This is a genomic window from Paenibacillus ginsengihumi DSM 21568 (genome assembly GCF_000380965.1).
Classification (GTDB): Bacteria; Bacillota; Bacilli; order Paenibacillales; family NBRC-103111; genus Paenibacillus_G; species Paenibacillus_G ginsengihumi.
In genome coordinates this window covers 1-57671 of the sequence record NZ_KB905566.1, presented here as the reverse complement: position 1 = coordinate 57671, position 57671 = coordinate 1, and the positions used below count along the sequence as shown (strand labels likewise).

At 53.2% G+C, this 57671-nt stretch carries 46 protein-coding genes and 4 pseudogenes (1 of these 50 running past the window's edge); 6 read left to right on the top strand and 44 right to left on the bottom strand.

Going from position 1 to position 57671, the window contains the following annotated elements:
• On the bottom strand, window positions 1-346 hold the 5' end (the start) of the coding sequence (locus tag F591_RS0111850; RefSeq protein ID WP_019534817.1) for an IclR family transcriptional regulator. 413 nt of this gene lie to the left of the window's left edge; 346 of the gene's 759 nt are visible here — the first part of the coding sequence; the start codon lies at window positions 344-346; the stop codon falls past the left edge of the window.
• A 287-nt stretch (window positions 347-633) separates the two neighbouring features.
• Between F591_RS0111850 and F591_RS0111845 the strand changes: the two genes are divergently transcribed.
• The 4 genes from F591_RS0111845 to F591_RS0111830 all read left to right on the top strand — a co-directional run bounded on the left by F591_RS0111845 (window position 634) and on the right by F591_RS0111830 (window position 4728).
• Window positions 634-1596: a mannonate dehydratase gene (locus F591_RS0111845; protein ID WP_019534816.1), complete on the top strand. Its 963-nt coding sequence runs from the start codon at window positions 634-636 to the stop codon at window positions 1594-1596.
• 118 nt (window positions 1597-1714) lie between these two features.
• A complete protein-coding gene (locus F591_RS0111840; RefSeq protein ID WP_019534815.1) occupies window positions 1715-2503 on the top strand; it encodes an SDR family NAD(P)-dependent oxidoreductase in 789 nt (262 codons plus the stop codon).
• 13 nt (window positions 2504-2516) lie between these two features.
• The gene (locus F591_RS0111835) at window positions 2517-3278 is read left to right on the top strand and encodes an SDR family NAD(P)-dependent oxidoreductase (RefSeq protein WP_019534814.1); all 762 of its coding nucleotides are present in this window, start codon (window positions 2517-2519) and stop codon (window positions 3276-3278) included.
• 64 nt (window positions 3279-3342) lie between these two features.
• Window positions 3343-4728: a mandelate racemase/muconate lactonizing enzyme family protein gene (locus F591_RS0111830; RefSeq protein WP_019534813.1), complete on the top strand. Its 1386-nt coding sequence runs from the start codon at window positions 3343-3345 to the stop codon at window positions 4726-4728.
• Window positions 4729-5082: 354 nt separating this feature from the next.
• Here F591_RS0111830 and F591_RS27955 read toward each other — a convergent pair whose 3' ends face one another.
• From F591_RS27955 to F591_RS27920, 15 genes and pseudogenes are all read right to left on the bottom strand, one after another.
• Window positions 5083-7698 (bottom strand): exo-rhamnogalacturonan lyase family protein, encoded by a 2616-nt coding sequence (locus F591_RS27955; protein WP_019534812.1) that lies wholly within the window; start codon window positions 7696-7698, stop codon window positions 5083-5085.
• A 150-nt stretch (window positions 7699-7848) separates the two neighbouring features.
• On the bottom strand, window positions 7849-9177 hold the full coding sequence (locus F591_RS0111820; protein ID WP_019534811.1) for an ABC transporter substrate-binding protein: 1329 nt from the start codon (window positions 9175-9177) through the stop codon (window positions 7849-7851).
• 598 nt (window positions 9178-9775) lie between these two features.
• A complete protein-coding gene (locus F591_RS29565; protein WP_019534809.1) occupies window positions 9776-10774 on the bottom strand; it encodes a copper amine oxidase N-terminal domain-containing protein in 999 nt (332 codons plus the stop codon).
• A 57-nt stretch (window positions 10775-10831) separates the two neighbouring features.
• On the bottom strand, window positions 10832-11386 hold the full coding sequence (locus F591_RS30325; RefSeq protein WP_083935451.1) for an HAD family hydrolase: 555 nt from the start codon (window positions 11384-11386) through the stop codon (window positions 10832-10834).
• 249 nt (window positions 11387-11635) lie between these two features.
• A complete protein-coding gene (locus tag F591_RS33550) occupies window positions 11636-11788 on the bottom strand; it encodes a hypothetical protein (protein WP_425414356.1) in 153 nt (50 codons plus the stop codon).
• Entirely contained in the window at window positions 11760-12680 is a 921-nt protein-coding gene (locus tag F591_RS27945; protein ID WP_051109181.1) for a phosphoribosylformylglycinamidine cyclo-ligase, read from the bottom strand. Before F591_RS27945 ends, F591_RS33550 begins: the two co-directional genes overlap by 29 nt.
• A 240-nt stretch (window positions 12681-12920) precedes the next feature.
• Window positions 12921-14220 (bottom strand): annotated as a pseudogene (locus F591_RS27940) (IS1380 family transposase).
• A gap of 371 nt (window positions 14221-14591) precedes the next feature.
• A pseudogene (locus F591_RS31970) lies at window positions 14592-15580 on the bottom strand (IS701 family transposase); the annotation flags it as partial.
• A 124-nt stretch (window positions 15581-15704) separates the two neighbouring features.
• Entirely contained in the window at window positions 15705-16757 is a 1053-nt protein-coding gene (locus tag F591_RS0111775; protein ID WP_156829532.1) for a hypothetical protein, read from the bottom strand.
• A 46-nt stretch (window positions 16758-16803) separates the two neighbouring features.
• Complete coding sequence (locus F591_RS0111770; protein ID WP_019534804.1) at window positions 16804-17787, bottom strand: hypothetical protein; 984 nt, start codon at window positions 17785-17787, stop codon at window positions 16804-16806.
• On the bottom strand, window positions 17766-18452 hold the full coding sequence (locus tag F591_RS0111765; RefSeq protein WP_019534803.1) for an amino acid kinase family protein: 687 nt from the start codon (window positions 18450-18452) through the stop codon (window positions 17766-17768). The genes F591_RS0111770 and F591_RS0111765 overlap by 22 nt, the downstream gene beginning before the upstream one ends.
• Before the next feature lie 7 nt (window positions 18453-18459).
• Window positions 18460-19671: a DegT/DnrJ/EryC1/StrS aminotransferase family protein gene (locus F591_RS27930; protein WP_019534802.1), complete on the bottom strand. Its 1212-nt coding sequence runs from the start codon at window positions 19669-19671 to the stop codon at window positions 18460-18462.
• A gap of 5 nt (window positions 19672-19676) precedes the next feature.
• Window positions 19677-20903, bottom strand: a complete 1227-nt coding sequence (locus F591_RS0111755; protein ID WP_019534801.1) for a hypothetical protein — start codon at window positions 20901-20903, stop codon at window positions 19677-19679.
• Window positions 20896-21369, bottom strand: coding sequence for an NUDIX hydrolase (locus F591_RS29555; RefSeq protein WP_019534800.1), 474 nt, complete (start codon window positions 21367-21369; stop codon window positions 20896-20898). The genes F591_RS0111755 and F591_RS29555 overlap by 8 nt, the downstream gene beginning before the upstream one ends.
• Entirely contained in the window at window positions 21366-22439 is a 1074-nt protein-coding gene (locus tag F591_RS27920) for an adenylosuccinate synthetase (protein ID WP_019534799.1), read from the bottom strand. The genes F591_RS29555 and F591_RS27920 overlap by 4 nt, the downstream gene beginning before the upstream one ends.
• Window positions 22440-22541: 102 nt before the next feature.
• Here F591_RS27920 and F591_RS33545 point away from each other — a divergent pair.
• Window positions 22542-23435: pseudogene (locus tag F591_RS33545) on the top strand (IS1634 family transposase); the annotation flags it as partial.
• A 157-nt stretch (window positions 23436-23592) separates the two neighbouring features.
• On the opposite strand, the gene F591_RS0111730 reads toward F591_RS33545, so the two are convergent.
• The 24 genes from F591_RS0111730 to chvE form a co-directional block, all read right to left on the bottom strand.
• Complete coding sequence (locus F591_RS0111730) at window positions 23593-25131, bottom strand: nucleotidyltransferase family protein (protein ID WP_019534796.1); 1539 nt, start codon at window positions 25129-25131, stop codon at window positions 23593-23595.
• 65 nt (window positions 25132-25196) lie between these two features.
• Window positions 25197-27059 (bottom strand): ABC transporter ATP-binding protein, encoded by a 1863-nt coding sequence (locus F591_RS29550; protein ID WP_019534795.1) that lies wholly within the window; start codon window positions 27057-27059, stop codon window positions 25197-25199.
• Window position 27060: 1 nt separating this feature from the next.
• Window positions 27061-28899 carry an ABC transporter ATP-binding protein gene (locus tag F591_RS29545; RefSeq protein ID WP_019534794.1) on the bottom strand — a complete coding sequence of 613 codons (1839 nt, stop codon included), beginning with the start codon at window positions 28897-28899 and terminating at the stop codon, window positions 27061-27063.
• A gap of 220 nt (window positions 28900-29119) precedes the next feature.
• On the bottom strand, window positions 29120-29449 hold the full coding sequence (locus F591_RS0111715; protein WP_019534793.1) for an HIT domain-containing protein: 330 nt from the start codon (window positions 29447-29449) through the stop codon (window positions 29120-29122).
• Window positions 29450-29660: 211 nt separating this feature from the next.
• Window positions 29661-30497 carry a MurR/RpiR family transcriptional regulator gene (locus tag F591_RS0111710; RefSeq protein ID WP_019534792.1) on the bottom strand — a complete coding sequence of 279 codons (837 nt, stop codon included), beginning with the start codon at window positions 30495-30497 and terminating at the stop codon, window positions 29661-29663.
• A 118-nt stretch (window positions 30498-30615) separates the two neighbouring features.
• The gene (locus F591_RS0111705) at window positions 30616-31374 is read right to left on the bottom strand and encodes a PHP-associated domain-containing protein (RefSeq protein WP_019534791.1); all 759 of its coding nucleotides are present in this window, start codon (window positions 31372-31374) and stop codon (window positions 30616-30618) included.
• Window positions 31375-31396: 22 nt separating this feature from the next.
• Window positions 31397-32236, bottom strand: a complete 840-nt coding sequence (locus F591_RS0111700; protein WP_019534790.1) for an energy-coupling factor transporter transmembrane component T family protein — start codon at window positions 32234-32236, stop codon at window positions 31397-31399.
• Between the two features lie 33 nt (window positions 32237-32269).
• Entirely contained in the window at window positions 32270-34303 is a 2034-nt protein-coding gene (locus tag F591_RS31965) for an ABC transporter ATP-binding protein (protein WP_019534789.1), read from the bottom strand.
• Complete coding sequence (locus F591_RS0111690; protein WP_019534788.1) at window positions 34300-35178, bottom strand: DUF8171 family membrane protein; 879 nt, start codon at window positions 35176-35178, stop codon at window positions 34300-34302. The genes F591_RS31965 and F591_RS0111690 overlap by 4 nt, the downstream gene beginning before the upstream one ends.
• A gap of 721 nt (window positions 35179-35899) precedes the next feature.
• Window positions 35900-37000, bottom strand: a complete 1101-nt coding sequence (locus F591_RS0111685) for a glycoside hydrolase family 88/105 protein (protein WP_026326552.1) — start codon at window positions 36998-37000, stop codon at window positions 35900-35902.
• A 30-nt stretch (window positions 37001-37030) separates the two neighbouring features.
• On the bottom strand, window positions 37031-39310 hold the full coding sequence (locus F591_RS0111680) for a helix-turn-helix domain-containing protein (protein ID WP_019534786.1): 2280 nt from the start codon (window positions 39308-39310) through the stop codon (window positions 37031-37033).
• 104 nt (window positions 39311-39414) lie between these two features.
• Entirely contained in the window at window positions 39415-40929 is a 1515-nt protein-coding gene (locus tag F591_RS0111675; protein ID WP_019534785.1) for an extracellular solute-binding protein, read from the bottom strand.
• Between the two features lie 133 nt (window positions 40930-41062).
• Window positions 41063-41944, bottom strand: a complete 882-nt coding sequence (locus F591_RS0111670; RefSeq protein WP_019534784.1) for a carbohydrate ABC transporter permease — start codon at window positions 41942-41944, stop codon at window positions 41063-41065.
• 21 nt (window positions 41945-41965) lie between these two features.
• Window positions 41966-42889 carry an ABC transporter permease gene (locus tag F591_RS0111665; RefSeq protein ID WP_245581029.1) on the bottom strand — a complete coding sequence of 308 codons (924 nt, stop codon included), beginning with the start codon at window positions 42887-42889 and terminating at the stop codon, window positions 41966-41968.
• 348 nt (window positions 42890-43237) lie between these two features.
• Window positions 43238-44773: a galactarate dehydratase gene (garD, locus tag F591_RS0111660; RefSeq protein ID WP_019534782.1), complete on the bottom strand. Its 1536-nt coding sequence runs from the start codon at window positions 44771-44773 to the stop codon at window positions 43238-43240.
• A gap of 51 nt (window positions 44774-44824) precedes the next feature.
• The gene (locus tag F591_RS0111655) at window positions 44825-45523 is read right to left on the bottom strand and encodes a FadR/GntR family transcriptional regulator (RefSeq protein ID WP_019534781.1); all 699 of its coding nucleotides are present in this window, start codon (window positions 45521-45523) and stop codon (window positions 44825-44827) included.
• A gap of 117 nt (window positions 45524-45640) precedes the next feature.
• Window positions 45641-46522 (bottom strand): 2-hydroxy-3-oxopropionate reductase, encoded by an 882-nt coding sequence (gene garR / locus F591_RS0111650; RefSeq protein ID WP_019534780.1) that lies wholly within the window; start codon window positions 46520-46522, stop codon window positions 45641-45643.
• 44 nt (window positions 46523-46566) lie between these two features.
• Complete coding sequence (dapA, locus tag F591_RS0111645) at window positions 46567-47457, bottom strand: 4-hydroxy-tetrahydrodipicolinate synthase (RefSeq protein ID WP_019534779.1); 891 nt, start codon at window positions 47455-47457, stop codon at window positions 46567-46569.
• A gap of 184 nt (window positions 47458-47641) precedes the next feature.
• Window positions 47642-48856 carry a response regulator transcription factor gene (locus F591_RS0111640; protein ID WP_019534778.1) on the bottom strand — a complete coding sequence of 405 codons (1215 nt, stop codon included), beginning with the start codon at window positions 48854-48856 and terminating at the stop codon, window positions 47642-47644.
• A gap of 70 nt (window positions 48857-48926) precedes the next feature.
• Complete coding sequence (locus tag F591_RS0111635; protein WP_156829531.1) at window positions 48927-50783, bottom strand: cache domain-containing sensor histidine kinase; 1857 nt, start codon at window positions 50781-50783, stop codon at window positions 48927-48929.
• 60 nt (window positions 50784-50843) lie between these two features.
• Window positions 50844-51854, bottom strand: coding sequence for a substrate-binding domain-containing protein (locus tag F591_RS0111630; protein WP_019534776.1), 1011 nt, complete (start codon window positions 51852-51854; stop codon window positions 50844-50846).
• Window positions 51855-51937: 83 nt separating this feature from the next.
• Window positions 51938-53107, bottom strand: a complete 1170-nt coding sequence (gene mmsB / locus F591_RS0111625) for a multiple monosaccharide ABC transporter permease (RefSeq protein WP_019534775.1) — start codon at window positions 53105-53107, stop codon at window positions 51938-51940.
• Entirely contained in the window at window positions 53091-54641 is a 1551-nt protein-coding gene (gene mmsA / locus F591_RS0111620; protein WP_019534774.1) for a multiple monosaccharide ABC transporter ATP-binding protein, read from the bottom strand. The genes mmsB and mmsA overlap by 17 nt, the downstream gene beginning before the upstream one ends.
• 146 nt (window positions 54642-54787) lie before the next feature.
• Window positions 54788-55873 (bottom strand): multiple monosaccharide ABC transporter substrate-binding protein, encoded by a 1086-nt coding sequence (gene chvE / locus F591_RS0111615; RefSeq protein ID WP_019534773.1) that lies wholly within the window; start codon window positions 55871-55873, stop codon window positions 54788-54790.
• A 278-nt stretch (window positions 55874-56151) separates the two neighbouring features.
• Here chvE and F591_RS30310 point away from each other — a divergent pair.
• A pseudogene (locus F591_RS30310) lies at window positions 56152-56477 on the top strand (hypothetical protein); the annotation flags it as partial.
• Between the two features lie 11 nt (window positions 56478-56488).
• Here F591_RS30310 and F591_RS0111610 read toward each other — a convergent pair.
• From F591_RS0111610 to F591_RS0111600, 4 genes are all read right to left on the bottom strand, one after another.
• Window positions 56489-56674, bottom strand: a complete 186-nt coding sequence (locus F591_RS0111610) for a hypothetical protein (RefSeq protein WP_019534772.1) — start codon at window positions 56672-56674, stop codon at window positions 56489-56491.
• Between the two features lie 118 nt (window positions 56675-56792).
• A complete protein-coding gene (locus F591_RS31375; RefSeq protein ID WP_019534771.1) occupies window positions 56793-56966 on the bottom strand; it encodes a hypothetical protein in 174 nt (57 codons plus the stop codon).
• A gap of 20 nt (window positions 56967-56986) precedes the next feature.
• Window positions 56987-57313, bottom strand: coding sequence for a hypothetical protein (locus F591_RS31370; protein ID WP_019534770.1), 327 nt, complete (start codon window positions 57311-57313; stop codon window positions 56987-56989).
• A gap of 24 nt (window positions 57314-57337) precedes the next feature.
• Window positions 57338-57544 (bottom strand): DUF5348 domain-containing protein, encoded by a 207-nt coding sequence (locus tag F591_RS0111600; protein ID WP_245581028.1) that lies wholly within the window; start codon window positions 57542-57544, stop codon window positions 57338-57340.
• Window positions 57545-57671 lie beyond the last annotated feature (127 nt).

The following is a 57671-nucleotide window of genomic DNA, read 5'->3' as shown; positions in this document are numbered from 1 at the left end:
CCTTGTCAATATATACGCCTTCCTTGCCGTCGAGGATGACCAGATGGACCGTTTGCCCGGTTCGGGCCGACAGCGAGACGAGATGCTTGCGCGCGACGTCGCGGATATCCATCCTCTTAAGCAGCAGTTGCCCCTTCTCCAGCAGCTTGAGGCCGAGCCGGTATTTGCCCGTCTCCTCGTCCTGGGCGATGTAGCCGTGCAGTTGCAATGTTCTCAGCAGCGAGTGCACGGTGCTCTTGTGAAGCTCCATCCTGGCGCTGATTTCGGTAATTTTCAGCTCTGTCGTGTATTCGTCGAATAAGTCCAAAATTTTCAAAGCCCGGTCCAGCGATTGGATGATTGGCATCGTTCGATTTCTCCTAGCAGCGAGCAAACGCAATGATGTCTTGTTTGATATTATAAAACAATAGTTTATATTATCATCTCCCCCTCATTATACCCAGTAACTTCCTGCGTTTCAATCCTTTCGGAACGAAAAAAATCAAACCATTTCATAAATTTTCCGCATCGCCATCCGCGAGCAGAAGCGTAACATTAGAGGTGTGAAGCAAGAGGCCGACCGGCGTCAACGGCCGGGAAGGCAGGACCGGGAAAGATTTTGCCCAATCCATCAATTCGCGGGGAGGATGCGACATGATGAAACTGGCGGAAATGCTGGGGACGCACAGGACGCGGCTGTGGGCGCTGGCCAAGCAGATGGGCGTCGATTACGCCGTTGCCGGCTTGCCCAGGGAGGAAAGCGGCCATAAGCCGTGGGATTTCGTAAGCTTGCTGCTGATGAAGCAGCGGTTCGAAAACGCCGGCCTGACCGTGGAGGTCATCGAATCGCGCCCGCCAGCCAACCGGATCAAGCTCGGTTTGCCTGGACGCGACGAGGAGATCGCCGTCATCCAGGAGCTGATCCGGAACATGGGCAAAGTCGGCATTCCGGTCTGGTGCTACGATTTTATGGCCGAATTCAACTGGTTCCGCACCTCCACGACGACGCTGACGCGCGGCGGCGCGCTCGTCTCGAGCTACGATCATTCCTTGATGAAGGACGCCCCTTGCACGGACAACGCGCCGATCAGCGAAGAAGAGCTGTGGGACAATCTCGAGTATTACTTGCGGGCCATCGTCCCCGTAGCCGAAGAAGCGAAGGTGAGGCTCGCCCTGCATCCCGACGATCCGCCGGTATCGCCGATCCGCGGCGTTTCCCGCATTTTGACGAGCGCGGACGCCCTGCAGCGGGCGATCGACCTGGTGCCCAGCGAATACAGCGGGATCACGCTCTGCCAAGGGACGCTGGCCGCCGCCGGCGACGACATTCCGGCGACGATTCGCCGCTTCGCGAAGCAGAACAAGCTGTTCTTCGTCCATTTCCGGGATGTGCGCGGCACTGCCGAGAAATTTGAGGAGACGTTCCATGACGACGGCAAGACGGATATGTACGAAGCGATGAAGGCCTACGCCGAATTCGGCTTTGACGGGCCGGCCCGACCGGATCACGTGCCGACGATGGAAGGCGAGTCCAACGAGCATCCCGGTTACGAGACGCTCGGCCGCCTGTTCGGCGTCGGTTATATCAAAGGCCTCATGGAGGCGGCATACCGCTGACGAAAAACAGGAAACAAAATCGTAAATTTGCGGCATCGTGCCGGAGCCCTTCTCCCAGGTATAGTAAGGATAAATGCCGAACGCGCTATGCTTGCGAAGCGAAAGGAGGCTTTCCTACTTGAGATTGAGCGGAAAAGTTGTGTGGATTACCGATGCGGACAGCCCTGCCGGAAAAACGCTCATTCGCCGCTTGGCAGGCGAAGGGGCCCGCTTCATTCTGAACAGCGTCTCCGGCGGGGATGCGCTTCGAGACGAGCTCGCTTATTGCCGCAGCGTAGGAGCCAAAACGGCCGTAGCCTGCGTCGATCTGTGCCGAAGCGCGGAAGTCGACGGCCTGCTGGATGAGGCCGCCGAATCTGTCGGCAGTGTCGATGTGCTCATTCACAACAACAACAAGGTCGTCCCCCTCAGCGTAGCGGAAGGCCGCGAGGAGCCGTTTCTGGACGTGCTGCACGCGAACGCCAAATCCGCCTTCATCTGCACGCAGGCGGCCGGCCGGCGGATGGCGGCGAGACAGTCGGGCACCATCATTTTTGTCAGCTCCATTCATGCGGAAAAGCCGACCGGCTCTTCCTTCGCCTACAGCGTCTCCCGCAGTGCGGTCAAAATGCTCGCCCGCGAGGCAGCGCTCGAGCTCGGCCGCAGCGGCGTCAACGTCAACACGATCGAGATGGGCCCGGTCGAGGGCGACGACGCGACGTTCGCCAGCGCCATTTCCACGCTGTATGACGATTACCATTACAAAGTGCCGAATGCCGTGCTGGGCACGTTCGACGACTTGGCCGATGCCGTGCTGTTTCTGGCCTCCGACCAGTCCCGCTACATCAACGGGGCGGAGCTTCGGGTGGACGGTGGCTTTGTCCTGCATTATATGAACCATAAGATGAAAAAGCCGCAGAAAACGTAAGGAGGTGAGCAGAGTGAGTCTCGCCGGAAAAGTCGCCCTGGTGACCGGCGCGGGCACCGGCATCGGCAAAGGAGCGGCCGTCGAGCTGGCCAGGCGCGGGGCGAAGGTGGCCGTGAATTATCGTTCGGGCGACAGCGACGAAGGAGCGCTGGATACGGCGGCGCGCATCGGCGAGGCCGGCGGCGAAGCGCTGCTCGTCCCGGCCGACGTCTCCGACAAGCGCGAGATCGACCGCATGGCAAGCAAGGTCGCCGAACGCTTCGGCGGCATCGACATTCTCGTCAACAATGCGGCCGTGCAGCTCAACTATACGCTGTTTCAGCATGACGGCGATACGTTCGACCGCGAGATGAACGTCAACCTGAAAGGATATTGGCAGTGCATCCAGGCGGTCGTCCCATATATGAAAAGCAGATGCTTCGGCCGCATCGTATGCATGGGCTCCGTCCACGGGAAGCGGCCGACGGACTTCGATCCCGTGTACTCCATGAGCAAGGGCGGCGTCAAAATGCTCGTCCGCGAAAGCGCGATCGAGCTCGGCCGCTGGGGCATTACGGTCAACGCCATCGAGCCGGGAGCCGTCACCGCGCGCTGGCCGCTCGTGCCCGAGGACGAAGAGCTGGCGAACAACCCGGCGCTCATCGCCAAGTTCCCGCTCGGACGCACCGGCCGCCCCTACGATATCGGCCATCTGGTCTGCTATATCGCCTCCGAGGAAGCAGCGTTCCTGAACGGAGCCTCCATACGCATCGACGGAGGAAGCATGCTGCTGTAAGGCAAGATTCCTTGTTCGCGGAACCGAAAAAGCAATCCACTTTTTAGGAAAAGGGGACATTCGCATGATCCAACAGGAAACGTTCGAGTCGACGCTGGCTCATGTCAACACGCATTCCCGCCCGTCCGAGCTGCGCATAACCGATATTCGCTTCGCCGATATCGTCGGCGCGCCGATGCATTGCAGCCTGATCAAGGTGTATACGAACCAGGGGCTGGTCGGCTTCGGCGAGGTGCGCGATGGCGCGGATAAGCTGTACGCCCTGCAGCTCAAAAGCCGCCTGCTCGGCGAGAACCCGTGCCAGATCGACAAGCTGTTCCGGCGCATCAAGCAGTTCGGCGGCCACGCCCGGCAGGGCGGCGGCGTCAGCGGCATCGAGATCGCGCTCTGGGACATCGCCGGCAAGGCGTACGGCATCCCCATCTACCAGATGCTCGGCGGCAAATTCCGCGACCGCATCCGCATGTACTGCGATACCGACGTCGAGGGCAAAAACACGGGGCTGGCCATGGGACAGGCGCTCAAGAAACGGATGGACAAAGGATTCACCTTCCTGAAAATGGACCTCGGCCTCGGCATTCTCGCCGGCGAGCCCGGCACCGTCAGCGCCCCGCTCGGGTTCATGGAAGAGCTCCGCGACGTATCGCAGCGGTGGCGCAACCGGGCGAGCGCAGGCCTGTCCGAGCAGGAGATTCGGCAGCTGCGCAGCAGGATGTACGACCTGCACAACATCGCCCATCCGTTCACGGGCATTCATATTACGGAGAAGGGACTGGACGTGCTGGAGCAGTACGTCGCCGACGTCCGCTCTGTCGTCGGCTATGAGGTGCCGATCGCCATCGACCACTTCGGCCATATCGGCGTCGAGGATTGCATCAAGCTCGGGCGGCGGATCGACAAGTACAATCTCGCCTGGATGGAGGACATGATTCCGTGGCAGTATACGGAGCAGTACGTGCGGCTGGCGAACGCCGTCACCACCCCCATCTGTACGGGCGAGGACATCTACTTGAAGGAAAACTTCCGGCCGCTTATCGAATCCGGCGGCGTATCGGTCATCCATCCGGACGTGCTCAGCGCCGGCGGCATCCTGGAGACGAAGAAGATCGGCGACATGGCCCAGGATCACGGCGTGGCCATGGCGATCCATATGGCCGAGAGCCCGATCGCCTGCCTGGCCGCCGTCCACGTCGCCGCCGCGACGGAAAATTTCCTGGCGCTCGAGTTTCATTCCAACGATGTCGATTGGTGGGACGACATCATTATCAGTAAGCTGCCGAAGCCGCTGCTCCAGAACGGGTATATCGCCGTCCCCGACGCGCCGGGGCTCGGCATCGAGGAGTTGAACGACGAGGTGATCGCCCAGCACCTGCATCCCGCGATCCCCGGCCTGTGGGAAGAGACGGAGCAGTGGAACCATTACTACAGCAATGACCGGCTGTGGAGTTAGCCGCCGCTGGCGAGCGAATTTCTCGCCGCCGGCAGCCCCCTTCGGACCGGCCGCTGATATTTTGCCTGCGGGTCGCCGCCATATGGGCAAGCTCAACCTCGCTTCGGCGAGGTTTTTTATCGGTATGCGCCAAACCTGCACGCTGGCGACAGTGCGGGGGCATTCGCCTTTTCGCCCTTTCACCTTTCACCTTTCTCCTTTCACCTCTTCGCCTTTCACCCTTTCACCTTTCGCCTTTTCGCCTTTTCGCCCTTTCACCTTTTCACCTTTCACCTTTTCACCTTTCGCCTTTCGCCTCTTCGCCTTTCGCCTCTTCGCCTTTCACCCTTTCGCCCCCGCCGGGCCGCGCCGCAACTATACCGGCGCTTCCTGGCAGGACGCTTCCGGGCGGTCTTCCGGCAGCCAATCCGACAGCAGCTCCAGGCTGAGAATCGTGTTGAGCGACCACTGCGAGGCGGTATTCGTGCCTGCATTGGCGATTTCCTGCAGCGGCCGGATATATTCGAGTCCGTCTACGTCATCGGGCCGAGCGATCCGCGCCGTGAACGGCTCCTCCAGCAGGATGTCCCATACTTTGCGGGCGAGCTCCTTGTTGTTGCGGAGATATGCGCCGTAGGCGATCATGCCGGCGGCCAGCACCGGGTGCCCCCAGTTGCCCTGCTGGATCGCTCCGCCGGTCTGCTCCGCCTTCTCCTCCTTGCTCAGCAGGTAAAACTCGCCGAACTCGGCCATCATGTCCTCCCATTCCGGGTCTTCCAGCATGTCCGCCAGCTCGAACCATACCTGCGGCCCTCCCATGCAGACGGCCAACGTCCGGCCCCAGTTATCGTCGCCGAAATGCATGAGCCGGCCGGTTGCCGGATCGTAGCCGTAGACCGGCCCCGTCCTGAGGCGGAACGGCATGCTTTTGATATCTCGAATGCCGACCAGCAGCTTGTCGCGATACCGCGTATCCTCATAACGTTCCCAGCGCGTCATCCAATTGGAGCTGAACGCCGCCCAATCGGGGCCGACGCGGGTATGCGTCGGGAATTCGTCCTTCGGATAATAGGAGCGCATCGGGTCCAAATGCACGGTCGTATAGTCGGCATCGACCACTTCGTTCATAATGTCTCCGATCCGCTCGTCCGCCGTCAAATAATAATAGTAGCGGTGCAGCCCCGCCATCGCGATGCGCGCTTCCTTGCAGCCGCAGCCCCAATGGATAACGTTGTGCCGCGAGCCGAGGCCGGCGTATTCGCCGATATGGTACATGTCGACCTCGCTCGTATGCCGCGTCATCGCCTCCGCCAGGCGGAAAATATCCTCGCGGCCCGAACGGAGGAACATGTACCAGAGCCACATGTTCGGCGCGAGCTCGGTATTTTGCCAGGCGCATCCCCCGACGTCGTAGCGCCAGACGTGGCGGGTCGGATCGTAGCTGTGCATGACATCGCCGTAGTCCCAAAAGCCGTACCATTTGCGCTGCTCGATCTCCGTCTTGTAGAACTCGATCAGCCCGTCCAGCCGGTCCTCCAGCTGCGCCTTGAGCGGCGTGCCGCGGTCCGGCAGGCTCCACAGGCCGAACGCCCTGGCATCATGATAATGCTGCGGCTTACAGACGAGCAGCGGCGGCGCATCCGCTGCCTCGGCGATCGCCTTCAGCTGCTGCGCATCCGGCGTCTGCTCGAAGCAGTACAGCGTCAGTTCGCTCGTGTTGGCGATGCCGTAAGGCGTGCTGCGCATTTCATCAAAGCCTTCATAGGAAGACAGCCGATGCGTCTTCGTATCGTAATGGCGCAAGTCCATCGCCTGCGCGTCCGGGGACCAGAACCATACCGTCAGCTCGGCCGTTGCCCGGGCCATATGGCTTACGGCCAGCGACGACGGATATTTGCGCCAAAAGTTCCTCACGGCCGCGGCCAGACCGCCGCTTTCGCTCCCCGCGTAGGCGACGCCCATGGAGCGATTGCCGCTGCCCGCCTTCAGCCAGCAGCACGCTTCCTGCGTCCGCTTGGCGATTTCGTAATAATCCGGAGCGCTCTGAACGAGCTTGAAATCGTCCCATACCGCCGCATCGTCCAAAAGCTCCGTGAACCCGGCATCCTCAAGCGGATCGAAGGCGATCCGCTCCCCGGCCGTCTGCTGCCGGAACAGCTCCTCGTACTTTCCTTTGGTGCGGAACGTCATGAGGTGCTTGGGCGATTCGCTGAACATACCGGTGTCTCCGCCGAAACGGATATGCCGGTTGTAAAGCGGTCCGCTCATCGGCAGCGAGAAGGAGATGCCGAGCCCTTTGATCGCATCCTGGTGCGGATTGCCGTCGTATACGAAGGAATGGACGAGCCGAATCTGTGCAAGGCCTGCATAAAAATACAGCCGCAGCGTAAATGGAAGCCACTCCCGGGAAGCGGTGACCGCCCGGTGCCTGCCCTGCACCTTGACGACGGCGCGTACCGGCCCGCTCTGCTCGACAACTGCATCGGCGACGCTGCTCGCGAAATCCTGCTCCCTGCAGGCGCGCCAGCCGGCGTCATTCATCCGCTCCTCGCGAATGGCGACGAGCCGGCCGCCGGAGCAGGCGAGCGTCTCGCCCCGGTGAATCGAGCGGATCACCTCGCCCCCCGAACGGTTCACCCGGCACACCACCAAGCCCGTATTCACCTCGATGTATTCGTTCTCCACGCGCACCTGCACCGGAGTCTCGGGAGAGGGCGGCTCTCCCTTCGTTACGACGAACGTATCGGCGGCGTTCACGCCGGCAAGGAAGGACGCGGCATGGGCGCTCCACTTGACGCTGCCGTCCGGCCAATACGCCGCGCTCCAGCTCTGCAGCGGCACGCGCCGGCCGGCGGCGTCCGTCAGCGTTAGACTTTCCTCCCGCCGCAGCTCGCCCTTTTTCCACGGAATGCCCCACGTCACTCCGCTTCCGGCAGGGGATATTTTTCTTCCTCCAAGCCAGCTTACATTGACAGCAGTATTGCTAACCATACGGTTTCTCCTCTCCATTGATCGCTTGTCTGTATTCATCCGCCTGGACGCTGCTCCGCTTCCGCTCCTTGACGCGGATGCAGCGAGCGCGGAAGCGGCGTACGGCCAAGGCCGCGCACAAGGTCTGCACTGCCGAGCCGTCCAGCCCGCTTATCTGCTCGATACCGCTTTAATCCCCATATTGACCTCTTCCTCTGCCTGGCGCAAAGCCGTATTGATGTCGATTTCCCCGTTGATGATCGGAACTAACCGGTTGGTGATGGAATAGAGCGGGTCCTTGTCGGTTTGGACATTGGCTCCCTGGGCAATTGGCGCCAGCTTGTTATAAAAGTACGCGCTGTAATTTTTGCCTTTGAAGGCGCCGTCTTCGCCCATCTGCTTTTGAATCTGTTCGTTCCGAAGCACCGTCATGTTGCCCGACCGGGACAGCTTCGTCTGGTATTCATCGGAGATTAAAAACTTGATCACCTCCATAGCCTCATCCTTATGCTCGCTCATATTGGTGATGCTTATATAGTTCGGATAAGACTGGAAGCCGGTACCTTGCCGGTCCTCGTATGTCGGCGCGGCTACGAGATCCCAATTGAAAGCGGCCATTTCGCTGGCCAGCACGATCGGCGTCAGCGGCCCTCCGGGATACATCGCAACGACCCGGTCTTTGAGGAATGTGTTCGTATCCGGCAGCTTTCCTTTTCTGTATTTGTCCATGGCCGATTTGTAGACGGGGTCCTTGGCGAAGCGGAGCAGCTCCGTTTCCAGGATCGTTTTCCACCTCACGTCGCCATACGTGGATCGCCCTGTCGCCGGATCGATCAGCGGCAGTGAGTAAGGATTCATGAGCACCATATGGTTTTGCGACGGAGAATATCCGATGTAGTCTTGACCGTCGATGGAGCCAGTCACCTTGCGGGCAAGCTCGTAAAATTCGTCCCAAGTCATCCCGTCCTTCGGATATTCGACCCCGAATTTATCGAAAATATCTTTGTTGTAATAGATAGCCATCGTGCTGTTCTCGTATGGGATTCCGTACATGCCGCCATCGCTTCTTTGCTTGATGGCCTCGACGAGCCCGGGCTCGATTCGGCTCAGATCCACGTCGTGCTTCTTGATGAGCTCCGTCATATCGTACTCCAGGCCGTATTTCAGGACGCTCCCCCATGTCGCTTGCGATCCCCAAATCATATCGATCTTCTGATCGGTGAGCAAAATTTGCTCCAAATCGGTTTCCCCGGCCGTCCTCTGGATGTACTTAATGGTCACGTTGGGGAATTTTTGCCGAATATCGTTGCCCATCCGTTCATTGAACGACTCCTCGCTGTCGCGGGCGATCGAATAAAAGACGAGCTCGACCGGTTCATCGGACGGCTTCTCCGCATTTCCTCCATCGGACGGGCCGGAGGGTCCTCCGCTTCCGCCGCTGCAGGCCGGCAACCATGCTATGGCGCCAATCAACATACAATATTTCAGCTTGCGTATCAATTTGAACACCCCTTCTTTAATATGACTAACCACGCGCGACCGACTTCTTATTTTTGTGTATACTCCGGTTTTAAAGGCGGTTCACCCTTCCCCCCAATGTTCCGATTCTTAAGCGGAAACTTCAGCTTCGCTTTGGCCATTTGGCCCCCTCTCTGCTAAAAAACGGCGCAATCGCGCTGTATACGGTTACATTATCAAAAAAATGTGCTTTATTCCCCGCATATTCCATTGAAATGCAGCCAAACCCCGCATATTTTGTTATGCTCGCGGGAATGTAAAGACTTCCCATTATTTTATTATCAGGTATAATAAGAATATATGTTCGAGGGAGCGATGATTTTGAAATTACAAAATGAGCAGGACATCATTCAACTTGTACAAGCTGACGAGTGGATGATGGAGGTACTGCGCAGCGCCAAATCACTTGATTTGTAGAGAAACGGAAGAAAGAGCGAAAATATACGAGGAACGCATTGCCAAGAAGAATTGGAAAAGCGTCTGGGGCAAAATCAAGGTTTATCATATCGAACCATCCTGCTGATATGCCAAAAAGCCAGCGCATGCACGCCAGCTTTTTGGAATTGTTGCGTTTAAGCCATTACTTCAATTGAATCTTTCCGTCCGCATACAGCCGGTAGTTGGCTATGCTTCCGTCTCTGTCCAAATAATACAAAGAATACTCCCGAACGCGACCGTCCGCATCCCATTCTACAAACAGCTGCATGCGAAGCGCGCCGCTTTCCAGCCCGGACCGGTCGACATCGTCCATCACGTTGGTCCCGTCGGACGCTGCCTTCGCGATATATCCTTGATGATCGACAAAATCGTACCGCCACATGCTGCTGCCGTCCAAGGCGGCGACAACCTTCGCATACTGTTGTCCGAATATTTGACCGATGTCCGTTTGAGATACATCCAGCTTCAGCTTCTTCACCACCGCCCGCACTTCCGCGGCGTCCGTCCGGATGTCGTCAGGAGCAACGTTCGGTACGCCGTCCGTACCGCCTAACACCTGGGTAATGTACCATGTTCCTTCGATTTGTTCCGCGGTTAGTCTGGCCGTTGCAAGGCCGGCACTGCCGGTCGACGTCTTCATTTGAAACTCAAGGTCGAATTCCCATCGGTGTTCTCCGGCTTCCCGCTCGTCCGCGATTTGAAACTGCTCGACCCACGGGCTGGATATGCCGGTAACCCAATGGATTCGCTCATAATGCTCTCTTGTCTGTTCCTTTAGCTCAGGGGACAGCACAGCGAACTGGACGGCGCCGTTGCGGTTTTTGACCGCTTCCGCCCAGGTCTGCGCCGCTTCCTGCGGCGTTCGGGACGCGTAGCCCTGCTGCAGAAGGGAAATTTGCTGCTCCCAATCCGACTCAATGCGGACGGTCTGCCGCTCCTCATTCCAGTTCACCTTCGCCCCCAGCGCCTCGGCAATCGAGCGCACAGGAACCATCGTATACCCGTCCTTGATTTCCGGAGGCACATCCGTTTCGATCGTTTTTCCGTTAACCGCCAATTGAATCGGGTTGGATGCATAGGCGAGCCCCGATATACCGACGCAAAGAGCCGCCGCTCCGATCAGCCAAGCGCTTTTTTTCAAGGAGTATACCTCCCGTATAAGGTTTTACCCATTAGACGGGAGAGAATGGAGCGAAGTTCAACCGTTGGTATGACTGAGCACATTTCTCAGCTCCGTAATCCGGTCAATGACAGCGAAAGGCTGATGCGAAGTGCCGGGCTCCTGACTCTTGGTTCGCAGCCAAACCGCATGCATTCCCGCTTCTATGGCTCCTACGATGTCCATTTCCCAGGAGTCGCCGACAACGATTATCTCCTCCGGTCTGATATGCAAAGAGGAACAAACCTTCTGAAAGAACGGCAGTGCCGGTATTTGGTGACCGATTTGCTCGGATATAAAAATGGCATTCGGCGAAATAACGTCATGAAGTCCGAGCCGGTTCATTTTTTCGAGTTGCTGCTTCCCGGTGCCATTGGTCACGATGCCCGTTATGAATCGGCTTTTCAAGTCGCGAATCATATTCAAAACATCTTCATTAGGATTCAGCGATTGCAGGCTGACTTCTTCGAAATAATGAAGAAATTCGGTTACATCCTGTTCGGAAATATCCGGATCAAATTGCTTCAGGCAGGCCTCGGCGCGTCGTGGCGAAATGCAGACAAACTGATCTTTTTTTGAAGGTACAGCGTCCAAAGCTGATCGCTAACATGCCGAAACGACCGGATGACTTTCTCTTGATCCAGGGAAGCCGTAGGCGGGTAGGATCGAAAGGCCGCACACAAACTTTTATCCCACCATTCTGCGAAATCAAACAGCGTGTTGTCCAGGTCGAACAGGACGGCCTTGAGCTTATGCATTAAGTTTCACCAACCTTATGCCACATACCATTGAGACTGAGCTCTGTACATTTCCGCATAGATTTCCTCAATGTGAAACCATTAATTAATCCCACACTATTTCTCGTTGGAAGACGACCTGCTTGTTACCTTCAACGATTTCCCCAATGACGTAGCTTTTTAACCCAAATGCCCCCAAATGATTCACTACCGCTTCAACAGTCCCTGGACTAATAACAAGGATCAGTCCGACCCCCATATTGAACGTGCGCAGCATATCCCGTTCGTCCACGTTTCCAAATATTGCGAATCATTCGGAACACTGGCAAAACATCAATTCGAGATAAGTCGACGGCGGCAGTGAGATGTTCCGGAAGAATCCGATTCAAATTGCCTTCAATCCCACCGCCTGTAATATGAGCCATACCATGCAGTCCATCCTTCCCAAGCAATCCTTTGAGAGGCTTGTAATAACATAAATGCGGTATCATAATGGTATCCAAAAAGCTCTCGTCGCCTACGCTCATGTCTAGGATTTCAGGATGGTTGTCAATAATAGCCCGAATTAAGGTGTATCCGTTCGTATGAACTCCGTTAGACGCAACAGCTACAATTGCGTCTCCCTTGCGTATAGCTGAGCCGTCAATAATTTTAGATTTATCGACGATCCCGACAATGCTGGATGTAAGGATAAATGAATTTTTGTCCAGCACCCCCGGTTGTATCGATGTCTCGCCCCCAGTTAGCGTACAGTCTTGCTCTTTGCACGCCGCTGAAATGGCATCGACAATTTCACTGATCGTTTTTTTATCGACAGCACCGCAAATGATCGCATCCTGAACCGCAAGCGGTTTCGCGCCCATGACAACGATGTCGTTTATTAAATGATTGATCATATCGTAGCAAATCGAACGCAGCCGTCCGTATTGAAAAGACAGCTTTTGTTTGGAGCCTGGCTCCTCCGTTTTCAGAACTAGAACCGGATGTTCGTACTCTGGAAATTTAAAATCATACAAAGAAGCGAAGGCGCCAAGGGAATTTAAAACCCGACCATCGTTGGTCTTCAGACTGTTGGCCATATTTTGCTTGACAGCATCCGTATCGTCTATATTAATGCCAGTTTGGGCATAGGTTAGTTTGTCATTCCTCACTTATAGTCGCCTCCACTTATTTTTTTCAACATTGTAACATGCCTCTTCAGATAAGCAATAATAAACCTGAATTTCGAAAGTCCAGTAGTAACAGGGGATGCGAAGGAATTTGGAGATCATCATACTGTAAAATAAAGAGAGATTATCCAGCGAGACGGTCCCAATTGCAGGCATGAAGGATAGTTCTTCCCCCTCCCCAGTGAAGGGGCGTTGCGATTTCCATGTAAGATTGTGGAAGGATCATTCCAACTGAGCCACACGACATTCGATCCGCTTCCAAGCGTATCGGCCCGCGAAGTCCTTCGCCAGTTTGAGAATGACCGATCGACTGTGCTGAATGAGCGTGGCAGCGATGTGAAAGAACTCCAGCCGGAACCTGGCAATCGTGTAGCCGCGATGAACAGGCTCGCAGCAATCGCGCTTGAATCGCTCGAACAAGTTATACGCGAGCAGTTTGATGAGCAGATCCAGTTCATTGGCACGGAAATCGCTTGTCGCGATACGATCCATGGAGAATCCGTTCTTGGCTTCCTTGATGTAATTCTCCATGCAGCAACGCTGATTGTAGAAGCGCCACAAATCGATCGGCTCCCATTCCAAATTCGTGACGATCGCTTCGTACTGCCAGTCGCTGTCGAAAACCATTCGGCTTTGCCCGTCATCAAACACTTGAGCCTTGCGGATGATTATCACCCGACGCGCTTTCTTCCAGGTCGTTGCTTTGTAAATCAGCGTGATGCCTTCGATGATCCAATCTTCGTCGACGTACCGCGTCCAGTAGCGACACTTCCGAACTTCCTGCTCCAGCCGTTTTGTCCATTTCAGTTTGCCGGCATAGCCGATCTTCCGGCTCTCGAGCAGGCTGTAGAAGTCTTCGCCGCCAAAGCCCTTGTCGAATCGGGCGTAGCCGATCGGATGCTTGCCAAGCAGGTCAAACGTTTGCTTCAGAAAGTCGATGGCATTCTGGAAGAATGGGTATTGCCCGGGCGAAGCCAAGCATTCAGATTTAGCCGCGTCTGCCCTTCGAAAGCCAGCAGCGGATGATAGTTCTTTCGGCCGGGCTTGTGTGGATTCGTGCCTTTAGCCGCGCCGCCCTGGTCGCCGTAGACCGTTTCGACCGTGCAGTCCAGATCGAGAATGAGGCGGTCAGGCAAGCAAGGACGAATGACCTCCTGATGGAGCGTCCGAAGCTCCACCGCTAGTCCGGGACAGGTCCGGCCTAGTCGGCCGAGTTCCTTGTATAGCAGGCTGTGATGCGGGCAGCGTCCGCCCAGAAAATGACGTAGCAGGGCGTCATACTGCAGCTTGCGAAAATGAAAAATCCGCTCAAACCGAGCATCCAGCCGACAATGAGATACGGCAGGATGCGATGCAGAGGGAAGACCGCATTGTGTGCTTTGCCGCCGGAGAGACCGCGCATCGCCTTGGGCAGTTTAATTTTTTCAAGAAAATCCAAGAAGACCTTGACGCCTCCGAAGCTTGTGGCATTTTGCAATGAAAATTCGGTCTTGATTTTGCTGATGGATGTGGTAGACTTCACCTAAAAGGTGCTCCTCTCTTTGGGTGATGTTGTTCGGACAAACACCATTCTACCAAAGATTTGGAGCCCTTTTCACGTTTTCATAGAATTCTACTTTCGAAATTCAGGATAAAATCTAGTAGAGCGATCCGTGGATCAAATCAAAAGTGGAAATATAAAAAAAAGTATCTACTAACGATGATCATAGCTATGCGGATACCGCTTGAAGAACAAGCCATTTCAGTCATAGGACCACCCGTTCCACGGCTGGCTTGCTTTTTTTCCCTATAAGGGGCTGATTACTGGCAGTGCCTAAATGCGCCATTCACCAGCCATCTTTACCTTAAGTGGCTTACTGAACACTATTTAGTGGCCTAATAACCACCTTAAATATTGAGAGCGAGCTTGCCAATGTACTGGCGGAAAAAGATCTCAATTGGCCATCGTTTGGCGTAATAAGCCGAAATGGTTTCGGTCTCCAAAGAAACGTCGGTACTTAGGAAGGCGCGCAGCGCTTTCGGTTCCCCAAACGCCTGCTCCGGCCAACACAGCAGGACAACAACGTTGTCGATTTTGTTCAACGCGCCTTCGTACCGATACGTCCAGTAGGAAGAGCCGTTCACGGTCACGAGGCGAACGTCTTCTTTTCGGATATGGGCGGCAAAGTCCTGGACCGAGGTACGGATCCCTTGCGGGTAGAGAATCCGATTGGTCTTCAAGGCACCGATCAGATGGTAGCCAGCAGCTGCGTAGCTGTCGATGACACGAGCGCAGGTAAACCAAGAATCGACCAGCACGTAACCACCATGAGATGGATGCGGGAGGGTGGCCGCCATGTCGCAGACGCGATCGATTTTCGTATAGACTGTCCATCCAGATGGGTCTTGGTTTTGTCGTAGAGTTCGATCGAATGGATGAGCGATAAGTCCGCACATCCCACGACGGTAGCTTGAACCTGATGGCCCCACACGACCTTGCCGAGCAGATGCGAATGATGAAAACCGGTGAGCTCCATCGGGGCCCCAGCCTGTGACGAAGGCTTGGTCTTCTGGGCAATCGTATCATCATGGATGACGAACAGCGGCTCCGCTGTCCGCTCAGACGCTTGCACCACCTGACGAAGGGATTCGGTCTTTACTTTGGTTTGCAGCACCCCTTCGTCCCACTTGCCTTCGGCCAGAAAATGGCCGAGCGTCGTCCGGTGGCAATCGCTGTATTCCGCCAGGTCCACTACCTTGCCGCGAAATCCTTTTGCTGTCGCGGCCGCCATATACGTCTCGATATGAGTCAGAACCGGCTTTGAAAAATACAACGGCAGCCGGTGCTGCAACAAATAGTTGCGAATCGTCGCATGATCGGGTACGATGGCGGTATGAGACATAGCGAGCCCTCCTGGGTATAAGTTTGTTGTGGTGACTACTTTTTACCACAAGGAGCGCGCTTTGTCTCTATTCTTTTTGTTTTTACAGTTTACTGGAAGTGGATTACTCATTTATAGTTAAGTTTTATTTTTTGTCAAGAAACCGATCTAATGCCCATTCCTTCAAGAATGCAAGATCGTACTCCAGATTGTAAGTCCTGCGAAACAAAAAGCATTGAGGAAAATCACGTACTGCGGCTAAATCAATATTATGGTTCCTTTTCCCCTGTATATTCAACCAATCGGGAAATGAATCAAAAGCATCGATGTTTTTATTCAATAATTGCATGGTTTCCGTATCGGAGATTGGAACAAGTTCACATTCATTGTTCTCTGGTCTGGACAATAGAAAAATATAGTCCAATGAAGTGGATGGCATGATACTTCTTCGCAGCATAGACGTAAATTCCAAATTGGTAAAAATAACCTTCCCTTCATCAGTACGATTCGATATAATTTCTTGCTTGCCGGGAAGCCTCGGATGATCGATAAATCGCTCAGATGGTACAAAGCGTCCGGGATGATGCTTCATATATTCGATTCGGTCGGGAAGTTCCTCAAACATGCACAATGTTGTATATGTCAGGGCAGGGCATTCCGGCCATTGGACAATTTCAGCCGGATGTCCGGGCAGAACCTTAAGGAAAAATCGGTCATTACAAATATAAGAGGACGTAGGATTTTTATAAAGAAGACCTGTCACCAAAGTAGATTTGCCAAATCCCTTATGTCCCAGAAAAGCGATGTTTATACCTTCCAGATGAACGGCTCCCCCATGAAAAGGGATGGAATGTTCGAGCAATTGCGTCGCAAACAATTGTCTAACCACTCGGTAAGCATCGATAAAACGAACCTTGTAACGTGGATTATAAATCGAAACGACTTTACTTTTCGAATCTATGACGACAATTCCTTTAGTAGCATCCGATTCGATGACGGTATACTTACCTGTCACAATCAACTTCCCTGTCTCGCCTAATTCCATATTTATTTTTTCAGACTTTCCCGTTAGGAACATGTCTGCTGCCGTATCCCTATAAAGATAAACAGTCCACACAGAACGTCTGGCGGGCCGATACGATGGATAATGGAAAAAAGCTTGAAGATCGTCGATCATCTCCGCATCCTCTTTTTCCATAAAAATAGCCACACTATTCTCACGAAGATGAAAAGAACACGATGTGTTAAAATCTCGACTCCAAATATTCATAGGCTCTATGCTTACCCTCACTTCCATATAATAATTCATATGCCTTAAATATGTTATTCAAATCCTTCAATCGCCCCATTCCCTTTTTAAGATCTAATATCTTTCTGTAATGTAATAGGTGAACCGTCGTGTTTCCCAACGTATAAGACGTTATAGAATTGGTGTATTCATCTAACCTTTGTTTATAATGTTGATTAATTTCGACATCCAGCGTTAATCCATGTTCAAGAGAACGAAAAGATAAATAATCCTCCCACTTCTCTTCAAGCATTAACTGTAGTTCCGTTTCGGCAAAACGAATGATATTGTCACAAAGATGACTATCAGGCTCCTGAAAGATGACAATATCTATATCCCAAGAGCACTCCAATGACAATTGGAGGAAAAGGCTTACACTTCCTCCAATTGAATATGGAATATGATGATCACTAAAAAACGAGTGTAGAAGCATCAGATATTCATATAACCGATCGTGGTTCGCTGTATCTAAATCTGCATCAGCACGGATCTCCTTCAAATCCCTTAATGTCAGAAAGATGTCCACACCATATTCATCCTTTATCTCTTGAAGGCGATGACTCAGTTTTCGGTATGACGAGAGCTCCTTGTAGTCATTCAACCAGGAACCGCGAAGGTAATAGGGATATGTAATAGAGCACCGCCTTTCCAGCAATCCCGGATAATCTGGACTAATATCGCACAGATGCATAAATCCCAGGAGAACCATGCGCAGCCTCGCCGGCAACATGCTAAAGACTTTATCAAAATCCAACTTGTTTTCCCATTTTTTCAAAAACGGATATATAAGGTGACTTATATAAAGATCATCCTTTAAGTATTCAACTAACGCCTCTTCAAGGCCAATCGGATATCTATCATTACGTGTCATTTCTGAAATCATTGGCATCAAGTACTTGACCGTACTTACTGGATGACCTAGTTTATTTGCGTCCCCCAAGCGTTAATCTCCTCCTTGAAATACTGCCTCAATTGCTCGTACTCCAATCCGTTCAATATGTCAATCGGAATTTTCACTTTATGGGCCAACAATGGGAAAGTTTCGTCGACGCAATCTTGCTCTGTCATCAAAAATTCATCAAATGAGAGCCTGGAAATAGTTTGCCGATTATGATCGAGTATTCCGTTTATGCTCTTAATCAACACCATGCGCTTTGCTTGAAAAATATGCGCAAAGTATAGTGCCATTCCGTCAGAGGTGATGCGATTCGTATATCGGAACGGATCTAATCCGAATACAATTTTGGACGGAAGTAAAAAAGGTATTCGATGTTGGTCCAAAACCTTTCTACAATCGATCATGTTGTCAACAGGAACAAGCATTTCCAGGTTATAATTGCAGAATAATAATGCGGTCTGATCCATCGCAAGCATGGTTGCTCGATGGAATATTTCCCTATCCAAAGCAATCTGACTATGATAGGTTTCTATGTAATTGTCGATTTCTCCTCCGCCGGGAAACAAAAGTAACCGCTTTGATTTCCCCACTTCTGATAATAAATCAGCTAATTGCTTGCATTTATTAATGTTTGGAAGTAAGCTCCCTCCGATTTTAATCATATAATCAAGCCCCAGATAGTTCATGCCCTTGCGAATATCCAACATGAAACAATCACCTCTTCAGAAAATATTGACGCAATGTTTGGCCGTAATATTCTACCAATCGATCCCCTTCAGGATGGTCGAAACGCGGCAAACCGAGCAATGATTCAAAATAAGAAACTGTTTTAGGAAATTGCGCTTGGGTATAAATTGGCCATCTGCTTAAATTATCATTTCCTACAAGGCGTTTACCTTGAAAAACAGGCAAGTGATATAACGGCCTATGGCTTGCAATTCGAATATCTAGTCCCAGTTCCCTCAAATCTTTGACAACCGATTTTATCGGTATACCAGAAATATGCTCGGGCTCATATTGCATCCGATTCATAAAATAAGAGTATCTGTCCAAAGGGGACTCTTCGATGAGATGATTTAGAGCAGGGATGTCTTTGATATATTCATGAAAAGCATGAATACGTTTTCTACGAAGCCTCAAATAATGAGCGAAATGTTTAAATGCAACAATAGCGCACACAGCAGCCAATGGATGCATACGATATTTTAGGCCCATTCCCGTCTCCCAAAACGCATGTAAATCAGGTACCGTTAATTGTAAATTCAGTCGTTCGCCGAATTGTCCAAATAAGAGTGCTCTCTCGTATAGATTACGATCCGATGTGATCAAATATCCTCCTTCTCCAGCAGGAACAATTTTGCTTGCTTGCATGCTAAACACGCCGATATGACCAATTGTTCCAGTTTTTCTCCCTTTATAGACTGTACCGTGAGCATGGGAGCAATCTTCAATTACAAAAAGGTTATGCTGATTGGCAATTTCCATGATTTCATCCATGTCGGCAGGATATCCCCACATATGGGTGACGATTATAGCTTTAGTTTTATCGGTAATCTTATTCTTCACATCTTCGATATCAATATTTCCTGTGGACCCGTCTGTATCGCATAAAACCGGAATGCCTCCGGTTTGCATGAGGGGGGTAATGGAAGCGTGAAAGGTACTTACTTGGCATATCACCTCATCATCATCTTGAATTCCTACGGCAAAAAGCGCAGAGTGTACGGCTGATGTACCGGAATTTAAACCAATCGCATATTTAACTCCATAATATTCGGTTAGCATGTTTTCGAATTGGGCAATTACTCCGGAACCGTCCTTAATAGATAATGTTTGAACTTGATCAAGATAGGCATAAGATACATTGGCCATCTGCTTATACAGATCATGAGGTGGCCATATATCATGTGGTTTTAATAGATTCACTTCGTTCAACATCCTTTTCTGGATTGTAATCCATTAACTCGTCTCGCAAATTGCAGTAACGTCGATTTATCTAAAAGCGTTTTTATTACCTGCTCATTTCTTGATTTCAACTTAAATTCGTCAAGTGAGAGGTACTGATCTATAGACGAAGGAAAATAGTTGGAATAAGTACAATGATTTGAAATAAGCCCTTCGATATATTTTTCCAGTATAAGATAATGCCTGTACATAAGAGGTGAAAGAAAGTCAATTTGATGTGCTTGAAATATTTCGTTGCAAGCCACATTTTCTCTTAGAAGCTTTTTTTCCCAATGGTACTCTACAGCCTTGATTCTTACGTGCGTAAAATGAGTAAAGACTACCGTCTTTAGCAGTTGCAATGTCCTGCCTGATCCAATGTTATCGTCTACCAAAAGCACTTTGACATCTTTTGAATAGTTTTTTCGAAGCAGTCGAAGTTTTTCGTTCAACAAATGAAATTGCCGGTCGGATTGTGCGTTGTCGTATAATGAGAAGGATAAAAACTCGCATTCCGCTTTCTTGCAAGGTTCCGTTGAAAAATAATCACTCAAACTGCTGTAACAAAACGGAATCATGACACCGCCGAACAATGGCGAAATAATAAGATCAAATTGTTTAATCTCTTCCCGGAATAGAAAAAAATCAATAAACAAGACTAACTTATTGTCCATCTCTGCGTAATTCCGAGTTGACGCAAAATTGTTCTCCAAAGCATATTTTGAATGCGACGCCAAGCCGATGATCGGAGCTGGAGGAATGGAATCCTCGAAACACAATCTGATCAAATTTCGCCACAGTAACGATAAATAAGCTTTTGATTCATCATACAATTTATCTTCATTTTGGATATAGTATAAGTACATAATTTTCGCTGTGGAGATCATTAAGTACTCGATTACGGTAAACAAAAGATACCTTTTTACCCGTTCCTCAAGATTTAATTCGTAAATCGTCGAATAATCAGCTTGCACTTGTTCCATGACCCGAATGATATCGTGAAAATCCTTGTAATAATAACGGGAAGTCCTGTTGTATGCTTTCCCAGCTATTATGTCTTCTGTAAGGTACCTCTTTTTGATCATTAGTGGCAAATGAACTTCTTTTCCAAGGGCATCTAAATCAATGTACAACTCTCCTGCAAAACCGAAATTGCACGGAATTCTGATCGATCTAAACACAGACTTTAACCGGTTAATCTCCCTTTTATCCATAGGGTAAACTCTCTTTTGCCAAATAGGTACCGTCCTCGGTTTGTACGCTTTCGAGCCTCAAATAAAAATTCCTAGTTTTTTTGTACATATAATAATCTAATATTAGGACATCGCTGGGAATAATATCATTGCGCATATTAATCTCATTTTTGGGTATCCAGCTAAGATTTCCATCCGAAATATCTTGTGGAACAGGCACTTCCAGTGTACATAGATATAGTATAACATGCTCGTTCCTATCCTTCTCATTTATAAGTTCAGATATGACACCAATCAATTCTTTAAAATTGACTTCCTGTTTAGTCTCCTCTTTAAATTCCCTGATTACGGCTTCATCGAGATGTTCCATTCTTTCGATTTTACCGCCTGGAAGCCCCCATAGTCCCTGGTAGCTGTTATTGTTTCTTTTTACAAAAAGAATCTGATTGTCATGTTCAAGAATGCCGATGGCAACGTTGGTTATCATTTCGCTATCCCACCACCAGAGATGTTGGAATACCGTACGTCTACAATCTGTTTGTTTAATTTTTCACGACGCAAATCAATAATATCTTCCTGGTCTGGTCCAGTTCCTATCAAAGTAACGGGGACACCAAATTTTCTTTCTAAACGCTCGATGAAATTCTTTGACGCCGAAGAAAGCTCCGAATATCTCCTTACCTTGTAATCGCAGGAACTAATGTAATCAACAAAATTTAGCGCTAATTGTGTCGGTCTGTTAATCCAAATGGCTCTTGATACCAATTCCTCGTCGAATTTGCTGATTCTTCTTACTTTCTTCGTAACGGATGTATGTTCTTGAATCGGTACGCTGGATTTCGCTAGGTACGTTAGCTCTTCCCATGTTATTTCTTCATAAAGAGGTCCATCCGATGAGCGAATGGGGTAGGTACGCAACACTAATATAATATCTTCCACCAGCCTTGGACTTAAGCCGACCTCTCCACATAAAGTTGCCGATGTCGTATCACGGCTCGTCACAAATGGATAGCTTCCGTGATGGACACTTAGATCAAAGCCTTGGGTGCCTTCAATTAGGACACGGCCCCCTTGGTCGATGCATCGGTTGGCGAGCATTGAAACATTTCCAATATACGGCGTAAACTCCTCTATGTCCTTGGCCAGTTTGAACGATTCTCTTCTTAAAATCTTGTCGGAGGTTGCATATCCTACACCCGACCCCGTTGAAAGATTGTTATTGAGTAAAACTTGCTCTTCTTCTATATGCTTTTTATCAATCATTCCTGCTTGCGGATCAATAAATAAGGAACCTGGTTTTAAACCTAAAACTTTAATTTCCTTCAACAAGACATCCTTGTTAATGTACGATCCCGCTGCCAAGGCTAGCTTGCATTCCTTGTTGACGAATGCGCACGGAACAAGACGAAGAATATATTTTTCCCCGTTATGGTAGATGGTATGTCCGGCATTGGGACCGCCAGTGCGAACACTCATTTGAAATTCGCGTGCAATATATGCTGCTATTTTCCCTTTGCCTTCGCTTCCAATTTGACCGCCTAACACAATGGTAATCATGTCAACATCTCACCTTTCCAATCATATCGATTTAAATAAGTAAACCATCTGTAATACTCTCTCTTTCCTGACCTTCCGGCATTCGAGGTCCAGCACGTTTACCGAGCGATGGGATACTCCAAAGAGCATCATCCCGACCTGCCGCAAGTGGTCACCGGCTTTGCCGTCACCCTTGACGGCATTCCGATTCGCTGCTGGGTGTGGCCTGGCAACACATCAGATATGAGCGTTGTTCCGGAAGTCAAGAAAGACTTGACCGGCTGGAAACTCGGAAGCGTCATCACGGTCGTCGACCGCGGCTTCTGGATCCGAAGACAACTTGCGCGTACTCCAGCAAAACGGCGGGCACTACATCGCGGACGAGAAGATGACCTCCGGCAAACCGACGGTCGAAGTGGCACTAGCTCTTCCGGGACGATTCAAGACAATTCGAAACAATCTGGAAGTCAAAGAGGTCGCGATCGGCGACGATGAAGCACGGACGCGTTATGTGCTGGTCCGCAATCCGGAAGAAGCGAGGCGAGATGTAGCCCAGCGTGAAGCACATTTGCAGAAGCTTCGAACAGAACTGGCCCGGCTGAAAGAACTCGATGGCGATGCGCATACGAAGGCACATTGCCGATTGACAGCCACCCGACCTTCAAGCGGTATTTGAAAATCGACAAGCGCGGCAATTTGCGAATCGACCTGGACGCCGTCAAAGCCGAACACTGAAGCAATCGCTGAAGCTGCATCCCGTCTATCACCGCAAGGAAAAGCGAATCCGGGCTCACGTCCTGCTCTACTTGCTAGGACTCATGCTCATTCGTATTGTCGAGACCAGATGGGCAAGACGTGGCGTGAAGTACGCTCGCTCATGCAAATGATGCACTTGATCGAGTATCGGCTGGATGCCGGAAATGCCAGAAAACCGAATTGACCGAAGCACATCGGGCAATTGTTTCAGCACTAAAAATCGAAGAACCCCAGCAAATATGGGATATTTCGCTGCTTTGATCACTGAAATCTGTAGGCACCACACGTAGTTATCCACAACCACCGAATGCCTTGTCCTAACAAGGCTCGCGGCGGTTTGTACAACTACGGATTATCAAAGCCAGGTTATGGACAAGTACTGATTTGGAGCCCTTTTTATTGACTAGTGTAGAGATTATTACACACTAACAACATCCTTATGTTGAATATATAGAGGAAATAAATACTTACATTTATCATGGTCATCTATCAAAACTATTTCCACAAAAAAACCTATAGTACCATCTTCATTCCATCTTTCAAGGTCATGCATTTTATAACAGTAATTCAGATCATATGATTCTGGTAAGATGTTATCAGTATTATCTAAATTAAAACTGGCGATAGTAGATGTTTTAAATGGATTTCTAAAGTAAGCTTTAATCTCAATATTTCCATATTCCGGGTTTATTGGTCGTATTATCTTTATATTTAAAAATAAGTTATCTTTATTCAGGCTAATTTTCAGGAATAATCTTAAATCTTGAAAGTAATCTTCTGTTGATGAACTGATTATTGCTTTTAAGGGACTATAATTATCCTGTTCTATTCCATAGACATAGCTTTCATCCCCCTTATTACTACTACTTAACAAAATATTGTTAAATCCAAGTAATTGATTTATCCTTTTATGTTCCGATTTATATGCCTTTGGTTTTATTAAATCATCAGGATGTTCAAAATAGCACCACACTTTGAATAACGTTCTATTCAATATTAATTCATGGTTTTCTGAATCAGTTGAATAATAATTTTTTAATTCTTCAGGGACTTCTCCAAAAAAATATTTGATTAGTCCACAGACAAATCTCACGGAATCGTAGCTATTGAATTTTCCAACAAATGTATTAAATCTTCCAATATCAAAACTATTACTACTTAACAAGTCCCTTATAATCGATAGATCGCCTAATCTAATACATAAACGTTTAGCATCTACCTTTGTAAATGATCTGAATATATGGTTGCAATGAATTAAAATAGTTGGTTCTAGCTCTGGAATAAAAATCCCATCCTCTGCAAAATAACTATAGTTGTACAGATCGCCATATGTCATTTGCGACCATATATATTCTTGATCATTCTGGAGAACATACTTTGTATGAACGTATGGATTATAGATTTGCCCTATTTTACTAGGATAATTCGCTACCGGTAAGTATCTATGTAGATCAATTTCCACTCCTCCTCTAATATAATTTGCATATTCATGATCAGCAGGTGCATATTTTGCTTCAAACCCTAATGAAATCAATACATTATTAAGGTATTCAAAGTCATCATAAATCAGATCGATGTCATAACTTCTTCTTATGCTATTTTCATCCCTTAGATAGAAAAAATCACAAAATCCCTTAAGCACAATTGGTTTCTTTTCTTTATCAATCGCCTGATTAATTTCTCTTACAACATCAATATGTTCATTCATTTTCTTTACTGCAGACTTGTGTAAGTTTTCTGCTTCTTCAAGAAGATTTTCATTAATCCAAGAAGCTTTATTGTTTTTCATACAATATAGCAGCCTTCCACTCAATCCGTTCAATTTCGATACTTCAATCAAATAGTCTTCGCATATTGTTTGAATATCACTAACATCTTGTTTTCCACCTGCTGCCCATTTCATTATATCAAGTTCATTTTTTACTTCTTGTCGCGATGCATACAGATCTTTCTTCATTCATCAGCCCCCCTTGGAAAATGTATTAGTAGTTGTTTCAACTCCCACTCTATCCCAACTCCGCCTCAAGCCACATACCACTGCGACTGAGCCCTGTACATTTCCGCATAAATGCCGTCCAGCGCCATCAGCTCGTCATGACTGCCTTCCTCCGCGATACGGCCTTGACTGAAGACGAGGATGCGGTCGGCAAGCCGTGTCGCGCCCAAGCGGTGGGAGATGAGAATCGTCGTCTTGTCGCCGGTGATGCGGTGGAAGTCTTCGTACAGCTGCGCTTCCGCTACCGGGTCCAGCGCCGCGGTCGGTTCGTCCATGATCAGGATGCGTGCGTCCTTCTTCAGTATTGCCCGGGCAATGGCGATTTTTTGCCACTGACCGCCGGACAGCTCCACGCCGCCCTTGTAATGATTGCCGGCATACGTGTGCATCCCGTCTTTGAGGCGCGAAATGAATTCATAGGCGCCCGCCAGCTTCGCAGCTTCGGCGATCTCTTCGTCGGAGTACTCCCGGAACAAGTCCCCAATGCGGATATTGTCGGCGATGGAAATTTCGTATTTGCCGAACATCTGCAAGGTGCAGGAAACGGTGCGCTGGATCGTCTCCCGCTGCTCGCAAGCGTCCGCATCGTTCAGCAGCACCCTCCCCTCCGTCGGAGCATACATCCCGCATAGCAACGAAATGAAGGTGCTTTTGCCCGAGCCGTTCTCGCCGACGATCGCGATTTTCTCCCCTTGGCGGATGCGGACATTAACATCGCGCAGCACCTGGCGATCCGTTTCGGGATAAGCGAAGCTGACTTTATGAAATTCCATATCGATGCGGGACGGAGCGTCCGCAAGCGGGGACGGCTTCCGAACGGCGCCTCCCTTGATCTGCAGCTCCTCCCCCTCGCCCCTGTCGCTGTCGTCTTCCTCGTACTTCATCAGCTGGTTGTAATCGTCGAGAAACCGGCCATCGCTGCCGATCAGGACGGCGTGCTCGAACATTCCTTGGAATGCCGTCTGCATCACTTTCGCCGTGCTGTACACCAAGACGAAAGAGCCGATGCCCGCATCGCCACGGTAAATCTCGTAAGCGATGATCGCCAGCGCAATGCCGATGGTAGACAGGCTGATCAGCTGCGCCCCGCCGTTGAACAGCGTAAACCGCTTGATCAGGCGGATGCGCTTATTGTACAGGTCTGTCACCGAATCCTCGTACTTCTTCTTGACATAATCGTACAGATTGCCGTAGCGCATCTCCTTCATGAAAGGGCGCTTGAACATGACCCAGGAAACATAGGTTTGATAGCGAAGCTCGTGGGAATTGTACTGCTGGTGACGGTAATCGGCCTCCGTATGCCTTTGCTTCAGGATGATGGCCGGAATGCAGCCGAGGAACACGACGAGCGCAATCAGCCAATGCTCGTATCCGATGATCATCACAGCCGTGATGAGCTGAATGAGGGAAAAAACGATGCCGAAGGCGGCGTTCAAAATGAGCGGCAGCTTCTCGTTCAGCTCGTTTTTGACCCATTCGAACTTCTGGTACGTCTCTGTGCGGGAGAAATAATGCAATCGGATGCGCGAAAGCTTGAGCATCAGATTCTCCTGAATGCAGCAGCGCATTTTGCTCCACAGCGCATTGCTCGCCCTTCCGGAGACGACCTGAATCAGATTCGTCAGCAGCACGAGCCCCATCCACAGCGCAAGCCACTGGACCGCTTGGGCGAACGACGGGCCCATGCCGCCCGTCACGACCTTCGCGGCTTCGTTGAAAAAGTTTTTTTCGAATATGGCGACGAGCGTTCCGATGACCCCTGATGCCAGTCCAATGTACGTCAAAACGATTTCCTTCAGGCTGGCCGTCTCCTTCGCCAGCTTAAAGGCGGAAAGGACGGTTGCGCCGATTTTCGCGCGTTGTCTCACTTCTTGAGCAGCTTCTGCCATGTCAAACGGCGTCCTCCTTCCGATACCATTCGGCCTGAGCGGTGAACAGCCTGTAGTACAGGCCTTGTCTCGCCATCAGCTCGCTGTGGGTTCCGAACTCGACCAGCTCCCCTTCGTCCAGCACGGCTACCTTGTCGGCCAGCCTGGCGAAGCCGATGCGGTGCGAGATGAGAATACCTGTGCGGCTCTGGATGCTATTCTTCAGATTATAAAACTGCTCCATCTCCGCGATCGGGTCCAGCATCGCCGCCGGCTCGTCCATGATGATGATATCCCTGTCGCTGATATGGGCGCGGGAAACGGCGACCCGCTGCCATTCGCCGCCGGACAGCTGCACGGCCTGAATGTCGTACCACCTGCCCAAATGCGTGTTGAGGCCGGACGGATGCTTGGTCAGGATGCCCGCCGCGCCGCCCTTGTCCGCTGCGCCGTGCAGCGCCGGATCGTCGTCCAGCTTGGACAGGTCGCCGAAGGCGATATTTTCCCGCAGAGTAAACTCGAATTTGGCATAGTCCTGAAAGGTGACTCCCATGCGCTGCGCCAGCTTCGTCAGATCGATCTCGTCATAGCTCTTGCCCTCGAAATACACTTCCCCCTCTGTCGGCTTGTAGAAGCCGAGCAGCACCTTGACCAAGGTCGACTTCCCGGCGCCGTTGCCGCCGACGAGGGCGACGATTTCGCCTTGGCGGATGGTTAACGATACATTTTTCAGCGCGTAGGTACCCGGGCGGTAGCCGAAGCTGACATTGTTCATTTCAAAAACGGCGGGGGCTTCTTCGCTAACAGACGATGGCGCGTTCACGGTGGAACTGGCTGCGCCGCCTTTCGCCGCTTCGCTAAAGTCTGTTTCAAAAAAGCGCTTCTGCAGCTCAAAGTCTTTGACATACTTGTATGTACTCATAAACAATCTACCCAATCCGCTCGCTGTGCCGACAATTTGGTCGAACATCGCCACGAACATGACGAGCGTGCCGACCGTAATGCTGCCTGAAGCGGTCATGTAAAGTCCTGCCGACAGCAGCAGGAACTTGAGCGCTGTCCCCAGGATCTGAGTTACGTTGTCTCTCAGCGTTGCTTTATTCAGATAGCGGAGCGTTCTTTCCTGCATCGGCCGGACGATATCGAACCACTGCTTGCGAATATACGGGTCCAGCCTCAGCAAGCGGTATTCCATCGCGATGTCCTGGGTGAACACACGGGAGTAATAATACTCGGCCAGTCTTTCGTTATGCCCTTCATCGACCCACCGCCGGTGCCCTTCAACCGCGTTAATGAATCCCATGGCAAGTGATACGGCAAGCAGGACAACAGCAAGAGCCAGCAGCAGCCCGGAGGTGCCTGCGGCAAGAAGGAGGATGCTGCCAAGGGACACCATCGCTCCCAGCAGCTTCAGAAAGCTGCTGAGGAAGTAGGACAGCCGCTTGATCGTCGGCATCGTCATATCTACTTGCGTAGCAAGCTCCGCGTTGTCAAACAAACGCAACGGTACGCGACGCATCAGGTCGCCGAGATTTTTTTGCATACCGACGGCGTACCGGGTAAACAGCGTAAAATCGAAAATGTTCGGCAGCATGTTATAAACCGCTTGCAAAAACAGAAAACCGATCAGGGCGGCAATCCAGGGGACGATCGCGCCGAAGCCGTTCATCGCCGCCGTCTGCGCCGTAATCGTATCGATGATCTGCCGCGTCACGACCAGGAACAGCGCCGGCAGCACCGCCCCGGCCATGCAGAGGACGATCCAGAACATCAGGTTCCTCTTGTCGATCTCCCAGGCTTGGCCAAAAGCCCACCGTATCGTGGCAAGCTCCGACCGGATTCTAGCGTTCAGATTGCTCATCCTCCACACCCCAAGACATAGGAATCGGGAAACAAAAGATTAGTGCCTTCTGCATCCATATCCCTTAACAGTAAATATATGTATGTAATTGGATACGATTGCATTATATCACTTAACAATTTGAAAAAATATATGTTTTTTTGCTCAATTTACGCAATTTTTACATTTTTTTGTCCTGAGTCCGGGACCGCTGGGGAGAGGAGGGCCAAAACAAGCACAATCATCGCAATGGCTTGCCATAAACGATATGAAAATGAAGATGCTTCGAGTCCTGGTACTCCCCCAAGTTGGTCAGTACCCTGCAGCCTCCATGCTCGGCCAGCACCTGCTCAGCGACCTTCTTTATAACGTCCATCAGCTCGATCAGGAGCGCATGGTCGCTTGGCTCCAGCGTCAGCAGCGACGGGATGTGCTTTTTCGGAATCGCCACAATGTGAACGGGATAATAGGGGCGGGTGTGATGATACGCCAGCACGTTGTCCGTCTCCAGCACTTTGCGGACAGGCGTGCGGCCGCTCAATACTTCATCGCAATAGAAATCCTCGCTCAAATGAAACGCCTTCCCACAATAGGTTTCCTTATTTTAACATATCGATCTTGAAATTCAATTCCCAATAAGAAAAAACACCCTTAGACTGCGCTCATGTTCCGGCGCAATCCAAGGGAGCTTGATACCACCAAACAGGCAGCCCCGGTCAAGCGGAGATGGCCCGCCACGAGCCCGACCCGTACCTCAGCTCGCTGAATGAAGACGGCAGCGGTTATTTGGGCAGCAAGGAAGCATACTGCTTCCGCAGCGAGTGCAGCTTCTTCAGCTTATCCATCGCGGGTTCGCCCCGGCGCCCGGCCAGCGATACGGCTAGACTGTCCACAATGACCATCGGAGCCACTAGCGAGTGGAAGGCGTCGGCGTCTCCCCGGTCGACCTGGAGAACGATGTCGCTCTCGTCGATCATGTCGGACACCAGCAAATCGGTAATCAGTATCGTCCTGTACCCCGCTTCCGCGGCCTGATTCAAAATGACCGTCGCTTCCGGCGATCTGCTGACAAAGCCGAAGAAGAGGACGACGTCCTGCGGACCGGCATGCACCAGGCTTTCCAGCAATTCGTGCCCGCTCCCGGCCATCATGCGGACCTGAATGCCGATGCGGTTCAAGCGAAAGCGCAGCAGCTCCGACAGGCACGAGGTCGAGCCGGGGGCATGGACGTAGATGCGCTCGGCCGCATCCAACGCTTCCACGGCTTGCTGAAACTGCTGCCGGGAGATTCGTTGTTCCGTTTCGTCCAGATTCACCAAGGCTGCGGCGATCATCTGCCGGGCGGGGTCCTGCTCAGTCTTTTTCAGCACCTGCTGCATTTTGCGCGCCGGCGTCGACTGGCTCATTTCCTGCAAATGCTTCTTGAACGATTTCAGATTGTCGTAACCGGCCGTTTTCCAGAACCGCGAGACGGTCGCGATGCTGACGCCGACCTTGGCGGCAATATCTTCTTCATTATAAAAAGGAATCCGTTCAAGCGATTTGACGATAAAATCGGCAATTTTTTGTTGGCTTTTGGACATTCGGTCAAAAGGGAAGTCCACGTGCAGCTTGTCCATCGGTATCGCCATCCTCCCATTCCATCGGAAGCCAGCCCGTACAAGCGGACCTTGCTATTTCTGCACTTATTGTACCTGTTCAAGAATGTATGCCGCAATCTTTCCGAGACAGAGCATGCTACGCCAAAAGCTGCCCCTGCTGCTTCAGCAGCTTTTTCACGAGCGCAGCCGCCTTGACTTTCGTGTCCAGACAAGCGGAGATTTCGATCCGGTACCGCCCCTCCCGCAGGCAGGCCGCCAGCTCGGAGACGCGGCTGCAGTCGCCATCCAGCTTGTTGCAAATGCTGCCGAACTGCAAAGGATGATGCGTATCGCTTCCCGCTACGACCGGAATTCCGACGGATAGGGCCGTTTCCGCGACGCGCGCGCTCATGTCCGGGCCGTACGCATGCAGATCCTTGGCGTTCAGGTCGAAGGCGTCGAGCCGGCGGAGCAGCTGCGGCGAATGCTGCGTAAGCGGGTTGCTCTCCCGGTGCGGATGCGCTCCGATTCGCAGCATGGACAATTCGTCGCACCAGTCCAGCAGCCGGGCGAGTTCAACGAAGCTTTCCTTCTCCGTATGCGGCTCAAGCCGGGCGCGCAGCTCCCTTACCGCGTCTCTATGGCCGATCGCAAGGATGTGGCCGCCGTCCTTCACATCGACTTCCAGCCCCGGAAACAGCTTGAATCCTTCGATATCGTAGAAGTCGTCCCGGTAATGGTAATGCCGGTCCAAGCTATCCAAAATATCGTGGTAGCGGAGCGTGTTGAAATGCTCGGTCATCGCCATGGCATCCAGTCCGTTAAACCTTGCTTCTTGGATGGCATCGCGGAAATCATCCAGCGAAAATTCCGTAGTTTTGGATAATTTGACATGTGTGTGCAGATCGATGTTCATGCCGACTCCCCTTTTCTACCATTCAAAATTGACTTCCGAACCAAAACAAAAAAGCAATATAGACAGCGGATACGGCTAGAAAAGCATAGTCGCGAAGGCGAAGCTTCAAATAAGCCAGCTTGATCCGCTTCACTCTGGGGTCGTTGATCGCATAGGTGAAGCCTTTGACCTCCAACGCTTCGACGGTTGTGCGGGTGCGCTTGGCCGTATTGAGAATGAGCGGATAGAACGCCAGCACCGAAATTTTGCCCATGTACACGAGCGTTCTCCAGCCTAACCACCCTTTGCGCTGCGGCGCGCGGCCCCTCAGGCGATAGGAGTGCAGCAGTTGGTTATACTCCTCGATCAAAATCGGCAGCATGCGATACCCGTAGGCTACTCCGAAGCTGAACTGCGCAGGCATCCCGAGGCTGAGCAGCGCGTCGCTCAGCTTCTCCGGGTCCATGCTGGAAAATACCGCAATGCTGGCCAACGCGATCACGAGCAGTTTCAGCGTCAGCGTCGACAGCGCCCAAGCAGCGGACAGTCCGCCGCCGAAGGCGAGCGAGACGAGCAGCACGTAAGCCGTATCCGTCACGAGGCCGAGCGCCAATACGATCAGCACGACAATGCTGGGCCGCGACGTGTAGGTTAGCGCCGCAATGGGCAGCAGCATGCCGATTAACACGATTTTATCGTGGATGAACCAGGGCGCGACCGCGAAAAAGGTGTACCATGCGATCAGCATGCGCGGGTCGAACCTCGATAGAAACGTCATGGAATGGCCGAATGCCGTTCGCAGCAATTCGATTTTGATGCGCTCGACGCTCAGTCTCTCCCAGAAGCTTGTTTTATGGACCGGGACCGGCTCGACGACTTGCATCGGAATCCTCCTCTTGAACTGGAATAGCGTAAATTACATCGCGTTGGCGGGCTGCCGCAGCGAGCGGCTTACCGATTCGGCGAATTCCTCCACCGTCAAACAGACCGGCGACATGCCGAGCCGCGCGCTGAGCTGGACGATTTGCGGCGGATTCAGGGCCGCCAGCTCCAGCACTTCCGGGCGGGAGAACACCGTCCGGCTGTCCGCGTCCAGCAATATTCGCCCGCCGTGCATGACGATGACTCTCGTCGCCCAGTCGGCGACAAGCTGCATGTCGTGCGTGGCGATCACGACCGCCCGGACGCGATCGCGAAGCTGATCGAGCAGCGTCGTCAGCTCCCTGCGGCTGGCGATATCGAGGCTCGCCGTCGGCTCGTCCAGCAGCATCACGGTCGGCTGCATGGCCATGCCGATCGCCAGCGTCGCCCGCCGCTGCTGTCCGCCGCTGAGCAGCCTGCCGTCGCGGTGCTGAAGCTCCGTCAGCTTGAAGCGCCGCAGCACATCGTCGACGAACGCCTCGATCCCCTCCCGCTTCCGCGCAGTCAAGAAAAACTCGATGTCCTTGCGGATACTGTCGGCGATGAACATTTCTTCCGGGTTCTGAAACAGAAAGGCAACCTCATCCGCTAACGCCTCGGGAGTCGTCTTCCGCGTATCTGCACCGCAGACGGACACCCGGCCTTTCCAGGGACGGCGAAGGCCGGATATTAACCGCAGCAGGGTGGACTTCCCGGCGCCGTTGTTGCCGACCAGCGCAATCCGGTCGCCGTCGTGAATCGTCAAGTCAACGTCCTGCAGCACCGGCCTCCGTTCGCGGTCGATTCCCTGATACCCCGCGGTCACGCCTTCGAACCGGATAAGCGGCTCTGGCGGCAGCGCTCCGGCTTGCGGGCCAGTCGGCGCGGGCGGCCCTGGCGGCAGCGCATCGGCTTGCGGGACGGTCGACGCGGGCGGCTCTGGCGACAGTGCTCCGGATTGCGGGACGGTCGGCGCGGGCGGCACTGGCGGCAGCGCACCGGCTTGCGGGACGGTCGACGCGGGCGGCACTGGCGACAGTGCTCCGGATTGCGGGACGGTCGACGCATGCGGCCCTGGCGGCAGCGCACCGGCTTGCGGGACGGTCGGCGCGGGCGGCTCTTGCCGCGGCACGCTGGCATTCGGATCAGATGGCGCGCTTTCCGGTTCCCGCCATAGCCCGCTTGCCGCCCCCCACCATTCCGCCGCTTCTTCGACCGTGATCGGGCATTTCGCCGGCGCTTCCGGCCCAGGGCTGCCGGATAACCGCTGAAACGCCTGCGTCACCTGCGGCGGCTGAATATTCAGCTCCGTCAGCTCGGAGACGGCCGACAAGCCTTCGGAGACGGGCTTCACCCAGCGCACACGGCCGCCCGGCTCCATAAGCACAAGGGTGCGGCAATAATCGGCGATGAATTCGGTATGATGCTCGATGACGACAATCGTTTTGCCATGCACTTCATTGAGCATTTTCAGCTTGTCATAGATCGTCCTGGCATGCGCAGGGTCAAGCTGGGCGACCGGCTCGTCGATGACGATGACCTCCGGATTCAGGGAAAGCGCCGCCGCCAGCGCGACCATATGCTTTTGACCGCCGCTCAACTGCCAGATCCATTCGCTGCGAAGCTGCTCGATGCCGAGCATGCGGAGCGCCGCCAGCCCGCGCTCCTTGTAATCCTCGTATCCGAAATTGAGCGGCACGAAGCAGGCTTCATCGTAGGCCGTCGGGCGCACCAGTTGATTTTCGAAATCCTGAAACACGTAGGCGACATGCCTGGATAACTCGGCAACGCTGCGACCCAGCGTGGAAGTGCCGTTGATGTATACGTCACCCTCCATATCGCCCGAATAATAGGCCGGGATCAACCCGTTGAAGCATTTGCACAGCGTCGATTTGCCGCTGCCGTTGCTGCCGGCGACGGCGACGAAATCGCCGCGGCGAATCGACAGGCTGACGTTCTGCAGAGAAGGAGCTTCCGCGCCGGGATATCGGAAAGTTACACGGTCCAGTTGAATGACAGGCTGCTCCGCCTCCCGCTCCATGGCCGTCATCGAACCGGCTCTCCTTTTGACTTACCCGATTTACGCATTACAGCCCACGCCAGCGCGGCGAGGAATACGACAGCGGCAGCTGCCATGCTGATCCAGACGGCCCCGTCGCCCAGCCCGGCTAACCATTCGGATTCCCAATCGATGATTTTGAAATCCGATTCGGCCAAAAACTCCGCCGACCCTGCGATCGCGAACAGCAGCAGGCTGACGATGAGCAGCCTTGGCGTGACGAAATCGCCGACCGAGGCTTCCGCCTTGCCGTCGCGGGGCTTCATGCCGAGCAGAGGCTCGACCTTGCCGTACAGCCGGGGAACGAGATACAGCGTAGGAAGCAGCGCGAACAGCGTACCCGAAACGATCATCGTATTCAGGAATCCGAACGCTTCGATGGCGAGCACGCTTTCCGGCAAGCCAGGGACGGCCTCCAGATCCTCGATGCCGACATACACCTTGGCGATATCGACAATGCCCCCCAGCAGTTGGTCGATCCCGATGGCGACGTAAGCCGCCAGCGCCAACTGCCCTCTGCTTGCCGGATTGCGGACAAGCATGCCGGCAATAAATACGGCGAGAGAAAATTCAATGAATTTCTCCAGCTCTCCCAATCCGCCGAATTGCCCGAGCAGCAGCTCCCCGAAAATCACCTCTCCGAAGCTCGCGCCCAGAGCCGCATACAGCGGATTGAACAAGATGGCAAAGATGAGCGGAATAAAAATAAAATATTCCACCTTGAATTCCACCGGACCGAATCTCACTTCGGGAAGCAGCTCGGTGATCATGTTCGATATTCCGTACAGCGACATGGACAAGATGAAAATCATCAGCTTCTGCTGCGAAGTCGATTCCGGGCGATGGGACCGCAATCCTTCTTTCATTTCCGATACCTCCGTTGTTCGTTTTCGTCTTCGCTTTCAGCTTAGAGGTTATTTGTTATCGGATTGTTATGCCCGTTTTAAGTTATGGTGTATTTTTTGCATATTCTGTTCAATGAAAGTTTTTTTTCATCCATTACCAAGCGCAGCCCGTACCAACGGAAAAAGGACGCCTCTTGGCGTCCACCTTAGAAAAATTTCGGTATTTAACTTTTGACGACATGTTCGAACGGCAAGTCCGCGCTGCAGGACGGACGCTGACGGTGGGAAGAGCAGCCGCAATTTCGTTATGTTCCGCATTAGCGCTATCCCCTCATCTTCTCTAAAGCGAAGCAGGGGTAACCAACGCTTGAATAAGCACGAAATTCGATCCTATCCCTCGATAAAATGATCCAGACGCCAAAATAAGACTGAATTTCACGCTTAACTCGATGACAATGCCCCGTTTCCGGTGATAGCAGATCGGATAAGATGTTTTTTCGTGCTTATTTTCGAAAATCAGGCCATCTTGCGATGAATAAGATTGTTTTTCGCTCTTAAGTTCATTAGAATGTGCCAGATCCGAGGGACTCAGCCCGCGACGGCTCGACGGCTAACGGCAACGGCCTCCCGCGGGAGAGAAATGCACAGATCCAGCTGCCGGCCAAGCCGTTCTTTTACCGGACTGCATGATAGGAACACGGCTTGGGCAGCGGCCCATTAGCGCTCGCGTGCCTTCCCCTTCTCACTGCAGCCGCTTGATCTCGTTATACGCCATGAGCAGCGGCGCGACGCCGTGCCCGTTGTTGTCGACGATCTTCTCGCCGTACACGTAATACTCGTAAGAACCGTCGCGGAGCTCGCCCGTCTCCGGCTTCCTTCCGAGGCCGGCGCTTCGGCATATGCCTCCGAGCAGCACCTCTCCCGCTTCTTCGCGCAAATAGCGCCTGATCGTTCCATCGAACGCCCGCTGGCCATGGGCGGCGTACGCTTGCGGCAAGTAACCGAGCCGGGCTCCTTTCAGGATGGCGTACGCCAGCATCGTTGTCCCGCTCGTCTCCAAATAATTGCCTTCCCGCGCTCCTTGATCGACAACCTGATACCACATGCCCTCGCTGTGCTGATGCGGCAGCAGGCCGTCTACCAGCTCCTGCAGGTACTGCTTCAGGAAGCCGCTGTCGGCCGGCTCCCCCTCCAAAATTTCCAGCATATCGACGAGCGCCATCGCGAACCAGCCGACTCCGCGTCCCCACACGTGCGGCGAATGGCCCGTAGCCGGGTCGCACCAGAACATTTGCCGGCTCTCGTCATACGCATGGCGGTACAGCCGCTTGGACTCGTCATAGAGAAAGCGGCGGGCATTGCGGAACTGGGCGAGAATGTCGCTGTAGTCCTTACGCTCTGCAAACCGCTTGATGTACTGCGCATAGAATGGCTGCCCCATATACAAGCCGTCGAGCCATACCTGGTAAGGGTAATTCTGCTTATGCCAGAAGGAGCCGGCGTTCGTGCGCGGATAGCTGGAGAGCATCCCGAACAGCAGGTCCAGCACGCTTTTGTACTTCGGATCGCGCTCCTTGTCATACAAGGCGAACAGGACGGTCGCCATGCGAATCTGGTCGATATTGTAGTAGGCCGGGTCAATGGCGGGAATCCGGCCTGCCGCATCGTACAGGCTGTCGATAAAGCGCTTGACGAAGGCGTACTCCGCCTCGTCGCCACTTTGCCCATAGCTGTCCAAATACGCCTTCAAAATGCAGCCTTCGATATAATGCCACCTCAGCGAGTACCATTTGGGCTCTGCCATGTACTGCGCTTTGAGCCGTTCAACAAGCTCGTAAGTCAAGATTCCAGGCACCTCCATAAGTAGCTAGGGTCACGACGATTTGGAATGCTCCTCCCGGTACTGCCCGGGGGTCATGCCGGTCATTTTGCGAAACGTGCGGATAAAGCCCGTCGCGTTCGTGTAATTCAGCCGTTCGGCGATTTCGCTGATTTTGAGCGAGCTGTCCTTCAGCCACAGCTTCGCCATATTGATCCGGTATTCCGTCAAATACTCGCTGAACGTCACGCCGATTTCCTTCTTGAACACCCGGCTCAAGTAGACCGGATGGAACTTCAGCTGCTCCGAGCAAGCCTCCAGCGTAATGTCCTGATCGTACGCCTCATGAATCATCTGCACCATTTGGCGGGCGATGCTCATGTATTGCGAATCGATCTGCTCCTTCAGGAAGGCCAAGGTCGGAGGAAACAGCTTCGTCTTGAACCAGAAGACGATATCCGCCGCCGTGCTCAGCTTCAGAAACTGCTGAACCGCCGCGCTCGTGCCGAGCAGATTGTCCAGAGCGCCTCCCTGCTGCTGGACGAGCCGATAAATTCGCGTAATCAGCTCGAGCATAAGAATTTGAAAATCGTTGAACTGGACGTTCTGCCCCATAATCGACTCCACGTACCCGTCAAAATGCTCAAGGGCCGCTGCTTCGTCGCCCGCCTGCAGCGCCTGGATCAGGCTGTTCTCCAGATAGGACCAGGAAGCGTCCGGCTGGATGCTGGTCGCAGCAGCCGTCTCAATGTCGTCGTAGCTCACGATCACATGATAGCCGAGGCTGATTCGCCGCTTGAGCGCCTCCAGCGCTTCCGAATATGCGTTCATCGCTCCCGCATACCGGTGAAACACACGGCTGATGCCGACGCTGACCTTAAGCTGCAGCAGCTCGCGCACTTTGCCCTGGATCTGCCCGGCGAGCTGGTGGCACAGCGCCTTCAGCTCAGCGGGGCTGTCCGCATCGATGGCGATCAGCGACACCTGGGACTGATCGAGCAGCAGCGAACCGATCAGGTTGTCCGGCGGAATCAGCTCCCCGACGATGTTGTGGATGGCGAACAGCAGCAGCTCCTTGTCCTTCGCCGTATATCGCGTATCCTGCAGCGTATCGATCTGGATCACGAGCACGCTGAGCGACGCGCTGTTGTCCGCAAACCCGTACACGCCGCTTTTGTAGACGAATTCGCTCTCGGTCACCTGCCCCATAAACAGCTTGTGCAGGAAAAACTCCTTGATCTGGCTGCGCTGCCCCTGCAGCTGCTGCTGAAGCTGACTGCGGGAGCTGAACAAGGTGTGCAGGCGGTCCTCGATATAGGCGAACTCGTCCTTTTTGGAGGCGTCGCCGGATTCTCCGCCGAACTGCTGCATGATCGCGAACATGCGCCGGATCGGCTCGTACATCCGCCGGCTTCCGAAATAAGCGAATACCGCGATCACGGAAAAAATGATCAGGCAGGCGTTGACCGTCACGAAGGCGATTTTGCGCGACTCTTTCGTAATCTCCTGGATCGATACGATCGAGACGTAGGTCCAATTGTGATGATCGGACGAAAGCGCATTGACGGCCAGGCCCTGCTCCTCGAAATACGCCGAATCCAGGTCTGGATTCGCTTTCAACTTGCTCAGAACGGCCTCATCGATCTTGGGCGAGCCCGGGCTGGACAAAAACGGCTCGCGCTCGCGGTTTAACACATAAATGTTACGCCACTCCGCATTTTGCCGCAAATCGTACTGCAGCTCGCCGTATGCCAGATCGACGAGCAGCACCGCCTTCGGCTGGGACGAGGAGGCAACCATCGGCAGTTTGACGACAAGGCGGATTTTATACGGCTCGGCCTTTCCTTCCTCCGCCGCTTGATCCCCCTGGTTCGCGACCGCCGTGAGCCAGAACAGCTTCTTCGCTTGCTGCGCATACTCGCCCAGCCGATCGCGGTCGGCGAATTCGTCGGCGCGGGTAAAGCCGAGCTCGCTGATCATCCAGCCGTGCTCGAGATTGATGAGATAAGTGTCAGCTACGCCGGCGATGGAATGCAGATTGTACAAGCCTTTGGACAATGCCGTGATGTTCTGAAAATGGCCAGCCGTCAAGGCGCGGTCGTACAAGCTGGCGACCAGCGGCGAGCTGATGTACTGAACCGCGCCCATCTCCACGTTTTTGAATATTTGCTCGATGCGCATTTTGTTCTGCAGCAGGATCTGCCCGTTGCCTTCGTTCACTTTTTTCTCGATATCCTGTTTGGCAATAAAGTAAGAAATCGTTCCGGTGGAGGCGACCGGAACGGCTACCAGCAACAGGGTGAAGACGAACAAACGGACTAAGTATTTGGGCATCGAGCATCCTCCCCTTTAACTACTGTATCAGGCATACAACTTGTACCCGACACCCATTATACCAGAAAAGCGCTTCCAACAGTCTACTTGAGGCTCGCCGCCGCTTATTTGTTCTGCTTATTGTACGCTTCCGTCAACTCTTCCATAACTTTGTCGCCGCCGGCCTTGCGCCAGTTGGCGACTTCCGCCTCCCAGCCGGCTTCGTCGATTTTGCCCATGATATATTTGGTTTGGGCGTCGCGAATCATCGTATCCAGCTCGCTGCCTCTTTCCGTATAAGTCGGCGACAGCAGGGTGAGCGCCACATTCGGCACGACATGCTGCAGGTTCGAGGAGACGACGTCCCAGCCCTTAGCTTGCAGCTCGTTCAGCTTGAGCGGAAGTCCCTGGCCGCCCACCTCGAACGACGGCAAGCTGTCGCGGTACGGCTTCACCTCGAGATTGAACTTCGTCAGATCGGTAATTTCCGCTTTTCCGTCCTCCGTTTTGGTGAAGTGCTTGCCCTCGAAGCCCCGAGTCAGCAGCGTGGACATTTCCGGCTCCAGCAGCTTGTCGAAGAACGCGAGCAGCCGCTTCAATTCCGCCTCGGATTTCACGGACGATTTCGGGAAGACGAAGAAGCCGTTATTGCCCGGCTCGGCCGGAACGCGGCGGCCCATCGGCCCTTCGTACGGCACGACATCGACAACCGCATGGGGCACGCCCTTGACCACGTTGTTGTACGAGGTGGCCGCAGCGGACGCGACCGTATTGCGGATCGCGGTGAGGCCGGCGTTCCATTTGTTGTCGGCGTCAGCCGTTTGTACGACGGAGAAATCCTGATTGATCAGCTTCTCCGCGAACAGCCTGCGGAACAGCTTCATGACGTCCATATAAGGCTCGGTCATGAACTCCGGCGTTACCTTGCCGTCCACGATCCCCCATTTGTTCGGGGCGCCCTGCGATACGGCAAGCCGCGTCAGAAATGCGGCGCTGGAGGCCGGATCGTTATACGATTTGTCGAGGAACAGAAGATACGAATCCCTCTGCCCGTTTTTATCCGGGTCCTTCTCGGCGATGGCCTTCGCCGCCTGGTACCAGTCGTCCAGCGTCACCGGAATTTTCAGCCCCAGCTCGTCGAACCAGTCCTTGCGGTACACGATGCCCGCGCGGCCAATATCGCGGTACAGCGGCAGCCCGTACAGCTTGCCGTCGACTTTGATATTGTCGTAATGCATCGGATTGACCGCGGCCAAATTTTTGTAATCCTGCAGGTAAGGGCCGATCTCCCAAAACAGCCCGGACTGAATCGCGTTCAGCGATGTGGCGTTGTACGTAATCTTGAACGCCTTCGGCATTTCGTCAGAGGCGATCATGATGTTTTTCTTGTCTTCGAACGCAGCGGCCGGAATCCATTGAATATCGATTTTCGCATTGGTGTACTTCTCCATGGCCAGCTCGACTTCCGTATCTTTACCCGGAGCTTCCCCGACCTGCGGCGTGGCGATGGTTACTTCCAAAGGCGAATTGTCCGCCTGCGCGCCCTCCCCTTCAACCTGGTCCTTGCCGCCACAGGCAGCGAGAATGCTGGAAGCGGCGACCAGAACGCCAAGTGCGGATGCGAGATGCTTTGTTTTCATGTGCAAAACCTCCTGTGCAAGTTAAAATGTTATAAACGCCTATGACGAGCGTTTCCTTTCGTCATCGGTCGTCGCCTGCGGTATTGAAAATTCAGCTTGTAGATAAAGCTGATTTTTCAATTCTTGCAAACGGTTAACCTTTCACCGATCCGAGCATAACGCCTTTGGCGAAATACTTTTGCAGGAACGGATAGACGATGACGATCGGAATCGTCGCGACGACGATTGAAGCCATGCGGATCGTCTGCGGCAAATATTCCATCGGCTCCGCCTGCGCGGTCGAGTCGCCGATCATGTCCTGGGACAGCAGCACGATTTGCCTGAGCACGATCTGTACCGGCCATTTTTCGGAATCGTTGATGTACATGACCGCGTTGAAATAAGTGTTCCAATGGCTTACCGCATAGAAGAGCCCGAACGTCGCCATCGCCGGCATCGATAACGGCAGCACGATGCGGAACAGGATGCCGAGGTCGTGACAGCCGTCGATTTTCGCCGATTCCTCCAGCCCTTCCGGAATTTGCTGGAAGAAATTTTTGAGCACGATCAGATTGAAGGCGCTGATGGCGGTAGGAATGATCAGGGACCAATAGCTGTTGATCATGCCGAACGCCTTGACGACGAAATAGGTCGGGATCATCCCGCCGCTGAACAGCATCGTGAACAGCACCATGAACAGCACGGCGCTTCTTCCCCGCAAGTTCGGCCTGGCCAGCGGATACGCCATGAACGAGGTGAGCACCAGGTTGATCAGCGTGCCGACTACGGTAACGCCGATCGACACCATGACGCTGCGGATCATCGTTTCGGTGGAGAAGATGTACTGGTACGCGCCGAGCGTAAATTTCGTCGGGAACAGCATCAGCCCTCCTTTGGCCACCTCCTCAGGGGTCGCGAACGACACGGCCACGATATACATAAAAGGAACGATGGTGATGATGGAAATGAGAATCAGCAGCGAGTAGTTGATCACATTAAAGATGCGACTGCCGATCGATTTGTCCGCCAAAGGCATAACATGTTCAGCTCCTTCCGTCTAGTAAACGCCTTCTTCGCCCATTTTTTTGGCCAGCCGGTTCGCTCCGACGACGAGCAGGAGTCCGACCAGCGATTTGAACATGCCGACAGCCGCGCTGTAGCTGTACTGGGCTTGCGTGAGACCCTTGAGGTACACGTAAGTATCGAACACCTCGCCGACTTCCCGGTTCATGGAGTTCAGCATCAGGAAGATATGCTCGAAGCCCGTATCCAGGAAGCTGCCCAGCCGCAAAATAAACAGAATCACGATCGTGCTGCGGATGGCCGGCAGCGTAATATGCCACAGCTGGCGCCACCGTCCGGCTCCGTCCATGCGGGCCGCTTCATAGAGCTGAAGATCGACGCCCGACAAGGCGGCCAGGAATATGATCGTCCCCCAACCGGCTTCCTTCCAGATCGACTGGCTGACGATCATCGTCCGGAACCATTCCTCGCTGAGCAGGAACGGGATTTTCTCCATGCCCAGCCTGGCGATAAACTCGTTAACGACTCCCCCTTCCGTCGTAAACAGCACATAGAAGATCCCGACGGCGACTACCCATGACACAAAGTGCGGCAAATAGACGATCGTTTGCACGAACCGCTTGAACATTTCTTTGCGCACCTCGTTGAGCATCAGTGCAAGCACGATGGGCAGCGGGAAAAAGAACACCAGGTTGTACACGGCGAGCAGCAGCGTGTTGCGAAACAGCATCCAGAACTGCGGCTCCGAGAAAAAACGTTCAAAATGCTTCAGGCCGACCCAAGGGCTTTCCAAAAGGCCCAGATGAGGTTTGTAGTCCTGAAAAGCCATGACCAGACCGGCCATCGGCAAGTATTTGAAGATCACGAAATACAAGACGCCTGGCAGGAGCAGAAAATACATCCACCGGTCTCTCAAGATGTCTTTGACAAACTGCGAGCGGATGCGTCTCTTCTCCATTCCTAGCGACGCCTGGGCAGCGTATTGCTGGTCCATCCTCTAGTCCTCCCTCTCCTCAATGAAGTCTGTTTTTGCAGCGCTTACATTTCTCATCATAGATTCGGGAGACATGACAGGCAATCGTACGCGGTCAACCAAATGTAGTTTTCGGGCCGTTTTGCGCCCTGGGACCAGCGCATTTCGGGCCAATCGTACCCGCTTGCAGCCGCATCGTACTGAGTTAACCTGCCGCGAAATGCGCATGATGCCTGTGGATCCGGGGTCTGGAGACCGATCGTTGTTATCTGTGACTAAAGACCGGCTACCTCAGGGATAGCCGGTCTCGCTAGCCGCAGATTGAGCGGCGGTTTACGTAACGGGCGCCGGGTTGAACAGGCTGATCGCGTTGTGCAGCCCCCAGCGGTCGGCCCACGTCTGCTTGCGGCCGCTGGCCACATCGAGGATATAGCGGAAAATCTCCCAGCCGGTCTCCTCGATCGTCGCCTCGCCGGTGGCGATCCGTCCCGCGTTGATATCGATCAGGTCGTGCCACTGCTCGGCCAGGGCGTTGCGGGTCGATACTTTGACGACCGGCGCGATCGCCAGGCCGTAAGGGGTGCCCCGGCCTGTCGTAAACACCTGCATATTGATGCCGGAGGCGAGCTGCAGCGTGCCGCATACGAAATCGCTGGCCGGCGTGGCGGCGAAAATCAAGCCTTTTTGCGTCGCCTTTTCGCCGGGCGCGAGCACCGCCGAGATCGGGCTCGTGCCGGATTTGATAATTGAGCCGAGCGATTTTTCCACGATGTTCGATAAGCCGCCCTTTTTGTTGCCGGGCGTCGGGTTGGCGCTGCGGTCGGCCTGGCCTCTCTGCAAGTAAGCGTCGTACCATTCCATCTCGCGGATCAAGGCCCGCCCGACTTCCTCGTTCACGGCGCGCGGCGTCAGCAGATGGACGGCATCGCGCACCTCGGTTACTTCGGAGAACATCACCGTCGCGCCGGCGCGCACCAACAGGTCGGCGGCATAGCCGACCGCCGGGTTCGCCGTGATGCCGGAGAAGGCGTCGCTTCCGCCGCACTGCAGGCCGACCACGAGGCCGGAGGCGGGACAGGTGACGCGCCGGCGACGGTTCAGCCGCTCCAGCCGTTCTTCGGCCATCTCCATAATCGATTGCACCATCGGCATGAAGCCTTGGTAATCCTGCAGCGACACCGTCTTGGAAGCGCTGTCTCCATCCGGTGCGATGCGATCCGGCTGCAGCTTCTCGCAGCCCAGGCCAACGATCATCATCTCGCCGCCCAAATTCGGATTGGCCGCGATGTTCTGGATCGTGCGGATCGGGATGACGGCATCGGGCGCATGAATCGCTACGCCGCAGCCGTACGTATGGGTGATGGCCACCACATCGTCCACATTCGGATATTTGGGCAGCAGCTCCTGCTTGATCCGCTTGACCGCGTAATCGAGCACTCCGGCCACGCATTGGACGCTCGTCGTGATGCCGAGAATATTTTTGGTGCCGACGCTGCCGTCCGGATTGAGGTATCCCTCGAACGTATAGCCTTCCAGCGGCGGCTGAGGCGGCGGCACGTTCGTGGCGATCGGCAGCTCGTGCAGCAGCGGCGGCTCCGGCAGCTCGATCAGCGCATCGCTCACCCAGCTGCCCCGCTCGATATCGCGCAGCGCATAGCCGATAATCTCGCCGTATCGTACGATCGCTTCTCCCTGGGCCACATCGGCCAAGGCGACCTTATGCCCTTGCGGCACGCGCTCTTTCAGCTGCAATCCGCAAGGAAAAAGCGTGCCTTCGGGCAGGCCGCCCGTATTGACGATGATCGCAACGTTGTCTTTTTCGTGAACCTTAATGTATAAAGGAGCGTCTTGGCGGGTATTGTTCATCATAACCGGTCTCCTTGCTCGTTCGTCGCGTTTTTTCGGAAAAATCGGGTTGCCTTATTGTTCGTAATGCTTGAGCAGTTTGTCGCGCACATATTTCAAATGTCTGTACATATGCTGGAACGCATCGTAGGGATCGCGTCTCGCCAGCGCCTCGTAGATGTCGGTGTGGAATTGAACGGTGACGTCGCGCTCCCGGTAAGTGATATGGCTGTTCATCTTGTCATGGGTGATGAGCAGGGAATCGATCATGCCTTCGACGATCGGATTGTTGGCGCTCAGCGCAATGAGCCGGTGAAATTCCTTATCCACCTCGCCGTAATTGTTGTCGGTGCTGCGCGCGATCTGCTCGATCGTGCCTTTGAGCTGCCGCAGCCGGTCATCGGTGATTTTCTCCGCGGCCACGGTGACAAGCCCCAGCTCCAGCGTCATGCGCGCCTCGATGATCGCCGGCAAATTGCCGCTGGCCAGCGCCAGCATGAGCGAGAAAGGCTTGCTGCCGATCTTGCTGTTGAAGTAAGTGCCGCCGCGCGGCCTGCGCGAGATGACCTCCATCGTCTCCAGCGAGCTCAGCGCTTCCCGCAGCACCGGACGGCTGACGCCCAGCATCTCGATCAATTCCATCTCGGGCGGCAGTCTGTCCCCCGGCTTCAGCTGACCGCTCGTGAGCAGCTGAATGATTTGCTCGACCACTTGTCTGGCCAGCGTATTTCGTTTCACCGTCTCCACTTCAATGCCGCTGCGATTGTCTTCCATACGATGTCCATACTCCTTTGCGAAATGTCGTTATCTATTCATAAGAATTCATCCCCTGATCGATAGTATGAATATATGGAAAACCTCTCGTGAACGCAAGAGGTTTTCCCGGGAACGTTATCTTCTCACTTCGGTTTTGGCCAGCTTCTCATAGTAGCGGATCAGCCCGCCGTGATCGTCCTCGCCCATGCCGTCGACCTTCAGCGCCTGCATGATCTCCATCACCGCAGCGGTAAGCGGCAGCGGCACGCCCACTTCGCGGGACGTCTCCAGCACATTGGCCAAATCTTTAATGTGCAGATTGATGCGGAAGCCAGGGTCGAATTTGCGATCCATCACCAGCGGAGCTTTGGCGTCCAGCACGGTGCTGCCTGCCAGCCCCCCGCGAATCGCCTGATACACAAGCTCCGGCTCCACGCCCGCCTTGCTCGCCAGCACGAACGCTTCGGACATCGCCGCGATATGAATGGCGACCATGACCTGGTTCGCCAGCTTCGTCACATTGCCCGCGCCGATATCCCCAGTCCGCACGACCGATGCCGCCATTGCTTTCATCACGTCGTAGCATTTGTCGAAAATCTCCTGCTTGCCTCCGACCATCACGGAAAGCGTTCCTTCGATCGCCTTCGGCTCCCCGCCGCTGACCGGCGCGTCGAGCATCTCAATGCTCCGCTCCGCCAGCTTGCCGGCAATCTCCTGGCTGACCAGCGGCGCGATGGAGCTCATATCGATGACGACCGTGCCCGGCCGCGCTCCCTCGATCACGCCGTCCGCGCCGAGGATGACCTCCTTCACCTGCGGCGAGTTCGGCAGCATCGTGATGACGACGTCCGCCTTTTCTGCAAGCGCTTTCGGCGTAGCCGCAGCTTTGGCTCCAAGCGCGGTAAGCTCGGAAGCGCTTTTGCTCGATTCCAGCACGATCAGCTCGTAGCCGTGCTTCAGCAAGTTTTTGCTCATCGGTTTGCCCATAATGCCAAGTCCGATAAATCCGACGATCATACGATGATTCCTCCTTGCGGTATCGATAATGTCACAATGAATGATTACAGTTCGCCCATCTGCCGCAAAATGTCGGCAAGCTTGCCGCGGTTCGCCTCCGAGCAGGCGGTATTCGGCAAAATCGACGGCCCGACATTAAGGCCGATCAGGTTCATCGCTTCCTTGGTGACGACCGGGAAGCTGGCCAGATTGAACGCCATCCTGAGCGGAGCCAGCTTGAACTGGGCTTCACGCGCTCCGTCAAGATCTCCCGCCCGGTATTTCTCGTAAATTTCGACGACGAGCGCCGGCACGATATTCGCCGTTGAAGCGACGCAGCCTACAGCGCCGTAAACGAGCGAGCCCAAAATCATGACGTCGCGTCCGGCCATCACCTTGAAGCCCTTGTCCCGCGTCCTGCGGATATATTCCGCCGTCAACGTCAAGTCGCCGCTGCTGTCCTTGACCCCTGCGATGTTGGGGATATCGGCCAGCCGCTCCATCAAATTCGCGGATATATTGTTGCCGACGCGATCCGGATTGTTGTACAGCAGCACCGGCAGCGACGTCGCCTCCGCTACGGCGCGAAAATGCCGGTACAGCTCCTCCTCCGAAGGAGTGAGAAACATCGGCGGCAAAATCGTGATCGCCTGCACGTTCAGCGCCTCTCCCTTGCGGGCCAAAGCGACGCACTCCCTGGTCGTAATCGCGCCGATGCCCATGTACACCGGCACCCGACCGTTCACCTGCTCGACCGTGATGCGAACGGTACGCTCCTGCTGCTCATGATCCAAGCCGTAAAATTCCCCGTTGCTGCCAAGCGCCAGAATGCCATGCACGCCTCCGCCAATCACATGCTCGATGACCCTGCGCAGCCCCGCTTCGTCCACCTGTTCGTTCTCGTCGACCGGCGTGACGATCGGAGGTATGACCCCGCGAATGAAGCTTGTGTCCAACGGCTTCCCCTCCCAAGATGCTGTAATGGTTGTTATGGTCTTATTGTAAGACAATTAAATTTGACAGTCAATGGATCGGCAGCAAAAATGTTTATCTGGCAGCTTTTCTGGCAGCGCTGCCCCTCCCCAGGGCAGCCCCAGGCACACATGGCGGGCTTAAGCCCTGCCGCTGCGGAAGCGACAATTACCCCAACTCCCCCCGTCGATATTGATTCGGGGAGACGCCGATCGTCTTCTTGAACACGGTGCTGAAATAATGCTGCGTCTCATAACCGACCCGCTCGGAAATTTCATGCACCGTCAGGTCGGTTGAGGCGAGCATTTCCACCGCTTTCTTCATACGGATATCAGTCAAGAGCTGGCTGAACGAAAGGCCCAGCTCCTGCTTTAACGTCCGGCTCAAATACACGGGATTGACTTGCAGCGCATCGGCTACCAGCTCCAGGGTTAACCCTCGCTCATGGTACCGCTGCGTCACATACAGCTTGGCACGGCGCACGATTGGCGATAACCGCGTGTCTCGATAAACGTCATGCTTCGCCTCCCGGTATAACGTCGGCACATCTGCAAAGTTGCCGGAAAGCGGTTTGCAGGAAAACGTCACCGACAATTTCAAATAATCTACGATCGAGCTTGTGATCTTCGCAAACAATCGCTCGTCCAATACGCCCCAGGCGATAATGGCGATCAGGCCGCCTGATTCGCGAAAGATGACGTAGCGCGTGTTCTCCAACCATTCACTGATCATGTTTTCTATTGCAAACATGTAAAGCTGTCGGTCACTCTCTTTCGTTAACGTCCGCTCCAATGCCGGATCAGACCAGCGCAGCACTCCGATCCAATCCGGGCACTTCTTCGGCAACTGCAAAAATTCCAGCTGCTCTGCTACTTCCGCCTCACTCATCCCGCCTTCGATCCATTCCAGACAGAACCTTTCGCGCAGCAGCGGGTAGTTGCGCTGGATCTGGCGCGAGGCGATCATCAGATGTTCCCGCTCCCGCCAGGCTTGCTCCAAACCTTGGCCTACGCGTTCGAGCACTCGCCGCAGCTGTTCAGGGTTAGCCGGCTTCAACAAGTATTCATCCACATTGAGACGAATCGCCTCCTGCGCATACTGAAATTCATCATGCCCGGTGACGATGACCAGCCTGCAAGTCGGCAGCTTGTCGCGCAAGTGCTTCATTAATGTAAGGCCGTCCATGATCGACATGTTCAGATCGACCAACGCGATATTCGCCTGATGTTCGATCGCCAGCTCCAGCGCCTCTTCTCCGTCTTCCGCTTCCGCAACGACTTCCATGTTCAGCGCCGGCCAGTCGACCGCCGTACGAATTCCCTCACGAATAATCGGCTCATCGTCGGCAATCAGCACTTTCCAAATCCGGTTCACCTGCTCCACCTCCGCACATGTACTGCTTGCAGGATCTGCGTCACTGTGTCAGCCTCGTCCTTCTCTCATTCATCTGCCTTCACAACTCGTCCAATACGTCGCTGCCGCCGCTCTTGTCCAATACAGGATGAACGATCTTCACGACCGTCCCTTTGCCGTATTGACTGTCCACTTGCACGCCATATTGCTCGCCAAACGTTAGCTTCACCCTTTCTTGTACGTTGACGATGCCATACCCTGAGCCTCCCTCGCCAGATGCCTTCTTCGCCTCGTCATCCAACGCCTTCCCCGCGGCATAAAGGGCATCCGTTCCGCTAACGGAATGGAATCGTTTGCCTCGCATGTCCAGTCTCGCTTGCAGCTCGGCAAGCTTCTCGGGCCGCATGCCGATGCCGTCATCCGCCACCTCCAGGATAAGCGTCTCTCCCGCCCGATACGCTGCGATACGAATATTGCCGGGACCGCGCCGCTGCTTCAGGCCGTGGTAGATCGCATTTTCCACAATCGGCTGCAGCAAGATTTTCAATACTTCAAGATGACGTACACCGGACTCAATATCCATCGTATAATTGAGCTTGTCGCGATACCTCGTCTTCTGAATCGTCAAATAGCTGCGAATGTGCTCGATCTCTTCCAGCAAAGGAATTCGTTCATTGCCTTTGCTGAGCCCGATGCGAAAAAGCCGCGACAACGATTCCACGACTTCCGCCACATCATCCGCATCTTTCTTGCGCGCCAACCAATGAATCGTATCCAGCGTATTATACAGGAAGTGCGGTTTAATATGCGCCTGCAGACTTCTCAGCTCGGCCTCCCGCTTCTGCTTCGCCTGCACTTCCGTCAGCTCCAGCAGCCGCCTGAGCTGCACAATCATCTTGTTGAAGCTCTTGCCAAGCTTGCCGATTTCATCCTGTCTGTTACTCGTATGCCGAACCGTAAGATCTCCCGATTCCGCTTTGTGCATGAACGTTTGCAGCTGCTGCAACGGCCGAGAGATCGAATGCGACACATACAGCGAAGCGGTGATTCCCATCATACAAGTCGCGAATACGAAACTGACGACATAAAATTGGATTTGCCGCACTTCCGCCGCCGACTCGTTCGTCGGAAAGACGCCGACGGTCGTCCAGTTCGTAAACGGGGATTTCAGATATATAAATTGCAGCGAGCGGCCGTTCACTTCCTTGGAAAATGTCCCCGATGACTGCTCCCCGATCCATTCCAGAGGAAACGTATCGATCATCGGATGGACCGGCGTATAGATATTGTCGCCTTTATGGTCGATGACCATCAAATAGCCGGTCTTGCCAAGCCGCACATCCTTCGCTGTCTCGGCAATGACGCGCAGCTTCAGGTCGACGAGTATGACGCCTTTCATCTCTTGCGTGTGCGGATCAAGGATCGCCCGAGCGACAGAGATGACTTCGTCAGGTCGATAATTCGTATGTGTCGTCACATTGCGAGCGGCCGGATGGCCGATGAGCGTGAAGATCCCCCGGCTGTCCACCGCTTGCTTGAACCAGATTTCCTCCGTAAGCGGCTCTGCTGTGCGCGCATACATGTCCTTGCTCATATAGCGGCCGTGTCTGTCAGCGACAAGAATGCCCGCGACTTCCGGATACAGCGTCGTGAACCCTTGCAAAAAACGCGATACCGTATATTTCTCCTCTGAATTCAGTTCCTTGCCGCCGCCTGAAAGAAACGCCTGGACGAGCGGATCAAAGGATATGAAGTAAGTGATATTTTGCATGTTGCTGACAACATGCTCGAGCGAAGTGTTGACTTTGCCGATTAATTGCAGCGTATGGTCGTTGACCTGGTTGTCTATAATACGCTTCACTGTAAAGCTGACCAGCACCCCGAGCAGCAACGAGGGCACGATGCTGATCAGCATAAAATGCGTAATGAGCTTATAACGGATCGGCAAATTATTCATCTCCAACCATCCGCGCAGCCTCATGCCGCATCACCGCCGACTTCCTGCACCATCTGCGCTCTACTTCGCATAATAATCATCCACATTCGCTCTGGTTACGACCGTCACTCCGGTGTCGACGTTCGGCGGCAGCATCCGCTGCTTGCCCGCTGCTCCGGCACTTTCCGGAGCGAGCTCGTGATGCAGGTGAAATAAAAACTGCAGCGACCAATAGCCCATGTTCCACGTTCCTTGCGCCAACGTCGCGGATATAATGCCGTCCTTGATCATATCTAACGTGCCTTTGTCTGTATCGAAGCTGATGATCTTGACTTGTCCGAGCCGCTCCTGTTGCACGATCGCCTCGCCGACCCCGACGCCGCCGACCGCTTCCGTAACGAAGATGCCGCGTAAATCCGGATGGTCGCGCATGACTTCCCGAGCGGCTTCTCTGGAAACGACGACATCCCCTTTGCCGTCCTTGATCTCCAGCACCTGCATCTTCGGATATTCGCGGCGAATCGTCTCTTGAAATCCGTTTACCCGCTCCTGATGGTTCAATTGGTTCGGCAATGTAATGACCGCTACTTTCCCGGCATTTCCGAGCAGTCTGGCAAATTCATGCGCTGCCGTCGCACCCGCATTATAATTATCCGTTCCCAGAAAGGAATACGCCTTGCTGTCCTCGGCGCCGGAATCAAACAGGACAACCGGAATTCCTGCCTCCACCGCCTTGTTGATCGAGGCCGTCAGAGCCGTCGGTTCCATGGCGGACAAGGCAATTCCCGCAGGCTTTCTGGCGATGACCTGCTCGAGCACAGTCATCTGCTCCTGAACGTCATACTCCGTCGAGCCCCGGTAATCCACCGATACTCCGAGCGCTTCCGCAGCATCCTCGAACCCTTTCAGCACCGGCTTCCAATAGTCGATACCGGATTGAAACGTCACCATCACATACTGCTCGCCGATATCTCCCCGCAATCCGCCGTCGACATTATGCCACGAATCAAGCTGGGAAGGGCGAAAGAACGAGGCGATAATAATAAGAAACGCGAGTATAAATACGCCATACAGCAGCACCAGCTTCTTCATCCGGAATCCCCCTGTTCCTGAATGCGTTTTCTTTTATTGTATATGGCTGGTGCTGAAAGGCAACAGCTATTCTTCGTTAATCCTTAGGCATGGCTGCGATTTTTAATATAAAAGTCGAAGGCGACGGCAAGCAGGAGCACCAAACCCTTGATCGCTTGCTGCCAGTCAATGCTGATGCCGATAAGCGACATGCCGTTGTTCATCACGCCCATGACGAGGCCGCCGATCATGGCGCCGATGACCGTGCCGACGCCGCCAGTCGCAGAAGCGCCGCCGATGAAGCACGCAGCGATCGCATCAAGCTCGAACAAGGTGCCGGCCTTCGGGGTTGCGGCGCTTAGCCGCGAGGCAAAGATGAGTCCGGCGAGTGCGGACAATACCCCCATGTTGACGAACACCATGAAGGTGACGCGCTTTGTCTTAATCCCCGACAAGGAAGCCGCTCGCACATTGCCGCCAGTGGCATAAATATGCCGGCCGATGACCGTGCGATTCGTCACGAACGTATACAACGCGATCAGCATCGCCAAGATGATAAGAATATTCGGAATGCCTTCGTACAGCGCCAGGATGAACATAAAGCCATTCAGCACAGCGGCCGTCAACACAAGCTTTAAGGCAAACCAAATAGCCGGCAGACGCTGCGCCTGATATTTATTCTGCAAGCGGCGGAGCCGCAATTCATTCCATACGAAGATAAGGGACAGCACGATTCCGACGATAACGGTCGTCAGCTTGAGACTGCCGGCCGATCCGGCGATGTCGGGGATGAATCCGGCGCTGATGGCAAGAAAAGCGCTCGGAAACGAGGAGATCGACTGCCCTTCCAGCACGACCATCGTCAGCCCTCTGAACAACAGCATGCCCGCCAAGGTGACGATAAACGAGGGAATGCCGACATAAGCAATCCAAAACCCTTGCCATGCGCCGATCAACGCGCCGAGCAGCAAGCTGATCAAGATTGCCGCCCATACCGGCATTTGCATATGCACCATCATGATCGCCGCAACCGCACCGATGACAGCCGCGATCGAGCCGACGGACAGGTCGATATGTCCGGTAATGATGACGAGCACCATGCCGATGGCCAGCACCAGAATATAGCTGTTTTGTAAAATCAGGTTCGTCATGTTGAGCGGCTGCATCAGAATGCCGTCCGACAAAATGTGAAACAACAACATGATCAGCACAAGGGCGATGATCATTCCGTATTGGCGAATATTCGCCTTGAATAAACTAGCCAGCATATTCATGTTCGCTGCCCCCTGTTTTCGTCATATATTTCATGAGCGTCTCCTGATCGGCTTCCTCCCGGGTCAGTTCCCCGGTAATGCGCCCTGCGCTCATCGCATAGATACGATCGCAAATTCCGAGAATTTCCGGAAGCTCCGAAGAAATGACGAGGATGCCTTTGCCCTCCTGCGCCAACTGTTGGATAATCGTATAAATCTCATATTTGGCGCCAACATCAATGCCCCGCGTCGGTTCATCAAGAATAAGCACGTCCGGTTCGGCAAAAATCCACTTGCTCAGCACGACCTTCTGCTGATTGCCGCCGCTTAAGTTCCCCGTTTTCTGGTGAATGTTCGGCGTCTTAATCCTCATCTTCTCCCGGAACGATTCCGCGCATTGCACTTCTGCCTGATCTTGGATGACCGAATACCGGGATATCTTGCCTAAACTGGACAGCGAGATGTTCCGTTTAATGTCATCGATGAGGATCAGTCCGTACTGCTTCCGGTCCTCCGTCACATAGGCAATGCCGTGCCTGATGGCGCTGCTTACGTCGCTGAGCTCGATTTCTTTGCCTTCTTTCAGCAGTCGGCCGCTGATTCGTTTCCCGTATGATTTGCCGAACAGGCTCATCGCCAGCTCTGTCCGTCCGGCGCCCATCAGACCGGCGATCCCAACGATTTCTCCTTTGCGAATCGTCAAGTTCACATGATGAATAATTTGGCGATCCGGCTGCAGCGGATGGTAGACGTTCCAATCCTGTACCTCCAGCAGAGTCTCTCCGATCATCGGTTCACGCACCGGATAACGGTTCGTAAGGTCGCGCCCGACCATCCCCCGGATGATGCGCTCCTCCGTTACTTCATCCCGCTTCACATCCAATGTTTCAATCGTCTGGCCATCGCGCAGCACAGTGATCGAATCGGAAATTTGCATCACTTCGTTCAGCTTGTGCGAGATCAGAATGGCGGACAGGCCTTGCTTCTTCAGTTCCAGGAGCAGCTGCAGCAAATTTTTGCTGTCGTCTTCGTTCAGCGCGGCGGTCGGTTCATCCAGGATGAGCAATTCGACTCTTTTGGCGAGCGCTTTCGCAATCTCTACAAGCTGCTGCTTCCCGACCCCGATATTCATGACGAGCGTCTCAGGCGATTCCTCGAGTCCGACGCGATTCATCAGCGCCTTGGCCTCCAGCGTTGTCTTATGCCAATTCATCATGCCTCTAACCGCTTGTTCATTGCCAAGAAAAATATTTTCCGCGATTGACATATACGGAATAAGCGCCAACTCTTGGTGAATGATGACAATGCCCAATTGTTCGCTGTGTTTAATATCTTTCATTTCGCATACGTTTCCTTTGTAGCGAATTTCTCCCGTATACGTGCCATGCGGATATACTCCGCTCAATACTTTCATCAGCGTGGATTTGCCCGCGCCGTTCTCGCCTACCAGCGCATGAATCTCTCCTTTTTTCACTTGAAAATTGACATTTTGCAGCGCTTTGACGCCAGGAAATGTCTTGGTAATGTCCCGCATTTCAAGCAATATGTCCGTCATCGATTCCAGCCCCCTCTTCCTTCGCTTTCCAGGCTTTGTGGTCATCGTTCGTGATCTTCGGGGTAAAAGAGCGGCGGCGCTTCGCCGCCGGTTCAGACCGTGACGAGAATTGCCGCCGCTTAAGCTTTAGCCGAAGTTTCGACTTCTCATTGGGACGCCAAATCTTTTTCCGAATAGTAGCCGCTGCCGATCAATACGGACTTATAATTTGAAATATCGACTGAAACCGGCTCCAGCAAGTATGAAGGGACTACCTTCACGCCATTGTCATACGTTTTCGTATCATTCACTTCCGCCTCTTCGCCTTTCAATACCGCATCGGCCATCTCCACTGCCTTTTTCGCCAGCTCGCGGGTATCTTTGAATACCGTTTGCGTTTGTTCCCCGGCGATGATCGATTTCACGGAAGCAAGCTCCGCATCCTGACCGGTAATGATCGGCAGCGGTTTGCTGTCCGAGCCGTATCCGACCCCTTTCAAGGAAGCCAGAATGCCGATGCTGATGCCGTCATACGGAGACAATACCGCATCCACCCGTTCGGTCGTATAATGGGCGCTGAGCAAATTGTCCATGCGCTTCTGCGCTTCCGCGCCGTCCCAGCGAAGGGTTGCCGCTTGATCAAAGGCGGTCTGTCCGCTCTTGACGACCAGCTTGCCGCTGTCAATGTAAGGCTGCAGGACACTCATCGCGCCGTTGAAGAAGAAGTAGGCGTTGTTGTCGTCTGGCGAACCAGCGAACAATTCGATGTGGAATGGTCCCGCGCCGTCCTTTAGGCCAAGCTTATCTTCAATATAAGAAGCTTGCAGCACGCCGACCTTGAAGTTGTCGAAGGTTGCATAATAACTGACATGCTCCGAATTGCGAATTAAGCGGTCGTAAGAAATGACCGGTATGCCAGCGCTGGCCGCTTTTTTCAGCACGTTCGTCAGCGATTCGCCGTCGATTGAGGCGATGACGAGCACGTCCACGCCCTTCGTAATCATGTTCTCGATCTGCGAAACTTGTGTTTCTACGACATCCTCCGCATACTGCAGATCTGTTCGGTAGCCGAGGGCTTTAAATTCCTGCACCATGTTGTTGCCGTCCGCCACCCATCGTTCCGACGATTTGGTCGGCATCGCGATGCCGACAAACTTCCCTTCGCCCGCCGCTCCACCGCCGCCGCCAGCACTGCACGCCGCCAGCGCAAGCACCATAATGCTCATCAACAAAGCAAACCCCAGCTTCTTCATACACATCCCCCTCATTGGCGAATAGTCCTTCAGACTGCCGGCCAACCCGGCCGAAGCCTGGTAGTTTGAGTATAAGAAAGACTTCCGAGGGATGTCTTTGCGTTTAACTTACATTTTTTATACTTCGTTAACTTTTTCCATCGTTCATTGGCGGCTTCAGACACAGTCGAAGCGGCCAGCACAAAAAAAGGCATTTCCGCCCATGAAAGCCAGCGTCCCGCTGCCCTTTCACGATAGGAAATGCCTTTCCAGAGCAAAGATTTCCTTATCCGGATCTCGAGCGATTACTCTCACACAAGGGGATTCTCTCCGCCATCGATCCGGATGCACGTTTCGGCTGGAAGAGTAGTTCGAAATCGTTCTTTAGCTACAAAGAACATATCACCTGTCGCGCCCTTACAACCCGATTGTCCACGAAGGGGGCGAACGTCAAGAAGGGTTCGAATATAACAAGGATGCCGATTTCGTTGTATGTCCGGCTGGAGAACGAAGCAGACGGAAGGCGATTCAAGGCAGCAAGACCAGCGGAGAGAGTCGTTCGCTTGTCTATTACTTTGACGTCGAGAAATGCAAAAACTTTCCGCTGCGCGAAGGATGCTACAAACTAATCGCATTTCAGTTACTCGCATTTGCTTCTTGCTGTGCCTTTACTTCCCTGAATGCTTCAAACTCTTCACGTAGTCCTGCTGCATTGATGTAGTCTATATAGTCGTCTAGTAGGTAAGCGTTTCGTAACAACATATCGTTTGCCGCACTTAGTTCTTCCCATAGGAACTTTTCATACTCTGTCATTTCGTTCATCTTTGTTATGCCCCTCCTGTAACCGTCAAAATTGGTTTGTCTCGTATTTTCTGTTTCAGGAGCAAGTAAATTACGGTATGAGCCTCCCGCAACGTATACTTGCCCCCGTCTCGTTGGTTTACACGTATTCTTGCGTTAGCTCCTTTGCCTTACGTTCCCAATATCGTCGCTCGTACTCTTTTTGCTTCTCTTTGTTTTCAGGTTTTTGCCGCCATCTGCGCCGATACTCTCGCTCATACTGTCTTCTATATTCCCGACGTGCTTCCAATGCTTCCGGACTTAATTTCACCATAATGTTCATCCCTCCTTGGGTTACACTTTTCCTGTAGCTCTGTTGAGCGTTTCCTGTACTGAGTCTTGAATGGTAGCTACCAACTCTTCTGTAGAGCCGATTCCCTCGATTTCAATTTCGTCATCCACGATTTCAATTACGATTTCGTCGTCACCAAAGAACTTCTCTGTTGCACTCGTAACAAGTCCTTTACTCTTGGCGAGTTGTAGAGCTTCTGGATTTGCCGGTACCGGAACAGCAGATAGTGTTACTGCCAACCCATATTGGCCGGAATATGACAGTGTTAGGTGTCCAAGGTTTTCCAGAAATCGTGTCCTTGGTGAAGAGATAAGAGGGAAAGTCAGCACGGATGACTTTCCCTCTGCTTGTCGTTAGACAAACCGGACTTGGTAAATCTCTTTACTCCTCAAGTTGAATCGCGCTTCTCTCATGATGACATACCAATTCCGGTCAAGCTCAAGCCGGCACCGAATACCGCGATCACCAACGCGTATCTCAAAGCATTCGCCACAATGCACCGCGTAGGTGCCTCCTGCCTTCCGGACGGTCCAGCAGTCCGCCTCCCGATCGTAGATCATCGTTACCCAAGGTCCTTTCATGACAGTTCACCCTGAATGACACGCTTGACCATATGATCGTCGATGATCCGATGTTTGTTCTGCGCCCCATAAATCAGGGCGTGTGTGCAGACCTTGTTAATGAGCC

Coding starts and splice junctions, on each gene's coding strand:
- F591_RS0111845 (WP_019534816.1), top strand. CDS start 634: ATGATGAAACTGGCGGAAATGCTGGGGACGCACAGGACGCGGCTGTGG.
- F591_RS0111830 (WP_019534813.1), top strand. CDS start 3,343: ATGATCCAACAGGAAACGTTCGAGTCGACGCTGGCTCATGTCAACACG.
- F591_RS27955 (WP_019534812.1), bottom strand. CDS start 7,698: ATGGTTAGCAATACTGCTGTCAATGTAAGCTGGCTTGGAGGAAGAAAA.
- F591_RS33550 (WP_425414356.1), bottom strand. CDS start 11,788: ATGGGGGTCGGACTGATCCTTGTTATTAGTCCAGGGACTGTTGAAGCG.
- F591_RS0111775 (WP_156829532.1), bottom strand. CDS start 16,757: ATGGAAAAAGAGGATGCGGAGATGATCGACGATCTTCAAGCTTTTTTC.
- F591_RS0111765 (WP_019534803.1), bottom strand. CDS start 18,452: ATGTTGGATATTCGCAAGGGCATGAACTATCTGGGGCTTGATTATATG.
- F591_RS0111755 (WP_019534801.1), bottom strand. CDS start 20,903: ATGGATAAAAGGGAGATTAACCGGTTAAAGTCTGTGTTTAGATCGATC.
- F591_RS29555 (WP_019534800.1), bottom strand. CDS start 21,369: ATGATAACCAACGTTGCCATCGGCATTCTTGAACATGACAATCAGATT.
- F591_RS27920 (WP_019534799.1), bottom strand. CDS start 22,439: ATGATTACCATTGTGTTAGGCGGTCAAATTGGAAGCGAAGGCAAAGGG.
- F591_RS0111730 (WP_019534796.1), bottom strand. CDS start 25,131: ATGAAGAAAGATCTGTATGCATCGCGACAAGAAGTAAAAAATGAACTT.
- F591_RS29550 (WP_019534795.1), bottom strand. CDS start 27,059: ATGGCAGAAGCTGCTCAAGAAGTGAGACAACGCGCGAAAATCGGCGCA.
- F591_RS29545 (WP_019534794.1), bottom strand. CDS start 28,899: ATGAGCAATCTGAACGCTAGAATCCGGTCGGAGCTTGCCACGATACGG.
- F591_RS0111710 (WP_019534792.1), bottom strand. CDS start 30,497: ATGGACAAGCTGCACGTGGACTTCCCTTTTGACCGAATGTCCAAAAGC.
- F591_RS0111705 (WP_019534791.1), bottom strand. CDS start 31,374: ATGAACATCGATCTGCACACACATGTCAAATTATCCAAAACTACGGAA.
- F591_RS0111700 (WP_019534790.1), bottom strand. CDS start 32,236: ATGCAAGTCGTCGAGCCGGTCCCGGTCCATAAAACAAGCTTCTGGGAG.
- F591_RS31965 (WP_019534789.1), bottom strand. CDS start 34,303: ATGACGGCCATGGAGCGGGAGGCGGAGCAGCCTGTCATTCAACTGGAC.
- F591_RS0111690 (WP_019534788.1), bottom strand. CDS start 35,178: ATGAAAGAAGGATTGCGGTCCCATCGCCCGGAATCGACTTCGCAGCAG.
- F591_RS0111680 (WP_019534786.1), bottom strand. CDS start 39,310: ATGCCCAAATACTTAGTCCGTTTGTTCGTCTTCACCCTGTTGCTGGTA.
- F591_RS0111675 (WP_019534785.1), bottom strand. CDS start 40,929: ATGAAAACAAAGCATCTCGCATCCGCACTTGGCGTTCTGGTCGCCGCT.
- F591_RS0111670 (WP_019534784.1), bottom strand. CDS start 41,944: ATGCCTTTGGCGGACAAATCGATCGGCAGTCGCATCTTTAATGTGATC.
- F591_RS0111665 (WP_245581029.1), bottom strand. CDS start 42,889: ATGGAGAAGAGACGCATCCGCTCGCAGTTTGTCAAAGACATCTTGAGA.
- garD (WP_019534782.1), bottom strand. CDS start 44,773: ATGATGAACAATACCCGCCAAGACGCTCCTTTATACATTAAGGTTCAC.
- F591_RS0111655 (WP_019534781.1), bottom strand. CDS start 45,523: ATGGAAGACAATCGCAGCGGCATTGAAGTGGAGACGGTGAAACGAAAT.
- garR (WP_019534780.1), bottom strand. CDS start 46,522: ATGATCGTCGGATTTATCGGACTTGGCATTATGGGCAAACCGATGAGC.
- F591_RS0111635 (WP_156829531.1), bottom strand. CDS start 50,783: ATGAATAATTTGCCGATCCGTTATAAGCTCATTACGCATTTTATGCTG.
- F591_RS0111630 (WP_019534776.1), bottom strand. CDS start 51,854: ATGAAGAAGCTGGTGCTGCTGTATGGCGTATTTATACTCGCGTTTCTT.
- mmsB (WP_019534775.1), bottom strand. CDS start 53,107: ATGAATATGCTGGCTAGTTTATTCAAGGCGAATATTCGCCAATACGGA.
- mmsA (WP_019534774.1), bottom strand. CDS start 54,641: ATGACGGACATATTGCTTGAAATGCGGGACATTACCAAGACATTTCCT.
- chvE (WP_019534773.1), bottom strand. CDS start 55,873: ATGAAGAAGCTGGGGTTTGCTTTGTTGATGAGCATTATGGTGCTTGCG.
- F591_RS0111610 (WP_019534772.1), bottom strand. CDS start 56,674: ATGAACGAAATGACAGAGTATGAAAAGTTCCTATGGGAAGAACTAAGT.
- F591_RS31375 (WP_019534771.1), bottom strand. CDS start 56,966: ATGGTGAAATTAAGTCCGGAAGCATTGGAAGCACGTCGGGAATATAGA.
- F591_RS0111600 (WP_245581028.1), bottom strand. CDS start 57,544: ATGATCTACGATCGGGAGGCGGACTGCTGGACCGTCCGGAAGGCAGGA.